The 55,068-nt window shown below is 71.9% G+C and carries 54 protein-coding genes and 1 tRNA gene (2 of these 55 only partly in view); 28 read left to right on the top strand and 27 right to left on the bottom strand.

Annotated elements, in window-relative coordinates; translation table 11 throughout:
- Positions 1-1,019, bottom strand: the 5' portion of a protein-coding gene (locus P0Y31_RS06470) for a M20/M25/M40 family metallo-hydrolase (RefSeq protein WP_275867523.1). 331 nt of this gene lie to the left of the window's left edge; 1,019 of the gene's 1,350 nt are visible here — the first part of the coding sequence; its start codon is at positions 1,017-1,019; its stop codon lies beyond the left edge, outside the window.
- A 150-nt stretch (positions 1,020-1,169) separates the two neighbouring features.
- Between P0Y31_RS06470 and P0Y31_RS06465 the strand changes: the two genes are divergently transcribed.
- A tRNA-Leu gene (locus P0Y31_RS06465) sits at positions 1,170-1,257 on the top strand.
- Between the two features lie 204 nt (positions 1,258-1,461).
- Positions 1,462-2,832, top strand: coding sequence for a transaminase (locus P0Y31_RS06460; RefSeq protein WP_275867521.1), 1,371 nt, complete (start codon positions 1,462-1,464; stop codon positions 2,830-2,832).
- A gap of 89 nt (positions 2,833-2,921) precedes the next feature.
- On the opposite strand, the gene P0Y31_RS06455 is transcribed toward P0Y31_RS06460, so the two are convergent.
- Positions 2,922-5,675 (bottom strand): immune inhibitor A domain-containing protein, encoded by a 2,754-nt coding sequence (locus P0Y31_RS06455; protein ID WP_275868887.1) that lies wholly within the window; start codon positions 5,673-5,675, stop codon positions 2,922-2,924.
- Between the two features lie 234 nt (positions 5,676-5,909).
- On the opposite strand from P0Y31_RS06455, the gene arfB reads away from it, so the two are divergent.
- From arfB to P0Y31_RS06435, 4 genes are all read left to right on the top strand, one after another.
- Complete coding sequence (gene arfB, locus P0Y31_RS06450; protein ID WP_275867519.1) at positions 5,910-6,368, top strand: alternative ribosome rescue aminoacyl-tRNA hydrolase ArfB; 459 nt, start codon at positions 5,910-5,912, stop codon at positions 6,366-6,368.
- Complete coding sequence (locus P0Y31_RS06445; protein WP_275867517.1) at positions 6,358-6,714, top strand: TraR/DksA C4-type zinc finger protein; 357 nt, start codon at positions 6,358-6,360, stop codon at positions 6,712-6,714. Before arfB ends, P0Y31_RS06445 begins: the two co-directional genes overlap by 11 nt.
- 141 nt (positions 6,715-6,855) lie before the next feature.
- Entirely contained in the window at positions 6,856-7,971 is a 1,116-nt protein-coding gene (gene ald / locus P0Y31_RS06440; protein ID WP_275867515.1) for an alanine dehydrogenase, read from the top strand.
- Positions 7,972-7,980: 9 nt separating this feature from the next.
- The gene (locus P0Y31_RS06435) at positions 7,981-9,516 is read left to right on the top strand and encodes an ATP-dependent DNA ligase (protein ID WP_275867513.1); all 1,536 of its coding nucleotides are present in this window, start codon (positions 7,981-7,983) and stop codon (positions 9,514-9,516) included.
- Between the two features lie 36 nt (positions 9,517-9,552).
- On the opposite strand, the gene P0Y31_RS06430 is transcribed toward P0Y31_RS06435, so the two are convergent.
- Positions 9,553-10,374 (bottom strand): DUF1295 domain-containing protein, encoded by an 822-nt coding sequence (locus P0Y31_RS06430; RefSeq protein ID WP_275867511.1) that lies wholly within the window; start codon positions 10,372-10,374, stop codon positions 9,553-9,555.
- Positions 10,371-11,654, bottom strand: a complete 1,284-nt coding sequence (locus tag P0Y31_RS06425; RefSeq protein WP_275867509.1) for a class I SAM-dependent methyltransferase — start codon at positions 11,652-11,654, stop codon at positions 10,371-10,373. The genes P0Y31_RS06430 and P0Y31_RS06425 overlap by 4 nt, the downstream gene beginning before the upstream one ends.
- A 127-nt stretch (positions 11,655-11,781) precedes the next feature.
- Between P0Y31_RS06425 and P0Y31_RS06420 the strand changes: the two genes are divergently transcribed.
- The 7 genes from P0Y31_RS06420 to P0Y31_RS06390 all read left to right on the top strand — a co-directional run bounded on the left by P0Y31_RS06420 (position 11,782) and on the right by P0Y31_RS06390 (position 17,753).
- Positions 11,782-12,711 (top strand): TIGR03560 family F420-dependent LLM class oxidoreductase, encoded by a 930-nt coding sequence (locus tag P0Y31_RS06420; RefSeq protein ID WP_275867507.1) that lies wholly within the window; start codon positions 11,782-11,784, stop codon positions 12,709-12,711.
- Positions 12,712-12,728: 17 nt separating this feature from the next.
- Positions 12,729-13,493, top strand: coding sequence for a HipA family kinase (locus P0Y31_RS06415; RefSeq protein ID WP_275867505.1), 765 nt, complete (start codon positions 12,729-12,731; stop codon positions 13,491-13,493).
- Complete coding sequence (locus P0Y31_RS06410) at positions 13,490-13,906, top strand: DUF3037 domain-containing protein (protein WP_275867503.1); 417 nt, start codon at positions 13,490-13,492, stop codon at positions 13,904-13,906. The genes P0Y31_RS06415 and P0Y31_RS06410 overlap by 4 nt, the downstream gene beginning before the upstream one ends.
- Positions 13,907-13,915: 9 nt before the next feature.
- Positions 13,916-14,449 carry a YbhB/YbcL family Raf kinase inhibitor-like protein gene (locus P0Y31_RS06405; RefSeq protein WP_275867501.1) on the top strand — a complete coding sequence of 178 codons (534 nt, stop codon included), beginning with the start codon at positions 13,916-13,918 and terminating at the stop codon, positions 14,447-14,449.
- A 117-nt stretch (positions 14,450-14,566) separates the two neighbouring features.
- Positions 14,567-15,469 carry a sugar ABC transporter permease gene (locus P0Y31_RS06400; protein WP_275807722.1) on the top strand — a complete coding sequence of 301 codons (903 nt, stop codon included), beginning with the start codon at positions 14,567-14,569 and terminating at the stop codon, positions 15,467-15,469.
- Positions 15,466-16,305, top strand: coding sequence for a carbohydrate ABC transporter permease (locus tag P0Y31_RS06395; RefSeq protein ID WP_275867499.1), 840 nt, complete (start codon positions 15,466-15,468; stop codon positions 16,303-16,305). The genes P0Y31_RS06400 and P0Y31_RS06395 overlap by 4 nt, the downstream gene beginning before the upstream one ends.
- Positions 16,306-16,340: 35 nt before the next feature.
- Positions 16,341-17,753 (top strand): ABC transporter substrate-binding protein, encoded by a 1,413-nt coding sequence (locus tag P0Y31_RS06390; RefSeq protein ID WP_275867497.1) that lies wholly within the window; start codon positions 16,341-16,343, stop codon positions 17,751-17,753.
- Between the two features lie 28 nt (positions 17,754-17,781).
- Here the strand turns inward: P0Y31_RS06390 and P0Y31_RS06385 are convergent, their stop codons facing one another.
- A complete protein-coding gene (locus tag P0Y31_RS06385; RefSeq protein WP_275867495.1) occupies positions 17,782-18,600 on the bottom strand; it encodes an RNA methyltransferase in 819 nt (272 codons plus the stop codon).
- A 149-nt stretch (positions 18,601-18,749) separates the two neighbouring features.
- Here P0Y31_RS06385 and P0Y31_RS06380 point away from each other — a divergent pair, with 149 nt between their 5' ends.
- The 4 genes from P0Y31_RS06380 to P0Y31_RS06365 are packed head-to-tail and all read left to right on the top strand — an operon-like array spanning position 18,750 to position 21,034.
- Positions 18,750-19,079, top strand: a complete 330-nt coding sequence (locus P0Y31_RS06380; protein WP_275867493.1) for a PadR family transcriptional regulator — start codon at positions 18,750-18,752, stop codon at positions 19,077-19,079.
- A gap of 1 nt (position 19,080) precedes the next feature.
- Positions 19,081-19,452 (top strand): DUF1048 domain-containing protein, encoded by a 372-nt coding sequence (locus P0Y31_RS06375; RefSeq protein ID WP_275867492.1) that lies wholly within the window; start codon positions 19,081-19,083, stop codon positions 19,450-19,452.
- Entirely contained in the window at positions 19,449-20,276 is an 828-nt protein-coding gene (locus P0Y31_RS06370) for an ATP-binding cassette domain-containing protein (protein WP_275867489.1), read from the top strand. Before P0Y31_RS06375 ends, P0Y31_RS06370 begins: the two co-directional genes overlap by 4 nt.
- Positions 20,273-21,034 carry an ABC transporter permease gene (locus P0Y31_RS06365; RefSeq protein ID WP_275867487.1) on the top strand — a complete coding sequence of 254 codons (762 nt, stop codon included), beginning with the start codon at positions 20,273-20,275 and terminating at the stop codon, positions 21,032-21,034. The genes P0Y31_RS06370 and P0Y31_RS06365 overlap by 4 nt, the downstream gene beginning before the upstream one ends.
- 32 nt (positions 21,035-21,066) lie before the next feature.
- On the opposite strand, the gene P0Y31_RS06360 is transcribed toward P0Y31_RS06365, so the two are convergent.
- The 5 genes from P0Y31_RS06360 to P0Y31_RS06340 all read right to left on the bottom strand — a co-directional run bounded on the left by P0Y31_RS06360 (position 21,067) and on the right by P0Y31_RS06340 (position 25,187).
- Positions 21,067-21,786 (bottom strand): TSUP family transporter, encoded by a 720-nt coding sequence (locus P0Y31_RS06360; RefSeq protein ID WP_275867486.1) that lies wholly within the window; start codon positions 21,784-21,786, stop codon positions 21,067-21,069.
- 16 nt (positions 21,787-21,802) lie between these two features.
- Positions 21,803-22,570 carry a sulfite exporter TauE/SafE family protein gene (locus tag P0Y31_RS06355; protein WP_275867484.1) on the bottom strand — a complete coding sequence of 256 codons (768 nt, stop codon included), beginning with the start codon at positions 22,568-22,570 and terminating at the stop codon, positions 21,803-21,805.
- A gap of 106 nt (positions 22,571-22,676) precedes the next feature.
- Positions 22,677-23,864 carry an SPFH domain-containing protein gene (locus P0Y31_RS06350; RefSeq protein ID WP_275867482.1) on the bottom strand — a complete coding sequence of 396 codons (1,188 nt, stop codon included), beginning with the start codon at positions 23,862-23,864 and terminating at the stop codon, positions 22,677-22,679.
- Positions 23,865-23,870: 6 nt separating this feature from the next.
- Positions 23,871-24,338, bottom strand: a complete 468-nt coding sequence (locus tag P0Y31_RS06345) for an NfeD family protein (protein ID WP_275867480.1) — start codon at positions 24,336-24,338, stop codon at positions 23,871-23,873.
- 30 nt (positions 24,339-24,368) lie between these two features.
- Positions 24,369-25,187 (bottom strand): ABC transporter ATP-binding protein, encoded by an 819-nt coding sequence (locus P0Y31_RS06340; protein WP_275867478.1) that lies wholly within the window; start codon positions 25,185-25,187, stop codon positions 24,369-24,371.
- Positions 25,188-25,314: 127 nt separating this feature from the next.
- Between P0Y31_RS06340 and P0Y31_RS06335 the strand changes: the two genes are divergently transcribed.
- Together P0Y31_RS06335 and P0Y31_RS06330 are read left to right on the top strand one after the other, a co-directional pair.
- The gene (locus P0Y31_RS06335; protein WP_275867476.1) at positions 25,315-26,082 is read left to right on the top strand and encodes a hypothetical protein; all 768 of its coding nucleotides are present in this window, start codon (positions 25,315-25,317) and stop codon (positions 26,080-26,082) included.
- A gap of 11 nt (positions 26,083-26,093) precedes the next feature.
- Positions 26,094-26,489, top strand: coding sequence for a nuclear transport factor 2 family protein (locus P0Y31_RS06330; RefSeq protein ID WP_275867474.1), 396 nt, complete (start codon positions 26,094-26,096; stop codon positions 26,487-26,489).
- Here the strand turns inward: P0Y31_RS06330 and glgA are convergent.
- Positions 26,486-27,691 carry a glycogen synthase gene (gene glgA / locus P0Y31_RS06325; RefSeq protein ID WP_275867472.1) on the bottom strand — a complete coding sequence of 402 codons (1,206 nt, stop codon included), beginning with the start codon at positions 27,689-27,691 and terminating at the stop codon, positions 26,486-26,488. The genes P0Y31_RS06330 and glgA overlap by 4 nt on opposite strands.
- A 63-nt stretch (positions 27,692-27,754) precedes the next feature.
- On the opposite strand from glgA, the gene glgC reads away from it, so the two are divergent.
- From glgC to cphA, 5 genes are read left to right on the top strand one after another with little or no spacing between them, the layout of a single operon-like run.
- The gene (glgC, locus tag P0Y31_RS06320) at positions 27,755-29,008 is read left to right on the top strand and encodes a glucose-1-phosphate adenylyltransferase (protein ID WP_275867470.1); all 1,254 of its coding nucleotides are present in this window, start codon (positions 27,755-27,757) and stop codon (positions 29,006-29,008) included.
- Between the two features lie 26 nt (positions 29,009-29,034).
- Positions 29,035-29,820 carry an LLM class F420-dependent oxidoreductase gene (locus tag P0Y31_RS06315; protein ID WP_345803615.1) on the top strand — a complete coding sequence of 262 codons (786 nt, stop codon included), beginning with the start codon at positions 29,035-29,037 and terminating at the stop codon, positions 29,818-29,820.
- A gap of 31 nt (positions 29,821-29,851) precedes the next feature.
- Complete coding sequence (gene serB / locus P0Y31_RS06310; protein WP_275868883.1) at positions 29,852-31,078, top strand: phosphoserine phosphatase SerB; 1,227 nt, start codon at positions 29,852-29,854, stop codon at positions 31,076-31,078.
- Positions 31,079-31,094: 16 nt separating this feature from the next.
- Positions 31,095-31,952, top strand: coding sequence for a cyanophycinase (locus P0Y31_RS06305; RefSeq protein WP_275867468.1), 858 nt, complete (start codon positions 31,095-31,097; stop codon positions 31,950-31,952).
- 43 nt (positions 31,953-31,995) lie between these two features.
- The gene (gene cphA / locus P0Y31_RS06300) at positions 31,996-34,860 is read left to right on the top strand and encodes a cyanophycin synthetase (protein WP_275867466.1); all 2,865 of its coding nucleotides are present in this window, start codon (positions 31,996-31,998) and stop codon (positions 34,858-34,860) included.
- A 45-nt stretch (positions 34,861-34,905) separates the two neighbouring features.
- On the opposite strand, the gene P0Y31_RS06295 is transcribed toward cphA, so the two are convergent.
- Genes P0Y31_RS06295 through P0Y31_RS06285 form a run of 3 tightly spaced genes read right to left on the bottom strand, consistent with a single transcriptional unit; the run spans position 34,906 to position 38,686 of the window.
- Positions 34,906-37,119: a tetratricopeptide repeat protein gene (locus P0Y31_RS06295; protein WP_275867464.1), complete on the bottom strand. Its 2,214-nt coding sequence runs from the start codon at positions 37,117-37,119 to the stop codon at positions 34,906-34,908.
- A 50-nt stretch (positions 37,120-37,169) separates the two neighbouring features.
- Positions 37,170-37,928, bottom strand: coding sequence for an enoyl-ACP reductase FabI (gene fabI, locus P0Y31_RS06290; protein WP_275867462.1), 759 nt, complete (start codon positions 37,926-37,928; stop codon positions 37,170-37,172).
- 44 nt (positions 37,929-37,972) lie between these two features.
- The gene (locus tag P0Y31_RS06285; RefSeq protein WP_275867460.1) at positions 37,973-38,686 is read right to left on the bottom strand and encodes a beta-ketoacyl-ACP reductase; all 714 of its coding nucleotides are present in this window, start codon (positions 38,684-38,686) and stop codon (positions 37,973-37,975) included.
- A 120-nt stretch (positions 38,687-38,806) separates the two neighbouring features.
- On the opposite strand from P0Y31_RS06285, the gene P0Y31_RS06280 reads away from it, so the two are divergent.
- On the top strand, positions 38,807-39,124 hold the full coding sequence (locus P0Y31_RS06280) for a DUF3099 domain-containing protein (protein WP_275867458.1): 318 nt from the start codon (positions 38,807-38,809) through the stop codon (positions 39,122-39,124).
- Positions 39,124-39,333, top strand: coding sequence for a hypothetical protein (locus P0Y31_RS06275; RefSeq protein ID WP_275867456.1), 210 nt, complete (start codon positions 39,124-39,126; stop codon positions 39,331-39,333). Before P0Y31_RS06280 ends, P0Y31_RS06275 begins: the two co-directional genes overlap by 1 nt.
- A gap of 6 nt (positions 39,334-39,339) precedes the next feature.
- On the opposite strand, the gene moaA is transcribed toward P0Y31_RS06275, so the two are convergent.
- Positions 39,340-40,389, bottom strand: a complete 1,050-nt coding sequence (gene moaA, locus P0Y31_RS06270; protein ID WP_275867454.1) for a GTP 3',8-cyclase MoaA — start codon at positions 40,387-40,389, stop codon at positions 39,340-39,342.
- 32 nt (positions 40,390-40,421) lie between these two features.
- Between moaA and P0Y31_RS06265 the strand changes: the two genes are divergently transcribed.
- On the top strand, positions 40,422-41,225 hold the full coding sequence (locus P0Y31_RS06265) for an SURF1 family protein (protein ID WP_275867452.1): 804 nt from the start codon (positions 40,422-40,424) through the stop codon (positions 41,223-41,225).
- 6 nt (positions 41,226-41,231) lie between these two features.
- Here P0Y31_RS06265 and P0Y31_RS06260 read toward each other — a convergent pair whose 3' ends face one another.
- From P0Y31_RS06260 to P0Y31_RS06210, 11 genes are all read right to left on the bottom strand, one after another.
- Positions 41,232-41,651, bottom strand: coding sequence for a hypothetical protein (locus tag P0Y31_RS06260; RefSeq protein WP_275867450.1), 420 nt, complete (start codon positions 41,649-41,651; stop codon positions 41,232-41,234).
- 169 nt (positions 41,652-41,820) lie between these two features.
- Positions 41,821-43,698, bottom strand: coding sequence for an ABC transporter ATP-binding protein (locus P0Y31_RS06255; protein WP_275867449.1), 1,878 nt, complete (start codon positions 43,696-43,698; stop codon positions 41,821-41,823).
- Between the two features lie 172 nt (positions 43,699-43,870).
- Positions 43,871-44,659: an enoyl-CoA hydratase/isomerase family protein gene (locus P0Y31_RS06250; protein WP_275867446.1), complete on the bottom strand. Its 789-nt coding sequence runs from the start codon at positions 44,657-44,659 to the stop codon at positions 43,871-43,873.
- The gene (locus P0Y31_RS06245) at positions 44,656-45,357 is read right to left on the bottom strand and encodes a CbiX/SirB N-terminal domain-containing protein (RefSeq protein WP_275867443.1); all 702 of its coding nucleotides are present in this window, start codon (positions 45,355-45,357) and stop codon (positions 44,656-44,658) included. Before P0Y31_RS06245 ends, P0Y31_RS06250 begins: the two co-directional genes overlap by 4 nt.
- Positions 45,358-45,368: 11 nt before the next feature.
- Positions 45,369-46,643, bottom strand: a complete 1,275-nt coding sequence (gene cobA / locus P0Y31_RS06240) for a uroporphyrinogen-III C-methyltransferase (protein WP_275867440.1) — start codon at positions 46,641-46,643, stop codon at positions 45,369-45,371.
- Positions 46,643-47,992, bottom strand: a complete 1,350-nt coding sequence (locus P0Y31_RS06235; RefSeq protein ID WP_275867438.1) for a GTP-binding protein — start codon at positions 47,990-47,992, stop codon at positions 46,643-46,645. The genes cobA and P0Y31_RS06235 overlap by 1 nt, the downstream gene beginning before the upstream one ends.
- Positions 47,992-48,909 (bottom strand): sulfate adenylyltransferase subunit CysD, encoded by a 918-nt coding sequence (cysD, locus tag P0Y31_RS06230; RefSeq protein ID WP_275867436.1) that lies wholly within the window; start codon positions 48,907-48,909, stop codon positions 47,992-47,994. Before cysD ends, P0Y31_RS06235 begins: the two co-directional genes overlap by 1 nt.
- A complete protein-coding gene (locus tag P0Y31_RS06225) occupies positions 48,906-49,667 on the bottom strand; it encodes a phosphoadenylyl-sulfate reductase (protein WP_275867434.1) in 762 nt (253 codons plus the stop codon). The genes cysD and P0Y31_RS06225 overlap by 4 nt, the downstream gene beginning before the upstream one ends.
- A complete protein-coding gene (locus tag P0Y31_RS06220; protein ID WP_275807816.1) occupies positions 49,664-49,867 on the bottom strand; it encodes a hypothetical protein in 204 nt (67 codons plus the stop codon). The genes P0Y31_RS06225 and P0Y31_RS06220 overlap by 4 nt, the downstream gene beginning before the upstream one ends.
- Positions 49,864-51,561: a nitrite/sulfite reductase gene (locus tag P0Y31_RS06215; protein WP_275867431.1), complete on the bottom strand. Its 1,698-nt coding sequence runs from the start codon at positions 51,559-51,561 to the stop codon at positions 49,864-49,866. Before P0Y31_RS06215 ends, P0Y31_RS06220 begins: the two co-directional genes overlap by 4 nt.
- Before the next feature lie 162 nt (positions 51,562-51,723).
- A complete protein-coding gene (locus P0Y31_RS06210) occupies positions 51,724-53,115 on the bottom strand; it encodes a wax ester/triacylglycerol synthase family O-acyltransferase (protein ID WP_275867428.1) in 1,392 nt (463 codons plus the stop codon).
- Positions 53,116-53,260: 145 nt separating this feature from the next.
- Here P0Y31_RS06210 and P0Y31_RS06205 point away from each other — a divergent pair, with 145 nt between their 5' ends.
- The gene (locus P0Y31_RS06205; RefSeq protein WP_275867426.1) at positions 53,261-54,694 is read left to right on the top strand and encodes an MFS transporter; all 1,434 of its coding nucleotides are present in this window, start codon (positions 53,261-53,263) and stop codon (positions 54,692-54,694) included.
- A gap of 33 nt (positions 54,695-54,727) precedes the next feature.
- Here P0Y31_RS06205 and P0Y31_RS06200 read toward each other — a convergent pair whose 3' ends face one another.
- Positions 54,728-55,068: the 3' end of an ABC-F family ATP-binding cassette domain-containing protein gene (locus tag P0Y31_RS06200; RefSeq protein ID WP_275867424.1), read on the bottom strand. 1,261 nt of this gene lie beyond the right edge of the window; only the last 341 of its 1,602 coding nucleotides appear in the window; the start codon falls outside the window, past its right edge; its stop codon occupies positions 54,728-54,730.

The raw sequence follows: 55,068 nt of genomic DNA, 5'->3' as shown, positions 1-55,068 counted from the left end.
ATGGTCGCCATGAGCGCCTCCTCGTGGCCCGGCAGGAACCGGCAGTCCACCGCTGCGGTGGCCGACTGCGGGATGACGTTGTGCTTGTAGCCGGCGGAGGCCATGGTCACGTTGGCCGTGTCCTGCAGGGTCCCGCGCACGAAGCCCTGCGCGCCCCCGAGGTGGCCGAGCAGCGCCTCGGGGTCCTCGTCGGTGTAGGGCACCCCGGTGAGCTCGCTGAGCCCGTCGAGCAGCTGGCGCACCGAGGCGACGTACTCGCGGGGCCACCGGTGGGCGCTGATCCGGCCGATCGCCTCCGACAGCCGCACGATGGCGTTCTCGTGGTTGGGCACCGAGCCGTGGCCGGCCCGGCCGCGTGCGTGCAGCCGCAGCCACGCGATGCCCTTCTCCGCGGTCTGGAGCAGGTAGGCCCGGCTCGGCTCACCGCCGTCGGCCGACGGCACGGTCACGCTGTAGCCGCCCACCTCGCTGATGGCCTCGGTGACGCCGTCGAACAGCTCAGGGTGGTGGTCGACCACCCAGTGGGACCCGAAGACTCCCCCGGCCTCCTCATCGGCGAAGAAGGCGACCACGAGGTCCCGCGGAGGCTTGGTGCCCGTGCGGGCCAGGTGGCGCACCACCGCGAGGATCATCGCGTCCATGTCCTTCATGTCGACGGCACCCCGGCCCCAGACGCAGCCGTCGCGCAGCTCACCGCTGAACGGGTCGACCTGCCAGTCGTCGGCGTTGGCCGGCACGACGTCGAGGTGTCCGTGCAGGCACAGCGCCGGCCGGCTGGGGTCCGCTCCCTCGAGGCGCACCACGACGCTGGTGCGCCCGGGCTCGCTCTCGACCACGGTGGGCTCCAGGCCCACCTCAAGCAGGCGGGCCACCACGTAGTCGGCGGCCTCGCGCTCCCCCGGCCCCGACCCGTCCCCGAAGTTGGTCGAGTCGATGCGGATGAGCTCCTGGCAGAGGCGCACGACCTCGTCGGCCGGGCCAGCAGGTGCGGTGGTGGACTGCGTCGTCGGCTGCGTCATGGGCCCACCCTAGGCAGTGCCGAGTCGTCGTCGGGGGCACCGCCGGGCGAGGTTCGGTATGCCGCGTCGGCCAGTTCGGAGATGCGGCCGGGTGCGTGCTATCGTTCCGGCGCGCGGCAGGCACTCCCCAAGGTGCTGGCTGACCACCTCGTCCGGGTGGCGGAATGGCAGACGCGCTAGCTTGAGGTGCTAGTGCCCTTTATCGGGCGTGGGGGTTCAAGTCCCCCTCCGGACACCACATCGCAAGGCCCCCACCACGGTGGGGGCCTTGCGCGTTCCCCGGCTCTCCGGCATACCGGCGGACCATGGGAGCAGGTGGGGGGCCGCAGTAGCATTGCCGGGAGGAAGTGCTCGCCCGGGCGGTGTGCCGCGTCCGGCAGCGGCTCACCGGCAGAGCGGGGGCTGTCGTCCGCAGGTTCAGGACCCACCCCTGGAGGTCCACATGTCGACGGGTGTCTCCACCGCACGGGCGCGGCAGCTGGCGGAAACCGAGCGACGGACCTTCGCCCAGGCACGCCCGCGCAGCCTGGCACTGACCGAGCAGGCGAGGGCCACGATGCCCCAAGGCGTCCCGATGGCCTGGATGGCGGAGTTCTACGACCACCCCACCGTCTGGGTCGAGAGTGGTCGCGGTGCCCACTTCACCGATGTCGACCACCACACCTACCTCGACTTCTTCGTCGGCGACCACAGCGCGTTCTGCGGTCATGCACCAGCGGCGGTCGTGCGCGCGGTGACCGAGCAGGTCAAGAAGGGCACCCAGTTCCTCCTGCCCGGCGAGGATGCCGTCGTCGTCGCCGAGCAGCTGGCACGTCGCTACGGCCTGTCCCAGTGGCAGTTCACCCTCTCGGCGACAACGGCGAACGTCGAGGTGCTGCGGCTGGCACGGGAACTCACCGGTCGTGAGGTCCTGGTGATGTTCGACGGGAAGTACCACGGCCACTTCGACCCTGCGCTGGTCGTCGAGGAGGGCGGCCGGGTGGTGCCGGAGTTCCGCGGCCTGACCGGCGACGTGGCCCACCACGCTCGCGTCGTGCCGTTCAACGACGTCGCCGCGCTCGAGCGAGCCCTGTCCCCGGCCGACGTGGCACTGGTGCTGGCCGAGCCTGCGATGACGAACGCCGGGTTCCTCCTCCCGGAAGCTGGCTTCCACGACGCGGTGCGCGAGCTGACGCGGGCAAGCGGGACCCTGCTGTGCCTCGACGAGACCCACACGCTGGTGTGCGCCCACGGCGGCCTGACCCGGCTCTGGGGACTCGAGCCCGACCTCGTCACGGTGGGCAAGTCGATCGCCGGTGGCGTGCCGTTGGGCGCGTACGGCATGACCGAGCCGGTCGCAGCCCTGCTCCGGGGGGCGGACACACCCTGGGCGGCCGGCACCGTCGTGGGCGAGGTCGCCACGGGAGGCACGCTGTTCGCCAACGCACTGTCGATGGCCGCGGCTCGGGCAGCTCTGACCGAGGTGCTCACCGACGCGGCGTTCACCCGCACCAGCGCGCTCGGCGACCGGCTCGCTGGCGGGCTCCGGCGGCTGTTCACCGCCCTCCCCTGGAGCGTGAACCAGGTCGGAGCCCACGCGTCATACTTCTTCGCCCCGGTGCCTCCGACCAGCGGCGCCCGCGCACGCGAGGTGGACGACGCCGAGCTCCGCTCGCTGATCAGGCTCTACCTCGCCAACCGGGGGGTCTGGGAGTCCGGCTGGTGGTTGGGTCCGACGGTCTCGGTCGAGCACACCGCCGCCGACGTCGACACCTACCTCGGCGTCTTCGAGGAGCTGCTCTCGGCTCTGCGCTCGAGCGCCGACCCGGGATAGCCCTCCTGCGTGGTGGTGCCGGCGACGGCGAAGCGCCGGCCCCCTGACGGGGACCGGCGCCTCTGGTGTCAGTCAGGCCGAAGCCTGGCTCACGGGGTCGGCGGCGTGATCTTGATCTGCGCCGCCTGGTTGCCGAACAGCGACTTGGCCACCTGCACCGAGGTGCCGTAGCCCACGCCCGAGTCGGCGGGGTTGCCGGTGCCCAGCTTGGTGAAGCCGAGGTCGTACCCGTAGAGCCCGGTGGCCGGGCTGCCGTCGGGGTTGACGATCCGCGTGGAGTACGCCGCGTTGTCCTTCGACGGGACGACCACCGAGGCGTCGATGTCGCGCCAGAAGAGCCCGCCGCCACGGAACTCCAGACCCGGGAACCAGCCCTTGTTGTCGGTGAAGGTGCTCACCGGAGCCTGCGGTCCGTGGGTGTTGCACGCCTCGTTGTACTCGGCGTCCACCACGCACTCCTTGAACGCGTAGGTCGGCTGGAGGCCGAACGCGGCGTTCGAGGACTGCGGGCGTGAGGGCAGGTTCTTCAGCGTGCTCGGGTCGAGGGCAGCCGCGGCGCCCGTGCGGCGCAGCGGGTCGAAGTGGCTGTCGACGATGAGCAGGCCGCCCTTCGCGCCCGCACTCGGCAGGGACGTCGAGTTGGACGTGACGTGGTTGACGTTGCCGAGGGACGTGTCGCGATACCAGACCAGCGCACCCGGGGCGTTGTACTTGATCTTCTCGACCTTCCACGAGCCGTCGCCGGCCTGGTAGGTCGTGTCGTAGGCGTACTGCAGGCCCTTGTCGAAGCCGTCGAAGTTGCGCCACTCGACCAGGTAGTACTGCGCGTTCCTCGAGGTGCCGCTGTCGAGCACCCAGCCGGTGCCCGTGGTGTCGACCCACGTGCCGACGGTCGCGGTCCACCCGTTGTTGGCCTCGGCGTCGTCACTCCAGACCGTGGCCGACCCGTTGGTCAGCGCGAGGTCGTCGACGAACCAGCCCGAGTCCTCGAAGCCCGCGTCGGTGGCGTAGAGCAGGCGCACCTTGATGGTCGTGCCCGCGAACGAGGTCAGGTCGACGTAGTCGTGCCGCCAGCCCGCGCTGGCGCCGGTGAGGCCATACTTCTTGCCGCCGTAGTCCGCCATGCGGCCGTTGGGGTCGGCGTAGTCGTCCTTGGTCGACACCTCGGTGCCGGCCTCGTTGTAGACCTTCTGCTCGGTCCAGCTGGAGCCGCCGTCGGTGGAGACCTCCACGAAGCCGTAGTCCCAGTCCTCCTCGATGTGGAAGTTGTTCCACATCCAGAACTTCGCGTCGGTCGAGCCGGCGGGCACCGAGACATCACGGGTCAGCGAGTTCTTGGCCCATGCCTGGTCGGCGCTCGAGTACCACATGCTCTGCCCGCTGTGCGGAGCGGCGAGCGTGACGGTCTTGGTGGGCAGGTTGACCTTGACGCCGTCCGCGGTGCCCTTGAGCGGCCGCGAGTTCTGGCCCACGACGACCGTGCGCGGGTCGTCGCCGGGGTTGACCTGCACCGGGTCGGCCCAGCCGAGGACCCACTTGTCCCACAGGCCCATGTGCGTCGGCATCGACTGGAAGATCGGGCCGGAGTGCGAGCCGGAGCTCATCAGGTCCCAGAAGTCGACGTCGGAGTCCGCGGCACCGGAGGTGTCGTAGAGGTCCGGGAGGCCGAGGTCGTGGCCGTACTCGTGCGCGAAGACGCCGACGCCGGAGTCCTCGGGCTGGACGATGTAGTTCGACAGCCGCAGGTCCGTCCCGGGGATCGGGGCGCCCCCGGCCACGGCCGAGGAGTGGGCCCAGAGGGCGTAGGTGCCCTCCGCGCCGCCGCCGCCGGACTTGTCCGCACCGGCGTGCACGAGCACGACGTGGTCGATGACGCCGTCGGGCTCGTAGTAGTTCTGGTCGCCGTCGAGGTCACCCTGGTCCTCGACGTCGTAGTCGGCCCAGGGGAAGTTCGGCTGTGCCTTGGCCAGGGAGGCGACCGCGTCGATCGGCAGCTGGCCGGGGCCGAGCGGGTTGTCGGGGTGGCCCTGCATGTCCTGGATGGCACCGGCCTCGTAGACACCCTCGTCGTTCTTGTGGCAGACGGTGGCGCCGTAGTAGGCCTCGGAGTGGTCGACCTTGACCCACGGGGTGGCCGCCCCGTCGACGGTGTAGGCGCCCTTGGACATCTCCTCGTACATGTTCTTCATCGTGTAGCCGGAGATGTCGATGCCGGGCTGGCCGTCGGGACCCGTCAGGTCGGTGCGCACGCGCTCGGTGATGCCCTCCTTGGTGTAGAGCATCGTGTTGTAGTGCTCGGAGGAGAAGTTCGGCACCCACATCGAGTTGTTGTCGGGCTGCTCGCCGTCCGCCGGGTTCGGGAGGTTGTTGTGCAGCGGGCCGTTCTGGACCGAGCCCGGCTTGCAGGTCGTCGCGCCGAACTCGGTCGGCACCTGCACCCCGCTGAAGTCGTCGTTGGCCTGCTCGTTGAACTCGACCAGGATCGTGAGGAGCTTGGCGACCTGGGTGGCCTTCGCGCCCTTGTACTGGCTCTTGATGGCCTTGGGGCTCGTGCCCTCCTTGATGGCCCTGGCCTCGAGCTTGGCCAGCTCGCGTGCCGTCACGGGGTTGCCCTTGGCGTGCTTGCGGTCGACCTTCATCGCCCGTGCCAGGGCGTCGCCGCGCTGCTGGGCTGCCGTGCCGCCCTTGGTCACCTTCATGTCGGTGCCGAACGCCTTCTCCGCGCGGGGAGAGACGTAGTTGATGTAGTACCCGGAGTCGGCCGTGGCCGCGTCCGTCGCGGGCGTGCTGGCCGCTGTTGCGGTACCGCTCGCCCCTGCTGTCGCGACTCCTGCTGCCACCATGGCGATCGTGGGTACGACCGCCGCGGCGACTCTGCGCGACCTTGCGATCCTGCGTTGAGTCATGCTGTTCCCCTCATGTCGCCCCCGACGTCCTTGTCGAGGGACCCACGTGTCCTGATCGAGGGCACGTGGGCCGCATGATGCACCCCCGGGGCCAGCGTTGGGAAGACCCAGTTTCGCTGCGAAGCCGGCAGCTCGGGTGCCGACGCACCGGGGTGCGTGAGAATGGGGGGCATGAGCGTCGCCGGCGTCGACCTGCGCGTGCCGCCCGGTCCCGGGCTGCCGCAGGGCCTCGTCATCCCCGCAGACGAGCTCGTGGAACGGTTCAGCCGGTCACAGGGGCCGGGCGGCCAGGGCGTCAACACCACCGACAGCCGCGTCGAGCTGCTCTTCGACCTCGGCGCCTCGACAGCGCTCACGCAGACCCAGCGCAGCCGTCTCGGAGAGGCCCTGGGGCCCCGGCTGGTCGAGGGTCGGGTGGTCGTCACGGCCTCGGAGCACCGGTCCCAACTGCGCAACCGCGCCGCCGCCCGCCACCGGCTGGTGGCGCTCCTGCGCGAGGGCCTGGCTCCCCCGCCCCCGCCGCGACGGCCGACCCGCCCCACACGCGGCTCCCAGCGCCGACGGCTGGAGGCCAAACGGCTTCGGGGCGAGGTCAAGTCGGGAAGAGGTCGGGTCCGGCGTGAGCAGTGACCGGCCGACTGGCGCGCGGGGCGTCGCCGACCGCCTCGAGGCCGAGCTCGCCGAGACCAGCGCCCGGCTCGAGGCCCTCCGGCGCGACTTCGACGGCGTGGTCGCGGCGTCCGCCGACTCCAACGCCGACGACGAGCACGACCCGGAGGGTGCCACCATCGCCTTCGAGCGCTCCCAGATCGCCGCCCTGGCGCGGCAGGCCGAACGCCACCTCGCCGACGTGCGGCAGGCCCTCGCCCGGCTGGAGGCGGGCAGTTTCGGCATCTGTGAACGGTGCGGCGAGGCCATCCCGGGTGAACGGCTCGAGGCGCGCCCGGTGGCCCGCACGTGCGTCGGCTGCGCCTGACTGACCGGGCAGTCCGCTCCCTCGGGGCGCAGGCAGGGGCGAGCTGGGGGGACCCGCCGCGCGAGGCCTCCTGATCTGGTTGAGTGGCGTCAGACCCGTGCAGCACGCTTCGGGCAGTCAACGTCGACTTGAGGAGAGGCCATGAAGGTCGGGATCCCCCGCGAGGTCAAGAACCATGAGTACCGGGTGGCGATCACGCCGGCCGGCGTCCACGAGCTCGTGCTGCACGGCCACGAGGTCTTCGTGGAGAAGGACGCGGGCGTGGGCTCCTCCATCCTCGACGAGGACTACGTCGCCGCGGGGGCGACCATCCTCGACACGGCCGACGACGTCTGGGGCACAGGCGATCTCATCCTCAAGGTCAAGGAGCCTGTGGCTCAGGAGTACCACCGGATGCGTGAGGGCCAGGCGCTCTTCACCTACCTCCACCTCGCGGCCGACAAGCCCCTCACCGAGGAGCTCGTCAAGCGCAAGGTGACCGGCATCGCCTACGAGACGGTCGAGCTGACCGACCGCAGCCTGCCGCTGCTCGCGCCGATGTCGGAGGTCGCGGGCCGGCTGGCGCCGCAGGTGGGCGCCCAGGCCCTCATGCGGGCCCAGGGCGGCCGCGGCATCCTCATGGGCGGGGTGTCCGGCGTCTACGCGGCCAAGGTCGTCGTCATCGGCGCCGGGGTCTCGGGCATGAACGCCGCCGCCATCGCCCTCGGCATGCAGGCCGAGGTGCTGCTGCTCGACCGCGACATCGCCAAGCTGCGCCAGGCCGACTTCCTCTACCAGGGCCACTGCCAGACGGTCGCCTCCAACACCTACGAGATCGAGCGTGCGATCAGCGACGCCGACATGGTCATCGGCGCGGTGCTGGTGCCCGGCGCCAAGGCGCCGAAGCTCGTCACCAACGAGCAGGTCTCGCGGATGAAGCCTGGCTCGGTGCTCGTCGACATCGCGATTGACCAGGGTGGCTGCTTCGAGGACTCGCGGCCGACCACCCACGCCGACCCGACCTACATGGTCCACAACTCGGTCTTCTACTGCGTGGCCAACATGCCCGGCGCCGTGCCGCACACCTCCACCTACGCCCTCACCAACGTGACCCTGCCGTATGCCGTGGCGCTGGCGAACAAGGGCTGGCGCCAGGCGCTGCGCGACGACCGCCCACTGGCGCTCGGCCTGAACACGCACGACGGGGCCGTCACCTACGGACCCGTGGCCGAGGCCCACGGCATGGAGTCGGTCACCCTCGACAGCGTCCTGGCTTGAGGCTGCCCGGTGCTGCTGCGTGACCTCGTCGATGCCTCCGCCGCGGTGGCCTCGACGAGGTCACGGGTGCGCAAGGCCGAGGTCATCGCCCAGGTGCTGCGCCGGTGCGACCCCGACGAGGTCGCCACGGCCGCGAGCTGGCTCTCGGGGGTGCTCCCCCAGCGTCGGGTCGGCGTCGGGTGGCGGGGCCTGGCCGACCTGCCGGCACCGGCAGTGCAGCCGTCACTGAGCCTGGCGGACACCGACACCGCGCTCAGCGCCCTGGCTGCGGTCGCGGGCTCCGGTTCGGCGACCACGAGGTCCGCCGCCCTCCGGGACCTCTTCGGCAGCGCCACCGTCGAGGAGCAGCACTGGCTGCGCCGCCTCATCACCGGCGAGATGCGCCAGGGCGCCCTCGACGGCGTCTCCCTGCAGGCCATCGCGCTCGCAGCGGACGTGCCGGAGTCGGCGGTGCGGCGCGCGGTGATGCTCGCCGGCCACGCCGGCCCGGTCGCCGCTGCCGCCCTCACCGGCGGCACCGCCGCCCTCGCGGCGATCGGGCTCGAGGTCGGCAGGCCGGTCCGGCCGATGCTGGCGGCCTCCGCCCCCGACGTGCCCGCTGCGGTCGGGCAGGCCGGCACCGACGGCGCGACGGTGGTGGACGGCAAGCTCGACGGCATACGGGTCCAGGCCCACCGCCTCGGCGACGAGGTGCGGGTCTTCACCCGCAGCCTGGACGACATCACCGAACGGGTGCCCGAGGTGGTCGAGGCTGCCCTCGCGCTCGACGGGCGGGTGCTGGTGCTCGACGGGGAGGCGATCGCGCTCGGAGACGCGGGACGTCCCCTTCCGTTCCAGGACACCGCCGCCCGCACCATGAGCTCCAAGGACGTCGAGGAGCTGCGGCGCCAGGTGCCGCTCAGCGTCTTCTTCTTCGACCTGCTGCACCACGAGGGTGAGGACCTCATCGACCAGCCCGCGAGGGAGCGCTTCAGCCGGCTCGAGGCGGTCGTGCCGCCCCGGCTGCTCGTGCCGCGGCTGTGGGCCGAGCACCCCGATGCCGCGCAGGGCTTCTTCGACGAGCTGGTGTCGGCCGGGCACGAGGGCGTGGTGGTCAAGGACGCCGACGCTCCCTACGCCGCGGGACGCCGGGGCGCCGGGTGGGTGAAGGTCAAGCCGCGGCACACCCTCGACCTCGTGGTGCTCGCGGTCGAGTGGGGCAGGGGGCGGCGGCAGGGTCTGCTGTCCAACATCCACCTCGGGGCCCGCGACCCTCAGACCGGCGGCTTCGTCATGCTGGGCAAGACCTTCAAGGGCATGACCGACGCCATGCTCGCCTGGCAGACCGAGCGGTTCCTCGGGCTCGAGACCGGCCGCAGCGGGCACGTCGTGCACGTCCGTCCGGAGCAGGTGGTCGAGATCGCCTTCGACGGCGTCCAGCGCTCGTCGCGCTACCCCGGTGGCATGGCGCTGCGCTTCGCCCGGGTGCTGCGCTACCGCGACGACAAGAGCGCCGAGGAGGCCGACACCGTCGAGACCGTGCGGGCGGTCGCCGGCCGCACCTGACCGGTCGGCGCCGCTGACACCCCAGGCGCCCGGGTGTCAGCCGTGCCTCGGGGGCAACGGGACGAAGCCGCTGGTGCGGCGCACGTACTCGGCGTAGCCGGGACGGCGGTCGCCGATGTCCTTCTCCAGCAACGCTGCTCCGGTGCCCTTGGCGAGGTTCCACGTCATGAACGCCGGCGAGAGCACGAACAGGATGCCGGGCCAGGCGTCGAAGGCGATGAGCGACAGGCCCCACCACACGCAGGCGTCGCCGAAGTAGTTCGGGTGGCGGGTGTAGCGCCACAGGCCGGTGTCGAGCACCCTGCCCCTGTTGGCGGGGTCGGCCTTGAACCGCTCGAGCTGCCAGTCGCCGACCCCTTCGAAGAAGAGGCCCACGGCCCACACGACGACGCCCAGCCACGCCACCACGCCGAGTGCTTCCGGCTGCACCATCGCGACCTGCACCGGCAGGGAGACGAACCACATGACGGCGCCCTGGGTGAGGTAGATGCGTCGCACGGCGAAGGCGGTTCGGCTGCCCGGAGCCCTGGCCAGCAGCTCCTCGTAGCGCGGGTCCTCGCCCTTGCCCCGCGAGCGGCGGTGGATGTGCCCGGCGAGGCGCAGCCCCCACACGGCCGTCAGCCCGAGCGTGAGCCACGACCGCGCGGGGTCGCCGTCCCCGACGAGGAAGGCCGCCAGCGCGACCGCCACGAAGCCGAGTCCCCACGCCACGTCGACGACCGCGTGCTTCCCCTGACGCAGCGCCGCGACGAACGCCAGGCCGAGCACCAGCACCACGGCGCCCGCGGTCCAGGGGAAGATCGCGAGGAGGTCGCCCCACTCGAAGGCACCCCCGTCGGCCGGTGACGCGGCCGTCACCGGCGCACCGCCGGCATACCGCTCTCACCGCGGGGGCCGCGGCGCACCGCCAGGATCTGGTCGACCCCCATCCGGCCCTCCTCGAAGGCCAGCGCGCCACCGATCAGGTAGAGACGCCACACCCGCGCGACCTCGTCGCCGACCAGGGCGGTGACCCGGTCCCAGTTCGCCTCGAAGGTGTCGTACCAGGCCTGCACGGTGCGCACGTAGTGCTCGCGCAGCGAGTGCACGTCGCGGACCTCGAGCCCGGCGTCCTCGATGAGCGCCACCGTCTCCCCCACCGGTCGCATCGACATGTCGGGCGCGATGAAAGCCTCGATGAAGGGGCCCCCGCCGGGCTTGGTGCGCCGCGACATCTGCTGGATGAGGGCCCGGCCGCCGGGGCGCAGGCGGTCGTGGATGACGCGGGTGTAGACGGGGTACTGCCGGTCGCCCACGTGCTCGCCCATCTCGATCGAGGAGACGGCGTCGAACCCGGCCTCGGGCACGTCGCGGTAGTCCTGCAGCCGGATCTGCACCCGGTCACCGAGGCCGCGCTCGGCCACCCGCTGGTCGATGAAGGCCTTCTGCTCGGCCGAGATCGTCACCCCGGTGACGTGGGCGCCGACGTGCTCGGCGGCGTAGAGGCTCAGCGAGCCCCACCCGCAGCCGATGTCGAGCAGCCGGCTGCCCGGTCCCAGGCCGAGCTTGTCGCAGACGAGGGCGAGCTTGTCGCGCTGCGCGTCCTCGATGCCGTAGCCCGGGTCGTCGGAGGTCCAGTAGGCGCACGAGTAGGCCATGTGGGGGTCGAGGACGAGGGAGTAGAAGTCGTTGGACAGGTCGTAGTGGTGCGCGATGGCGTCGCGGTCACGGACCCTGGAGTGGAGGCGGCCCCGCAGGCGGGCCTGCGAGGCGGGTGGCGCCGGCGGCCGCCCGAGGACCCCGAGGTCGCCGGCGAGCCGCACGGCGGCCACGAGGTCGCCCGGGCCGGGCCTTCGCGTGCCACCGGCGCGCACGGTGGACCAGACCCGGCGCAGGCCGTCGAGGAGGTCGCCCTCGAGGTCGAGCTCGCCGGTCACGTAGGCCTGCGCGAGGCCGAGCTCCCCCGGGCGGGCCACCAGCCGCCGCAGCGCGTCGGGCGAGGCGATGACCACCGTCGGCGCCTCCTCGGGCCCCGCCAGGGTGCCGTCCCAGGCGCGCAGCCTCACCGGGAGCGTGCCACCGAAGAGCGGCTCGACCAGAGAGGCCACCCGGTCTGCGACCCCTGCGGCCGTGGTGGTGTGCTCTGCGGTGGTGGTCATCGGGCCCCTTCCCGGTTCGACGGCAGGCCGGACATCCCGCCCGGCAGGAGGTGTTCGCAGCGGCGGCCACCCGTGGATGGGAGACCCCGTGCTGCCGAACCCCCACTGGCTTTCTACCGTGGTCGCCATGGAACTGCGCGTCTTCACCGAGCCCCAGCAGGGCGCCACCTACGACGACCTCCTCGCCGTCGCCCGCGCGGCGGAGGACCTCGGCTTCGCCGGCTTCTTCCGCTCCGACCACTACCTGCACATGGGCGGTGACGGCGGGCCGGGCCCCACGGACGCCTGGACCACCCTGGCCGGGCTCGCCCGGGACACCTCGAGCATCCGGCTGGGGACGCTGGTCTCGTCGGCGACCTTCCGGCTGCCGGGTCCGCTCGCCGTGACTGTCGCCGGGGTCGACCAGATGAGCGGCGGCCGGGTCGAGCTCGGGCTCGGGGCCGGCTGGTTCGAGGCCGAGCACACCGCCTACGGCATCCCGTTCCCCGACGTGCGCGAGCGATTCGACCACCTCGAGGAGCAGCTCGCCGTCATCACCGGCCTGTGGGGCACGCCGGTGGGCCGCACCTTCACGCACGAAGGGCGCTTCTACCCCGTCACCGACTCACCCGCGCTCGCCAAACCGGTCCAGGAGGGTGGTGTGCCGGTGATCATCGGCGGCGCCGGACGGCGGCGCACTCCTGCCCTCGCCGCCCGGTATGCCGCGGAGTTCAACGCCGCCTTCCAGCCCGCCGGGGAGACGGCGCAACTCTTCGAGCGCGTGCAGCAGGCCTGCCTCGAGCACGGACGCGACCCGGCAACGCTCGTCCTCTCGGCGGCCCAGGTGCTGTGCCTCGGCGAGGACGAGGCGACCGTGCGCCAGCGGGCCGCCGCGATCGGGCGCGACCCCGACGAGCTGCGCGCCAACGGCCTCGCCGGCACGCCGGAGGAGGTCCTCGAGAAGGTGCAGGCCTTCGCACGGGCCGGGGCGTCCCGGCTCTACCTGCAGGTGCTCGACCTCTCGGACCTCGACCACCTGGCGGCGGTGGCCGAGCTGGTCATGCCGAAGGTCACCTGACCCCTAGGCTGTCGGCCGTGCTCGAGCAGATCACCGCGACCCGTTACGTGACACCCCTGCGCGAGGGCGGGTCGCTGCCGGGCGTCGTGGAGGCCGACGACTGCGGCACCTACGTGCTGAAGTTCCGCGGCGCCGGACAGGGCGTCAAGGTGCTGGTCGCCGAGGTCGTCGTCGGCGAGCTGGCCCGACGGCTCAGGCTGCGCGTGCCGCGCCTCGCGCTCGTCGACCTCCAGGCCCCCATCGCGCGCTACGAGGCCGACGAGGAGGTGCAGGACCTGCTCACGGCCAGCCTCGGCCTCAACCTGGGCATCGACTTCCTGCCCGGGTCCTTCGGCTACGACGGCTCCCGTCCGCCATCACCCGAGCAGGCCGCCGACATCGTGTGGCTCGACGCGCTGGTCGCCAACGTCGACCGGACGTGGGCCAACCCCAACCTCCTGGTCTGGCACGGCGAGCCCTGGTGCATCGACCACGGTGCCGCCCTCTACTTCCACCACCAGTGGCCGAGCCGCGGGCCCGACCCGCAGCGGTTCGCCGCCCAGCCCTACGACGCGAGCAGGCACGTGCTGGCCGACGTCGCCTCCAGCGTCCCGGAGGCGCACGAGCGGCTGTCGCCCAAGGTGACGGCCGCGCTGCTGGACGAGGTGGTGGCCCAGGTTCCCGACGCCTGGCTGGAGGAGGCACCCGGGCTGGACTCCCCCGGTGATGTGCGCACGGCATACCGCGAGCACCTGCTCGCCCGCGTGGCCTCCACGGCCTGGCTCCCGGGAGGTGCGCGATGAGCACGGTCGGCACGAAGGGGACCCTGCAGGGCTACCAGTACGTCGTGCTCCGCTGCGTGCCCCGCGTCGAGCGCGAGGAGTTCGTCAACGTCGGTGTCGTCCTCTACAGCCAGGCCGCGGACTTCCTGGCGGCGCGCTACGAGGTCGACGAGGCACGCCTGCGCGCGCTCGCGCCCGACCTCGACACCGCCGAGGTGGCCGACGCTCTCGAGACCGTGTGCCAGGTGTGCCGCGGTGTCACCGGCGGCGGGCTGCCCGACCTCGGCGGCCTGGGCCGCCGGTTCGGCTGGCTCAGCGCGCCCCGGAGCACCGTCGTGCAGCCGGGACCCGTGCACGGAGGCCTCGCGGCCGACCCCGCCGCCGAGCTCGAGCGGCTCGTCGCACGGCTGGTTGGACCGACCGACCGCGGCTAGGGTCGCGCCATGAAGCTCGATCGCCAACAGCCACCCAACCCCTACGACTTCCTGCCGCCGGTGCCGTCGTTCACGGTGACGAGCGACTCCTTCACCGACGGCGGCGAGGTGCCGCCGAAGCACGCGGTCGACGGCAGCAACGTCTCGCCGCAGCTGTCGTGGAGCGGAGCCCCGGAGGGCACCCGCGGCTACGCCGTCACCTGCTTCGACCCCGACGCACCGACGCCGTCGGGCTTCTGGCACTGGACCGTGCTGAACATCCCGGCGGATGTGACCGAGCTGGCGGAGAACGCCGGCTCCGCCGGCGGCGCGAACCTGCCTGACGGCGCCTTCCACGTCGTGAACGACTACGGCAAGAAGGCGTTCGGCGGTTGCGCCCCGCCTCCCGGCGACCACCCGCACCGCTACTACTTCGTCGTGCACGCGCTCGACACCGACGACCTGGGCATCGACGACTCCGTGACCGCGACCGCCGCGTCGTTCAACACGGTGATGCACACGCTCGGACGTGCACAGGTGATGGCGCACTACCAGAACGCCTGAGCTGCGCGGCCGGCGGGGCGGAGCTGCCACAGGTCCCCGTCCCGCCCGTGAACCGGTCACGACATCAACGGGCGCCCCTGCGCAAATTTGACCGTTTCGCTGGGTAGGGTCCCCCGCATGAGCTCTACAACGGTGGGGGCCGAGCGCCGCCGCGCGTCCGCGATGGCCTTCGGGTACCTCGTGCCGGCCCTGCTCGTCTTCGCAGTCTTCGTCTTCTGGCCGCTGGCCAAGTCGATCCTCCTCTCGGTGCAGGGGACGGACATCATCGGCAACCCCAGCGGCTTCGTCGGCTTCGTCAACTACACGCGGCTCTTCACCGACCCGGACTTCCTCCAGGTGCTTTGGGTGACCTTCGCGTTCACGGTGCTGACGGTCTTCCCCAGCATCGCGATCGCCCTGGTCGTCGCCCTCCTGCTGCAGGGTCGGATCCGCGCCGTCCGCTTCTTCCGCACGGCGTTCGCCCTCCCGTTTGCCTTCTCGGTGGCCACGGCCTCGGTGATCTTCGGGGTGCTCTACAACCCTGCTTCGGGCGTCCTCAACGGCCTGCTGTCCTACGTCGGTGTCGACAAGGTGCAGTGGCTCACCGACCCCGACCTCGCGATCTGGTCGGTGGCAGCGGCGACCGTCTGGATGCAGCTCGGCTACAACCTGCTCGTCATCTCCGCCGGCCTCGGCGCCCTGCCCGAGGACGTGCTCGAGGCCGCGCGGCTCGACGGCGCCTCGGGCCTGCGGCTGCAGCGCTCGATCATCATGCCGCTCATCACGCCGCAGCTGTTCTTCCTGGTCGTCGTCGGCACGATCCACGCCCTGCAGAGCTTCGGCCAGATCAAGATCCTGACCGTGGGCGGGCCCGAGGGCACGACCACGACGCTCGTGTACTCCATCTACGAGCAGGCGTTCGCCAACAACAACTCCAACTACGGCTACGCCTCGGCCCAGGCCATGGTGCTGCTGCTCGTGGTGCTGGCCATCACCGCCGTCCAGTTCGGCGTGCTCGAGCGAAAGGTGTTCTACCGGTGAGGAACCCGCGCACTGCCCGGCCCCGTCGCGGAGGCTGGGGCTCCTACCTCGTCCTCGGGCTGCTGTTCGTCGTCGTGCTGTTCCCGGTCTACTACGGGCTGGTGGGCTCGTTCATGGGCGAGCGGGACACCAACTCCTTCCCGCCCGCGCTCTGGCCGGTCAACGGCCTGCACCCGGAGAACTACAGCGACGCGCTTGGCATCATCCCGCTGGGCAACCAGTACCTCACCAGCGTGCTGCAAACCCTCGTCATCACCGCCGGCCAGATGGTCACGAGCGCGCTGGCCGCCTACGCCTTCGTCTTCCTGCCCCTGAGGTGGCGGGCGTTCTGGTTCGGCCTGTTCCTCAGCACGATGATGATCCCCTACGAGTCGATCATCATCCCCAACTACCTGCTCATCTCGCAGTGGGGCCTGAAGGACACGATCGCCGGCCTGACCCTGCCGTTCCTCGCGACCGGCTTCGGCGCCTTCCTGCTGCGCCAGTCCTTCCTGTCCTTCCCCATGGAGCTGCGCGACGCGGCCCGGGTCGACGGGGCGGGGCACGTGCGGTTCCTCTTCTCGATCCTGCTCCCCCTGAGCCGTCCCAGCCTCGCGGCGCTGGGCATCTGGTCGGCGCTCTCGGCCTGGAACATGTACTTCTGGCCGCTGCTGGCCACCGAGGATCCGCGCCACCAGACCATCCAGATCGGCATCAGCCAGCTGCAGACCTCCGACGGGGACTCCCCCGGCATGGTGCTGGCCGGTGTGATGCTCGCGCTCTTCCCCACCCTGCTGCTCGTCATCTTCGGGCAGCGCTTCATCGTCCGCGGGCTCACCGCGGGTGCCGTCAAGTAGTGCTGTCAATCATGATCCGCAAAGGAGACCACGACGTGTTCAGCTCAAGCAGGGGGACCGCCCGACAGGCGCGCCTCCGGTATGCCGTGCCGGCGGGCCTCGCCTCGCTCTCGCTCCTCCTCGCCGCCTGCGGCGGCGACAGCGCCGGTGGCGACGCCGCGGGCGCTCCGGAGGCCGGCGCGCTCGACAAGGCCAGCGGTGTCACGACCGTGTCGTTCTGGCACGCCATGGACGGCAAGAACGCCGAGGCCCTCACCAAGCTGGTGACCGACTTCAACACCGCCAACAAGGGCAAGATCGAGGTCAAGGCCACCTACGCGGGCAAGTACGACGACGCGATCACCAAGTACAAGGCCGCGATCCAGAGCAAGTCGACGCCCGACGTCATCCAGATCTACGACATCGGCACGCAGTTCATGATCGACGCCAAGCAGACCGTGCCCATGCAGTCGTTCATCGACCGCGACAAGGTCAACGTCGGTGACCTGCAGCCCAACATCACCGGCTACTACTCGGTCGGCGGCAAGCTGCACTCGATGCCGTTCAACACCTCGATGCCGGTCATGTACTACAACAAGACGCTCTTCAAGAAGGCCGGTCTCGACCCCGAGAAGCCGCCGACCAACCTCGAGGAGATCCGCGCCGCCGCCGAGAAGCTGTCGAAGAAGAGCGGCGGCCCGGCCGACTACGGCTTCGGCGCGGCCATCTACGGCTGGCTGCTCGAGCAGTTCATCGCCACCAGCGGCAGCGAGTACTGCGACCAGGGCAACGGTCGCGACGGCAAGGCGACCAAGGTGCAGTTCGACCAGGGCACGGCCATCGACGTCGTCACGTGGTGGCAGAAGATGGTCAAGGACGGCCTCGCCGCCAACACCGGCCGCGACACCAAGTCGGCCCAGGCCGCCTTCAAGTCCGGTCAGCTGGCCATCAACCTCGAGTCGACCGGCCAGCTCGGCGGCTACAGCGAGGCCGCCAAGCAGGGTGGCTGGGAGCTCGGCGCGGCGAACTACCCGCACGTGAAGGCCGGCGACACCAGCGGCCCGATCATCGGTGGTGCCTCCCTGTGGATCAACGGCGTCGGGCACAAGGACGCCAACAAGGAAGCCGCCTGGCAGTTCGTGAAGTTCCTGGCTGAGCCCAAGAGCCAGGCCACGTGGCACACCGACACGGGCTACTTCCCCATCTCCAAGGGCGCCCTCAACGAGCCGATCGACGTCGAGTACCGCAAGGCCAACCCGCTGTTCGACGTGGCGGTGAAGCAGCTGGAGGGCACCGAGCTGACCAAGGCGACGCAGGGCTGTCTGCTCGGTGTCATGCCCCAGGCGCGCAAGGCCTCCGAGGACGGCCTGGAGGCCGTCCTCAACGGCGGCGACCCGCAGCAGTCCATGACCAAGGCCGCCCAGGGCCTCGAGGCCCAGATCAAGAGCTACAACGACTCGGTGAAGTAGCCGAGCCACCGACACGGCACCGTCCGCGTCACCCCCGCTGCGGCGGGCGCAGGGCCCAAGCGGCCACGGCGCCCGCCGCAGCCACGTTCAGGGAGTCCACTCCCCCGGCCATCGGGATGGTCACGGTCAGGTCGGCCGCCGCGATCGTGTGGTGCGACAGGCCGTCGCCCTCGGTGCCCAGCACCAGCGCCAGGCGCTCGGGCGGGTCGGCGGCAAGGGCGTCGAGGCTCACCGCGTCGTCGGCCAGGGCCAGGGTCGCCACGGTGAAGCCGTTCTCCTGCAGCGTCGCCACCCCACCCGGCCACGGGTCGATGCGCGTCCACGGCACTTGGAAGACCGTGCCCATGGAGACGCGGATCGCCCTGCGGTACAGAGGGTCCGCGCACCGCGGTGTCACCAGCACGGCGTCCACGCCCAGCGCGGCGGCCGAACGGAACACCGCCCCCACGTTGGTGTGGTCCACGATGTCCTCGAGCACCATCACCCGGCGGGCCCCGCTCACGAGCTCCTCGACCGAGGACAGCGCCGGCCGTTGCACCGATGCCAGCGCCCCCCGATGGAGGTGGAACCCCGTCAGCTGCTCGATCACCTCGTGCGGACCGACGAAGACGGGGATGCCGTCCTCCTCAGCCGCGCCCACCAGGTCGGCCAGGTCGGTGAGCCACCGCTCGGCCATGAGGTAGGAGCGCGGCCGGTGCCCTGCCGCCAGCGCCCGACGGATCACCTTCTCCGACTCGGCGATGTAGAGGCCGCGCTCGGGCTCGGTGCGCCGGCGCAGCGCGACGTCGGTCAGCGCCACGTAGTCCGCGAGACGGGTATCGGCGGGGTCGTCGATGTGGATCGGCACGCGCCAATCCTGCCCCAGGCCCGGGACCGGGGCTTCGTCCCCCTCCACCAGGGTGCCAGGTCTGGTGCGCCAAAAGGGGCTTGCGCAGGCACTACTCAGCGTTACTATGTACTGGTAGTCAGTGTCACTGAGTAGAAGAAGGGTGCTCCATGGGTAAGCAGGAGACGGAGATGCTCAAGGGGACCCTGGAGGGCATCGTCCTGGCGATCCTGTCCGCCCGGCCCGCGCACGGCTACGAGATCACGGCGTGGCTGCGCGACCAGGGCTTCTCCGACATCGCCGAGGGCACCGTCTACGCGTTGCTCGTCAGGGTCGAGAACCGCGGCCTCGTCGACGTCGAGAAGGTCCCGTCCGAGAAGGGACCGCCGCGGAAGGTGTACTCGCTCAACGCTCGAGGACGCGAGCACCTCGAAGAGTTCTGGAGGACCTGGAGCTTTCTCGCAGAACGAATTCACCGGCTCCGCGAAGGAGAGAACTGACATGCGAATCCCTGACCTCGCCACCAAGGTGATCGGCGAGAAGCGTCGGTGGCGGCAGTACAAGGCGCGTGTGGCGCTGCTCCCCCCGAACTACCGCGGCGCGGCGAAGGGGGTCGAGCGCTACCTCATGCACGCCGGCGGGGTGTCTGACGGCGAGACCGCGATGCGGATGCTCGAGGACCTCGCCGACCTGTTCGAGCAGAGCGCGGCGAACGGTTCGTCCGTTCGCGACGTCGTCGGCGAGGACCCCGTCGAGTTCGTCGAGGCGTTCATCCGCAACTACGACGAAGGCAGCTGGCTTCGCAGGGAGCGGGACCGGTTGGTCAAGGCCATCGACGACGCCGAGGCGGACGAAGGGCAGGGCTCGCGATGACGACGCCCGCGGCCGTTGCACCTGCCATCGGGGTGCAGGGTCTGGAGAAGTCCTTCAAGGAGCTCGAGGTGCTGCGCGGTGTGGAGTTCGAGGTGGAGCGGGGCAGCATCTTCGCCCTGCTCGGGTCGAACGGGGCGGGCAAGACCACGGTCGTGAGAATCCTGTCCACGCTCCTGCGGGCCGACGCGGGGACGGCCAGCGTCAACGGCTTCGACGTCGCGTCGCAGGCCGCGGACGTGCGGGAGTCCATCAGCCTCACAGGCCAGTTCGCGGCCGTCGACGACATCCTCAGCGGGCGGGAGAACCTCGTGCTGGTCGCCCGGTTGCGGCACCTCCAGGACCCGGACACGATCGCGGACGCCCTGCTCGATCGTTTCTCGCTGAGCGACGCCGCAGCGCGCAAGGTGTCGACCTACTCGGGCGGCATGCGCCGGCGCCTCGACATCGCGATGAGCCTCGTCGGGAACCCGCCGGTCATCTTCCTCGACGAGCCGACGACCGGGCTCGACCCCCAGGCGCGGGTCGAGGTGTGGCGGACGGTCAGGGAGCTCGCCGAGCGCGGCACGACGGTGCTGCTCACGACGCAGTACCTGGACGAGGCCGAACAGCTGGCCGACCGGATCGCGATCCTCCACGGGGGTCGGATCATCGTGAACGGCACCCTCGCCGAGCTCAAGCTGCTGCTCCCACCCCCCACGGTCGAGTACGTCGAGAAGCAGCCGACCCTCGAAGACGTCTTCCTCGCCCTCGTCGGTGACGACCGCAGGGACCGCGACGCCGCCATCACCGCAGCGTCAGCACGCAAGACTGAGGAGCAACGATGACCACGCACTTCTTCGGTGACACCGCCGTGCTCACAGGGCGATCCCTGCGCCACATCACGCGCAGTCTGGACACCATCATCACGACAACGGTCATGCCGATCGCCTTCTTGCTGCTGTTCGTCTTCGTGTTCGGCGGCGCCATCAACTCAGGGTCGGACTCCTATGTGGACTACCTGCTGCCCGGCATCCTGCTCATCACGGTTGCCTCGGGCGTCTCCTACACTGCGTTCCGGCTCTTCCTGGACATGAACAGCGGCATCTTCGAGCGGTTCCACTCCATGCCGATCGCACGGTCGTCCGTGCTGTGGGCGCATGTGCTGACCTCACTGGTCGCCATCCTGATGTCGCTGGTGGTCGTCGTGCTCGCAGCCCTCCTCATGGGCTTCCGCTCTGGTGCCGGCGTGCTGGCGTGGCTCGCGGTCGCCGGCATCCTGACCCTGTTCACCTTGGCGCTGACGTGGCTGGCCGTGATCCCCGGCCTCTCCGCGAAGACCGCGGACGGCGCGAGCGCGTTCTCCTACCCGCTCATCCTCCTGCCGTTCATCAGCTCGGCCTTCGTGCCCACCGAGACCATGCCCGGCCCCGTGCGCGCCTTCGCCGAGCACCAGCCGGTGACGTCCATCGTCGACGCGGTCCGCGACCTGCTCACCCAGCAGCCGGTGGGCACCGACATCTGGCTCGCCCTTGCCTGGTGCGGCGGACTCCTCGTCGTGGCGTACGTCTTCGCCATCGTGATCTACCGCCGCAGGATCTCCTAGACCCCGTCGCCCGAGCTCCCCCGTCAGCGCGATCAGGTGGCGAGGGCCCGCACGATCACGCTGGTCCCGGCGATCGTGCATAACCACAGCACCGCCAACCTCAGCCGGCCACGGTCGAGGCGCTCGCGCAGCGGGCCGGCGGCGGCGTACCCGAGCGCGACGAAGGGGATCCACGACAGGCCCGCCCGCAGCTGGTCGCCCGTGAACTCCCCCACGAGCGCCAGGCCGAGGACCGCGAACGCCGTGCCGGCGAGGAAGAAGGCGGCCAGGGTGGCCCGCAACCGGGTGGGCCGCTCGTGCTGCAGCACCAGGGCCAGGAAGGGCCCGCCGATGGAGGCAGCCGTCCCTGAGATCCCTGCGAGGGCCCCGGCCACGGCGGCGTTGCGGTCGGTGGCACGCATCTCGATGGCCCAGACCGACGCCGCCACCGAGAGCAGGACCAGCAGGCCCACCAGCACGGAGATCGCCTGCACGGACATCAGGGCCACGACGGCGACGCCGACAGGGGTGAGCAGCGCCCGGCCCCCCAGGGCGATGCCGAGGGGCCGCCACGCGATGTCGGCAGGCGCGTGCGCGAGCTGCACCACCGGCAGGCTGAAGCTGGTCACCAGCAGCGCCCCCGGCATCAGCTCGGGCGCGAGCACCACGACGAACGGCGCTGCCACGAGGGCCATCCCGAAGCCGATCGAGCTCTGCACGAACGCGCCGGCGAACAGCGCGAGCCCGAGCGGGACCACCACGCCCCACTCCATCAGCGCAGCGCAGCCATCAGGGGAACCAGACCATCTTCACGATGGCGACGACGCCGATGACGATGATGAACGCTCGCAGGCCGTTCGGGGGCAGGCGTCGGCCGACCGTGGAGCCGATGTAGCCGCCCGCCAGCGCGCCGAGGGCGACCAGACCCGCTGCGGGCCAGTCGATCCTGTCCCAGGCCACGAGCATGAAGGTCACCGCGGCGACCGCGTTCACGACGGTGCCCAGGACGTTCTTGTAGCCGTTGAGGCGCTGGAGCGGCTCGCTGCTCAGGGCGCTCAGGAGGCCGATGAGGATGACCCCCTGGGCTGCGCCGAAGTAGCCCCCGTAGATCCCGGCGACGAGGACGCCGCCCATCATGACGGGCTGGTGCCACGGCACCACCGCGTCACGGTGGCGCCGCACCGCAGCGTCCTGCAGGCGTGGCCCGAGCACGACCAGCACGAGGCCGAGCGCAATCAGCGCCGGGACGATGGCGTTGAACGCCTCGGGCGGAAGCACCAGCAACAGCACCGCGCCGATCACCGCGCCCAGCAACGACATCGGCACGAGGCGGCGCAGCGTGCGCGTCGTGCCCCGCAGCTCGGAGCGGTAGCCGTGCACGCCCGTCACGCCGCCGGCCACCAGTCCCACGGTGTTCGACACGTTGGCGACGACCGGTGGGTAGCCGAAGAAGAGCAGCGTGGGAAAGGTGATGAGCGTCCCGGAGCCCACGATGGTGTTGATCGTGCCGGCCGCCATGCCCGCGAGCAGGATGCAGAGGGCTTCGACGGGAGACACCCGGCAACCCTAGCGACGCCCCCGCGGGCCGGCTTCCCGGGCCCGCACAGCGGCATGCCGCCCGCTCGGGTGAGCGGGCGGCATACCGGGGCGGGTGGTCGGGCTCTCAGGCCGGCGGCGTGCCGGGCTGGCCGCCCTGCGCGGGCGGCGGCACCGGGGGCACCGCGGGCTCGGTGGCCGGTGCCGGGTCGCCCGGCTCGGGATGGGGCACGGCGTCGGCCGGCGGCGTCATGGGAGGCTGCACCCGCGGGGCGGGGGTGGCGTGCTCGGTGGCCTCGCGGCTGGCGCGCCCTGCCTGGCCACGGGCCTCGGCCAGGGCCTGCCTGGGGTCCTCGAGGGCGGTCTCCTCGAAGGCCGTGCCGAGGTCGCCCGGGTCGACCCAGGCCTCGTCGTCGCCCCCGGAGAACGTGCCGCCGCCCTCGCCGCGTCCCAGCATGCCGCCGATCCCCTTCAGGGCGTCGGTCAGCTCGCTCGGGATGATCCACATCTTGTTGGCGTCGCCGCGGGCGAGCTGCGGCAGCACCTGGAGGTACTGGTAGGCGAGCAGCTTCTGGGTCGGCTTGCCGCGATGGATGGCGTCGAAGACCTGCTGGATGGCCCGGGCCTGGCCCTGGGCCTCGAGGATGCGGGCCTGCGCCGAGCCCTCCGCGCGCAGGATCTGGCTCTGCTTCTCGCCCTCGGCGGTGAGGATCGCGGACTGCTTGGTGCCCTCGGCGTACAGGATCTGGGCGCGGCGCTCGCGCTCGGCCTTCATCTGCTTCTCCATCGACTCCTGCACCGACATCGGCGGGTCGATGGCCTTGAGCTCCACGCGGTTGACCCGGATGCCCCACTTGCCGGTGGCCTCGTCGAGGACGCCTCGCAGCTGCGCGTTGATCTGGTCGCGGCTGGTGAGGGTCTGCTCGAGGTCGAGCGAGCCGATGACGTTGCGCAGGGTCGTGACGGTGAGCTGCTCGATGCCCTGGATGAAGTTGGCGATCTCGTAGACCGCGGACTTGGCGTCGATCACCGAGTAGTAGATGACGGTGTCGATGTTGACGACGAGGTTGTCGGAGGTGATGACCGGCTGCGGCGGGAACGAGACGACCTGCTCACGCAGGTCGACAGTGGCGCGCACCTTGTCGACGAACGGCACGAGGAAGTGGATGCCGCCCTCGAGGGTGCGCGAGTAGCGGCCGAGCCGTTCGATGATGAGCGCCGTCTGCTGCGGGACGATCCGCACCGTGCGGATGATGACGATCGCCGCGAAGATGACGAGCAGCAGCAGGACGATGTAGCCCGCTCCGATTTCCATGTGTGGTCATTCCCCTCTGTTGGAGAGCGCGTTGCCGGCGACGATCGCCGTGGCCCCCTGGATTGACACGACCCGGACCTGCTGTCCCGGCGTGAGTGGTGTGTCGCCCTCGGCGAGCCTCGCCGACCACGTCTCACCGGCGAGCTTGACCCGGCCGTCGGTGTTGGTGACCGTCTGCAGGACCCAGGCAGTGCGGCCGACGAGGCTGCCCGCGCCGATCGTCGCCGACGCAGCCGTCTCGTTGAACTTCCTTCTCACCCAAGGGCGGACGGCCACCAGGAGCGCGACCGCCACGACCACGCCCACCACGATCTGCAGGGCGAACGGCGCCCCGAACGCGGCGGCCACCGCCGAGGCGAGCGCCCCAGCGGCAAGCATGATGAAGACGAAGTCGACGGTCGCCGCCTCGATCGCTGCCAGCACCAGCGCCACCCCGACCCAGATGAGCCAGGGGTTGTCGCCCAGCCACTCCATGGTTTCCCCTCCGTCAGTGCCTGTGTTCTGTTACGACGCCGAGGCCGACCCCTGCGTTCCCGCACCGTTGCCGGCGCGGGCCGACCAGCGGTCGCCGTGGCGGTCGAGCACGAGCGGCAGCCCGAACGTGGCCGAGAGGTTCTCGGCCGTCAGGGTGATCTCGATCGGCCCCTGGGCGACCACCCTGCCCTCGCGCAGGAGCAGCACGTCGGTGAAGGACGGGGGGATCTCCTCGACGTGGTGGGTCACGAGCACGAGCGCCGGCGCCTCTACGTCAGCGGCCAGCCCGCCCAGGCGGCGCACCAGGTCCTCGCGCCCGGCGAGGTCGAGGCCGGCAGCCGGCTCGTCGAGCAGCATGAGCTCGGGGTCGGTCATGAGCGCACGCGCGATCTGCACCCGCTTGCGCTCCCCCTCCGAGAGGGTGCCGAACCGTCGGTCGGCGAGGTGGTCGGCCCCGAGCGCCTCGAGCAGCTCCGCCGCCCGCTGGTGGTCGAGGGTGTCGTAGGCCTCCCGCCAGCGGCCGACCACGCCGTAGGACGCGGTGACCACGACGTTGTGCACCACCTCGTCGCCGGGGATGCGCTCGGCCAGCGAGGCCGAGGCCAGGCCGATCCGCGGACGCAGCTCGAACACGTCGACCGTGCCAAGGACCTCGGTGAGGACGCCGGCCACGCCGCGCGTGGGATGCATCCGGCCGGCCGCCAGCTGGAGCAGGGTCGTCTTGCCAGCTCCGTTGGGGCCGAGGATGACCCACCTCTGGCCCTCCTCGACCTCCCAGGTGATGTCGTCGAGCAGGGTGCTCTGACCCCGCACGACGCTCACACCGGCGAACTCCAGGACGTCACTCATGGCCCCGACCCTAGTTGACGCACCACCCGTGGCGGCGCCGACGTGCCCGGTCGTCGCCGCCGGTTGCGGCGGCATCCTGACCGGGCGTCAGCGCACCCGGCTCGGGCAGGCTCCTTAGGATGGATCGGTGCCCGAGCTGCCCGCCTCCGTCCGCCTCGCCCTGTGGACCACTGCGTCGTGGAACGGCGGCTCGTCCCTGGAGGCGGCCGTCGCCGCCGCGCTGCCGGACATCGACCACGTCGCCGGCGACCTCGGGCGCCTCGACCTCTGGCGCGACCTCGGTGAGCGGGCCCTGTTGGTGGCGCTGCCCGCCCCCGGCGACCTCTCCGGCCTCCCGGGCGCCGGGTCGGACGCGCAGGGCGCGGCCGCCGAGGCCGGTGAGTGCGTCTACGTGCCGGGCATGGGTGGTCTCCTCGTGCCGGTCCTCGACACCTTCGGCAGCGTCGGTGGCTCCGCCCTCGACACGGGCACCCGGGTCGACTGGAAGGCCTACGACGCCGACCCGGTGCCCCGCCACCGGGTCGAGGGGCTCGAGCCCTCCCAGCTCGAGCGGCACCTCCGGCTCGAGCTCATCGAGGTGACCGAGGCCCTCGACCGGGTCGGTGGGCAGCCCTTCTCCGCGTCGGCGGCCCGTGACCTCGCCGACGGGTCCCTCGGCGGGCGCTGGGGGCTGCCGGACGGGCTGCCGGCTCGGGCCCAGCGGGTCATCGCGCTGGCGGGCACCGTCGCCCAGATCTGCGACGCCGGGCTGGCCGGTCCCGACGACGCGCTCGACACCGCCACATCGGCAAGCCGCCGGTCCCTGCTGCTGCGCCTGCAGCGGGCGGCCGACCACGCCCTCGCCGACGCCACGAACGCCGCCTGCGCCGTTCTGGCCGGATGGCGCCCGGCGTGAGAGCGTGAGGCATGGCTGAGCACACGCGTTCCGCGGAGGAGACCGTCCAGGCCTGGCACGACGCCGTGAACGGCGGGGACGTCGAGGCTGCGGTGGCGCTCTGCGCCCCCTCCGTCGCTGTCGGCGGCCCGCAGGGCACCGGACACGGCCACGAGCTGATGCGCGCCTGGCTGAGGCGCTCCGGCATACGGCTGGAGCCCCAGCACCCCCTGCGGGAGGTGGACGGACGCGTCTTCGTGCACGAGCGGGCGCAGTGGACGACGACGAAGGACGCCCCGGCCCAGGCGCCGACCGAGCACCCGGTCGACACGTGGGCGGTGTTCACCGCGGCCGACGGCCTCGTGACCTCGGTCAGCCGGTACGAGACCGAGGACGACGCCCTGCACGCCGTGGCCGCGGGCGACTAGGCCAGGGCCCGGCGCCGCAGCACGTCGAGGTAGACCTGCATCGTCCGGTCGCCGATCGTGGCCCACGAGAAGGCGTCCAGCGCCCGCCGGCGCCCTGCCAACCCCATCCGGTCGGCGCGCGCGGGGTCGCTGACGGCGTCGTTGAGTGCGGCTGCGAGGTCGTTCACGAACCGGTCCGGGTCGACGGGCGTGCCGGTGCCGTCCTGCACCTGCTCGATGGGCACCAGCCAGCCCGTCTCCCCGGGCACGACCACCTCGGGGATGCCGCCGGTCGCGGTTGCGACCACCGGCAGCTCGCAGGCCATCGCCTCGAGGTTCACGATGCCCAGCGGCTCGTAGACCGACGGGCACGCGAAGACGGTGGCACAGCTCAGCAGGGCCACGACCTCGCCGCGCGGCAGCATCTCGGGGATCCACACGACCCCGTCGCGCTGCGAGCGGAGCGTGTCCATGAGCGCCTCGACCTCGGCCAGGATCTCCGGGGTGTCCGGCGCGCCCGCGCACAGCACGACCTGCACATCCGGCGGCAGCGCCGCTGCTGCGCGCAGCAGGTAGGGCAGGCCCTTCTGACGGGTGATCCGCCCGACGAAGATGACCGACGGGCGGTCGGGGTCGACCCCGTGCCGGCGGGCGATGTCCGGGTCGGGGTCGCGCTGCCACAGCTGCGCGTCGATGCCGTTGTGCACCACGTGCACCCGCTCGGGGTCGATGGAGGGGTAGGCGCGCAGCACGTCGTCGCGCATGCCCGCGCTGACCGCGATCACGGCGTCGGCCGCCTCGTAGGCGGTGCGTTCCACGAAGGACGACACCCGGTAGCCGCCCCCGAGCTGCTCGGCCTTCCACGGGCGCATCGGCTCGAGGCTGTGCGCCGTGACCACGTGCGGCATCCCGCCGAGCAGGGAGGCCGTGTGGCCGGCGAAGTTGGCGTACCACGTGTGCGAGTGCACGAGGTCGGCCCCGAGGCAGTCGCCGGCCATCCGCAGGTCGACCCCCATGGTCTGCAGGGCCGGGTTGGCGTCCGCCAGGTCCGGCAGGTCGGGGTAGCCGTAGGTGCCCGCCTCGTCCCTCGGCAGGCCGAAGCAGCGCACCCGGGTGTCGACGTCACCCCGCACGCGCAGCGCTCGGACGAGCTCGGCCACGTGGACCCCGGCGCCGCCGTAGATCTGGGGCGGGTACTCCTTGCTGAGGACGTCGACTCTCACCTCCGCGACAGTAGTGCCCGGGATCGGGTCGCCGCGAGGGCTGACATTCCCTACTGTCGTCTCATGCCATACAGACGAGGCGGACCCAGGGTTCTGGCGATCGTGCTCGCGGGAGGCGAGGGCAAGCGGCTGATGCCCCTCACCGCCGACCGGGCCAAACCGGCGGTGCCCTTCGGCGGCATCTACCGCCTCATCGACTTCGCCCTCAGCAACGTCGTGAACTCCGGCTACCTCAAGAGCGTGGTGCTGACGCAGTACAAGTCGCACAGCCTCGACCGGCACATCACGAAGACCTGGCGCATGTCGAACATGCTGGGCAACTACGTCACCCCTGTGCCGGCCCAGCAGCGGATCGACAAGAACTGGTACCTCGGCAGCGCGAACGCGATCTTCCAGAGCCTGAACCTCGTGCACGACGAGAACCCGGACATCGTGGTCGTCGTCGGCGCCGACCACGTCTACCGCATGGACTTCTCGCAGATGGTGCAGCAGCACATCGAGACCGGCGCCGGTGTGACGGTGGCCGCGATCCGGCAGCCGATCTCGCTCGCCGACCAGTTCGGGGTCATCGAGGTCGACGCCGCGGAGCCCCGGCGCATCCAGGCCTTCCGCGAGAAGCCCACCGACGCCGTGGGCCTGCCCGACTCCCCCGACGAGGTGCTCGCCTCGATGGGCAACTACGTCTTCGACGCCAGCGTGCTGATCGACGCGGTCACCCGCGACGACACCCGCGAGGGCAGCAAGCACGACATGGGCGGCGACATCGTGCCGGCGTTCGTCGACGAGAAGTCCGCCTACGTCTACGACTTCAAGGACAACGTCATCCCGGGCGCGACCGAGCGCGACCAGGCCTACTGGCGAGACGTCGGGACGCTGGACTCCTACTGGGAGGCCAACATGGACCTCGTCTCGGTGCACCCGGTCTTCAACCTCTACAACTACGAGTGGCCGATCTACACCGACTACGGCCCCTACCCGCCGGCCAAGCTGGTGCACGGGTCGAAGGGCAAGTACGGCGAGGCCCACAACTCCGCCGTCTCCCCCGGCGTGGTGATCAGCGGGGCCACCGTGACCAACTCGGTCCTCTCTCCCCGGGTGCACGTCCACAGCCTCACCACGATCGACGACAGCGTCCTCATGGACGGCGTCGAGGTCGGCCGGGGCGTCGTCATCCGCAAGGCGATCATCGACAAGAACGTCTACGTGCCCGAGGACACCACGATCGGCGTCGACCGTGAGCACGACCTGGCCCGCGGGTTCCAGGTCACCGAGTCCGGCCTGACCGTGGTCGCCAAGGGCCAGGAGGTCACGCCCTGACCGGTGACCGGCCCGTCCGCATCGGGGTGCAGCTCCAGCCGCAGCACGCGGACTACGCCGCGATCCGCCGCGCCTGCGCACAGGCGGAGGAGATCGGCGCCGACGTGCTCTTCACCTGGGACCACTTCTTTCCCCTGTACGGCGACCCGGACGGTCCGCATTTCGAGTGCTGGACGACGCTGGCTGCCTGGGCCGAGGCCACTGAGCGCGTGGAGATCGGCGCCCTCGTCACCTGCAACAGCTACCGCAACCCGCACCTGCTCGCCGACATGGCCCGCACCGTCGACCACATCAGCGACGGCAGGCTCATCCTCGGCATCGGCTCCGGCTGGTTCGAGCGCGACTACGACGAGTACGGCTACGAGTTCGGCACGGCCGGCGGCCGGCTCGACGCGCTCGACCGCGACCTGCCCCAGATCAAGGAGCGGTGGGCGCGGCTCAACCCGCCGCCCACGCGTCGCATCCCGGTGCTCGTCGGCGGCGGTGGCGAGCGCAAGACGCTGCGCATCGTGGCCGAGCACGCCGACATCTGGCACGGCTTCGGCAGCCCCGAGACCATCGCCCACAAGCACGCCGTGCTCGACGGCTGGTGCGAGCGGGTCGGCCGCGACCCGGGCGAGGTGGAGCGGTCGGCGGGCGTCTCGGCCCGCCCGGGCCGGTTCCCCGAGGACGCACGCGACTACGCCGCCTCCGCCGAGGCCCTGTATGCCGTGGGCACCCGCCTGCTCACGGTCGGGCTCACGGGGCCCACCTACGACATGGCCCCGGTGCGCGACCTGGTCGCATGGCGAGACTCGCGACGGGCGGGCTGACGGCGCTCGGTATCGTTCAGCGGTGGCCGACCTGACCGCTCCGAACCCTGCGACCCTGCTGGTCACGGTCAGTGGTGACGACCGCCCGGGCGTGAGCAGCGCGCTCTTCGACGCCATCGCCGACGTGGGCGCCGAGGTGCTCGACCTCGAGCAGGTCGTCGTGCGGGGCCACCTGACCCTGGGGATGCTGCTGGTGCCTGGACCGGGCGCGGAACACCGCCTGGAGGCGGTGGTCGGTGAGGTCGCGCAGTCGCTCGGGCTCACCGCCAGCTTCGAGTCCGGCACCGGTGACAACGCGCCGCGGCGCACCGGCAGGGTCGCCGTCGTCGTCCTGGGCGCCCCGCTGCTCGCCAGCGCGGTGGCGGCGGTGACGGCCCGGATCGCAGCGCACGGCGCGAACATCGACCGCATCCGGCGCCTGTCGCGCTACCCCGTGACCACCGTCGAGTTCGACGTCTCGGGCGCGGACGTCATCGCGCTGCGTCGCGAGCTGGCGCTGGAGTCCAGCGTCCACGGCGTGGACATCGCCGTCGCGCCTGCTGGGCTGGCCCGCCGCGGCCGCCGGCTCGTCGTCATGGACGTCGACTCCACCCTCATCCAGGACGAGGTCATCGAGCTCCTGGCCGCCCACGCCGGCCGGGCGGCGGAGGTCGCCGCCGTGACCGAGGCTGCCATGCGTGGCGAGCTGGACTTCGCGCAGAGCCTGCGCCAGCGCGTCGCCGTGCTGGAGGGGCTGCCGGTCGGCGTGCTGGACGAGGTCCGCGCAGCCGTGCGCCTCAGCCCCGGTGCCCGGACCCTGGTGCGCACCCTGAAGCGGCTCGGGTTCACGGTCGCCGTGGTGTCCGGGGGCTTCATCGAGATCGTCGGCGACCTCGCCCGCGAGCTGGGCATCGACCATGCCCGGGCCAACCGGCTCGAGGTCGAGGACGGCCGGCTCACCGGCCGGCTTGTGGGCGACATCGTCGACCGGGCCGGCAAGGCCCGGGCACTGCGGGACTTCGCCCAGGAGGCGGGCCTGCCCCTGTCGCGGACCGTGGCCATCGGTGACGGGGCCAACGACCTCGACATGCTCGAGGTGGCCGGGCTGGGCATCGCCTTCAACGCCAAGCCCGTCGTGCGCGAGCAGGCCGACACCGCGGTCAACGTCCCCTACCTCGACGCCGTGCTCTACCTCCTCGGGATCACCCGGGAGGAGATCGAGGAGGCCGACGCCGCAGACGGCACGCCGACACCCGCTCCTCCCATCCTCCCGACCTGACTCCTAGGCTGTCGCAATGGCGCGCTCGTCACGAAAACCCCCCACGCTGTTCATCATCGGCGGCGCTGAGGACCGGGTCGGCAAGGCCACCGTCCTCCGGCGCTTCGTGCGTCTCGCCGGCGGCCGCCGGTCCCGCATCGTCATCATCCCGACGGCCTCGTCCTTCCAGGACGAGGTGGTCGCCGCCTACACCGAGGTCTTCGCCCGGCTCGGGGCGACGGACCTCACTGTGGTCAACCCTGAGACCCGGCTCGAGGCGCACAACGAGGAGGCGGTGGCCCTCGTCGACCGGGCCACCGGTGTGTTCATGAGCGGCGGCAGCCAGCTCAAGCTCAGCCAGCGGCTGCCCGGCACCCCCCTCGGCGACGCGCTGCACCGGGCCCACGACCGGGGGGCCGTCATCGGCGGCACGTCGGCCGGCGCGTCGATCATGAGCCAGTTCATGATCTCCATGGGTGACGAGGGCATCACCCCGCGCCAGCGCCACAGCCAGCTCAGTGCCGGGCTCGGCCTGATCGACGGCGTGATCATCGACCAGCACTTCGGCCAGCGGGCCCGCTACGGGCGGCTCATGTCCATGGTGGCCGGCTCCCCCAACCTCATCGGCATCGGCATCGACGAGGACACCGCCATCGAGGTGGTCGACCGCAGCGTCTTCACGGTGCACGGCGCCGGCGCGGTCTTCGTCCTCGACTGCCGGGCGTCGGTCTCCGACGCCCCGGAGGCCCGCCGCGGGGCGCCCATGATGGTCTCGGGGGCCGTGGTGCACTCGCTGCCGGCGGGCGCTACCTTCGACCTCCGCGAGGTGCGGCTGCTCGACTTCGTCGAGAAGCACCCCGACGCCACCGTCACCCTCGCCACGGCCAAGGCCTGACCCGAGGCCCACGCCACTGCCTGACCGCGCTAGGAGATCCCCCATGGCAGCAGACCGACCGACCCCCACCGGCCCGGCCGCCCCCGAGCTGCGCATCGTCGAGTCGCGCGTCTACCGCGGCGGCAACATCTGGTCCTACGACCCCGCCATCCACCTCGTCGTCGACCTCGGCGTGCTCGAGGGCTACCCGACCGACACCCTCGACGGCTTCACGGACCGCCTCGTCGAGCTGCTGCCGGGCCTGGGCAACCACACCTGCTCGCGTGGGGTGAAGGGCGGCTTCGTCGACCGGCTCCGCGAGGGCACCTGGCTCGGGCACGTCACCGAGCACGTCGCCCTCCAGCTGCAGCAGGAGGCCGGGCACGACATGCGCCGGGGCAAGACCCGGGCCGTGAAGGGCCAGCCCGGCCGCTACAACGTGATCTACGCCTACGCCGACGAGACGGTCGGGCTGGCCGCCGGTGAGCTGGCGGTGCGCCTCGTCAACCACCTGGTGCAGGCCGAGGAAGGGTTCGACTTCGCCGACGAGCTCGACCACTTCCTCCGGCGAGCCCAGCGGACCGCCTTCGGCCCGTCCACCGCGGCCATCATCGAGGAGGCGGTCAGCCGCGACATCCCCTACATCCGGCTCAACACCGCCTCGCTGGTCCAGCTCGGCCAGGGCGTCCACGCCCAGCGCATCCGCGCCACCATGACCTCGAAGACCTCGTCGCTGGCGGTCGACATCGCCGGGGACAAGGACATGACGACGCGCCTGCTCGCGTCGGCCGGCCTGCCGGTGCCCAAGCAGGAGACCGTCCGCACCCCGGACGCCGCTGCCGCGGCCGCCCGGCGGATCGGCTTCCCCGTCGTGGTCAAGCCCCTCGACGGCAACCACGGCCGCGGGGTGTGCCTCGACCTGCAGTCCGAGGAGGAGGTGCGGGCCGGGTTCGAGACCGCCCGGAGCGAGTCGCGGCGCGGGTACGTCATCGTCGAGTCGTTCGTGACGGGGCGGGACTACCGCTGCCTCATCGTCGGCGGGAAGATGCAGGCCATCGCCGAGCGGGTGCCCGCCCACGTCGTGGGAGACGGCAGCCACACGGTGGCCGAGCTCGTCGAGATCACCAACGCCGACCCCCGCCGCGGTGTGGGCCACGAGAAGGTGCTCACCCGCATCAAGGTCGACGACGCCGCCGTGGCGCTCGTCAAGGACCAGGGCTGGTCGATGGACGACGTGCCGCCCGAGGGCCAGATGGTCAAGCTGGCCCTCACCGGCAACATGTCCACCGGCGGCATCTCCGTGGACCGCACCTTCGAGGCCCACCCGGACAACATCGAGATCGCCGAGGAGGCGGCCCGGATGATCGGGCTCGACGTCGCCGGCATCGACTTCATCTGCCCCGACATCGCCTCCCCCGTCCGCGAGACGGGCGGGGCGATCTGCGAGGTGAACGCCGCCCCCGGGTTCCGGATGCACACGCACCCGACGGTCGGCGAGCCGCAGTACATCGCCAAGCCCGTCGTCGACCTGCTCTTCCCACCCGGGTCGCCCTCGCGGGTGCCGATCGTCTCGGTCACCGGCACCAACGGCAAGACGACCACCTCCCGGATGATCGCCCACATCTTCAAGGGCATCGGCCGCAAGGTGGGCATGACCTCCACCGACGGGATCGTCATCGACGAGCGACTGGTCTACAAGGCCGACGCGTCGGGTCCCCGCTCGGCCCGCATGGTCCTGCAGAACCCGCGGGTCGACTTCGCCGTCATGGAGGTCGCCCGCGGAGGGATCCTGCGCGAGGGCCTGGGCTATGACCGCAACGACGTCGCGGTCGTCACCAACATCGCACCGGACCACCTCGGCATGCGGGGCATCGACACCCTCGAGCAGCTCGCCGACGTGAAAGCCGTTGTGGTGGAGGCGGTTCCGCGTGACGGCTTCGCCGTGCTCAACGCCGACGACGAGCTGGTGCGCAAAATGCGCCGCCGGTGTTCGGGCGGGGTCGTCTGGTTCTCGCTGCAGCCTCCCGGCAGCAGGGTGCGCGAGTTCGTCGACGACTACTGCCGTCGCGGGGGCCGGGCCGTCGTGCTCGAGCCCACCGACAAGGGCGACATGATCGTCATCAAGCACGGTCGCCGCAGCATGCAGCTGGCGTGGACGCACCTGCTGCCGTCGACGTTCGGCGGCACGGCCAAGTTCAACGTCGCCAACGCGATGGCCGCTGCCGGGGCCGCGTTCGCGGCGGGGGCCGGGCTCCACGAGATCCGGCAGGGGCTGCGCACCTTCACGACCAGCTACTACCTCTCCCCCGGCCGCATGAACCAGGTCAACGTCAACAACGTCGACGTCTTCGTCGACTACTGCCACAACGCTCCCGGCATGCGGGTGCTCGGCCAGTTCGTCGACGCCTACGCCGAGCAGAAGGCCGGGCAGTCCGACCTCGGCAAGATCTCGCGGATCGGGGTCATCGCCACGGCCGGTGACCGGCGCGACGACGACATGCGGGAGCTCGGCACGATCGCAGCGAACCACTTCGACGTCCTGGTCGTCCGCGAGGACGAGCGGCTGCGGGGTCGACGGCGCGGCGACACCGCGGCCCTCGTGGCCGAGGGGGTGCGCGCCCGCATGGCCGAGGACGGCGTGCGGTGCCGCCAGGTCGACGTGGTGCTCGACGAGGCGGAGGCGGTGCGCACCGCCATGGCACGGGCGAACCCCGGCGACATCGTGGTCCTCTGCGTCGACAACCACGCTCAGGTGCTCGGCGAGCTCGAGCAGCTCACCAACAGTGCCCAGGCGGGCGCGCACACCGGCGGCCCGACGGTCGGCGACCCGGACCTCGACCCCGCCGAGCTGCAGACCGAGGCCCAGGCCTCGGGTGACGAGGCCCAGGCCAGTGCCGAGGAGGAGCTCGAGGCAGGTCAGCCGGGCTGACCGGTCGGGTATGCCGCGTAGCCTGGCCACGCGGCATACCGCACCTCAGCGCTCGCGGAGATCCTCGGCGTAGGCGTGCAGGGCGCGCTGGTAGCTGAGGGTGTCCTCGTCGCCGGCGTGGTGGAGCAGGGCGTCGATGAGGTCGGCGACCGCCTCGTCGCACCGTCCCGAGTCGGCCGCGGCGAGGGCCCGGAACGCCGTGACGGCGACGCTGTGCGGCCGCTCGTGGGCCAGCTCCGAGAGCAGCTCGTAGGACTCCTGCGCACGGCCCACCGCCCGCAGGCTCGACCCGAGCTGGATCCGGGCGCGGTGCCGGTGCGGCTCGCGCAGGCCGAGGTCGAGGGCCTGCCGGTAGAGCGCGATCGCCTCGGCCTCCTGCCCTGCCGCGTCGAGGGCGCTGGCGTGCTCGTGGGCCAGCCGGGCGTCCGACGGGCGCTGGGCGTGCAGCTCGCGCGCCGCCCGGACCCGGACGACGGGGTCGGGCAGGTCCCACAGCTCGGCGATCGCGGCCTCGGCGTCGTGCTCACCGCGAGAGGCGACCACCTTGCGCCGGATGTCGGCAGCGGTGTCGGGCACCGCGCCCTGCGAGGCGAGCCACGCGGCGACCTGCTGCCGCTCCGAGTGGCACATCAGGCAGACGACGTCACCGTCGGAGGCCTCGGGCACGAGCGCCTTGAGCCCCTCGAGCTCGGTCTCGTAGGACTCGATGTCGGCCACGCCGGCCCGCGCGAGGCCCACCCGCAGGTGGTGCTCGAGGTCGGCCATCGAGCGTCCCCGCAGGTAGTGCGCCTTGTGGGCGGCGACGACCCGGTCGGCGCGCAGGCCGGCGATCTCGCCCATGGACTCCAGCAGGTCGTCGGTGCGGTCCCCGGCGAGGCCCAGCCCGAGGTGCACCTGGGCACCCGGGACGCGCAGGCCGTGCGCGACGTCCATGAGCGCCTCGAGCCCCGCCTCGTTGTGTGCCAGGTCGACGATGACCGTGATCGTGCCGCCGCCGGCAGCCGGCATCGTGTAGGTGTTCATGCGGCCCGGGTTGAGCCGCTCGTCCGGCGCGAAGGTCCTCAGCCCCTCGACGACGGCCTCGCGCGGGAGCCCCAGTGCCAGGGCCGCCGCCGCCCCGGCGAGGGCGTTGGCGATGTTGTGGTGCGACAGCCCCGAGAGCGTGACGGGCACGTCGAGGATGCTGACGAGCCGGTCCGGTTCGCGCCCCGGGAACAGCACCGTGATGTCGCCGTCGAGGATGGTGATCGCCCGACCCCCGGTGTCGAGGGCCTCGCGGACCGCGGGGGCGTCGGAGCGCAGCGCGAAGACCCACGGCCTGGCCCGGGTCCCCGTCCGCATGGCCCACACCCGCGGGTCCTCACCGTTGAGCACGGCCCAGCCGGAGGGCCGCGTCGCCTTGGTGACGATCGCCTTCACCTCGGCGAGCTGGTCGACGGTGTCGATGCCCTGCAGCCCCAGGTGGTCGGCGGAGACGTTGGTGACCACGCTGACGTCGTTGGCCGCGACGCCCATGCCCTTGAGCAGCATCCCGCCACGGGCCGTCTCGAGGATCCCGAGCCGCACCCCCGGCGTCGACAGCACGGCTCGTGCGCCGGCAGGTCCGGAGTAGTCGCCGGCCTCGACCAGCTCGCCCTGCACGACGATGCCGTCGGTGGACGACCACGCGGTCTTCAGACCGGCGGTCATGCCGATGTGCCCGAGCAGCCGGGTCGTGGTGGTCTTGCCGTTGGTGCCGGTGACCGAGGCGACGGGCACCGTCGGGACCAGCACCGACGGGCGCTCCCCCGGGTCGGCCCGCGTGATCTCGTCGGCCTGCTCGGCGACCAGGTCGACGCCGCCGAGCCACCCGGCGAGGGTCGGCCCGAGCGCGTGGCCCAGCGCGCGGGCCCTCCCGCGCCGGCGCCACACGTAGGCCGCGACGACCTCGTCCGGCGTGCTCCCCGGCCGGCAGCGCACGCCGAGCCGGCTGGTGCCGCTCGCCGTCGCCAGGCGTCGCACGGCCCGCTCCACCACCCGCGCGACGAACCGCTGCCGCTGCTCCGACCCGGGGGCACCGGCCCGGCCCCCGCGCAGGCCGATGCGCCGGGCCAGACCCGTCATGGCGGCCTCGTCCGCGTCGAGGTACCCCGGCAGGGTGAGGGTCACCTTGGCCGCCGGCTTCGAGAAGTAGAGGTTGGGGCCCTCGAGGATGCGGACCTCGGCAACGGTCACGGAGGTGTCGGTGGCGTCGGGTGCGGGGGCAGCGTCAGACGTCATGCGCGGAGCCTAGTGGCCGCTCGGTGACGCTCCGCGGGGAGGGACGGGCACTACTGCCCCATGGCGTGGACGCCCCCGTCGACGTGCACGATCTCGCCCGTCGTGGCCGGGAACCAGTCGGACAGCAGCGCGGCACAGGCCTGCGCCGCCGGCACGGGGTTGTTGACGTCCCAGCCGAGCGGAGCGCGCTGGTTCCAGGTGTTCTCGAAGGCCTCGAAGCCCGGGATCGACTTGGCGGCGGTGGTGCGGATCGGCCCGGCCGACACCAGGTTGCACCGGATGCCCTTGGGCCCGAGGTCACGGGCGCAGTAGCGGTTGGTGGCCTCGAACGCCGCCTTGGCCACGCCCATCCAGTCGTAGACCGGCCAGGCGAACTTGGCGTCGAACGTCAGGCCGACGATGCTGCCCCCACCTGACATAGGCGGCAGCGCCGCCACGGCCAACGACTTCAGGGAGTACGCGGAGGCGTGCATGGCCGTGCTGACGTCCTCGAAGGTGCCCTCGAGGAAGTTGAAGGCGCCCTGCGGGGCGAATCCGATCGAGTGCAGCACGCCGTCGAGGCGGTCGACGTGCTCGCCGAGCCGGTCGGCGAGGGTGTCGAGGTGCTCCTGGTTCGTCACGTCGAGCTCGAGCACGGGGGGCGTGCTGGGCAGCCGCCGGGCGATCGTCTGGGTGATCTTCATGGTGCGGCCGAAGGACGTCAGGACCACCTCCGCCCCCTGCTCCTGGGCCAGCCTGGCCACGTGGAAGGCGATGGAGGAGTCCATGAGGACCCCCGTGATGAGCAGCTTCTTGCCCTCGAGCAGCATGTGCGCGTCGTCCTCCGTTGCAGTGGGTTCGTCGTCGGTGGTGGTCAGTGGCCCATGCCCAGGCCGCCGTCGACCGGGATGACGGCGCCCGAGATGTATGCCGCGTCGTCCGAGGCGATGAACCGCACCGCCGCGGCCACCTCCTCCGGCTCGGCGAACCGCCCGGCGGGGATGTTGGCCAGGTACTGCTTGCGTCGCTCCTCGGGCAGGGCGGCGGTCATGTCGGTCTCGATGAAGCCGGGTGCCACCACGTTCGCGGTGATGCCGCGGCCCCCGAGCTCGCGGGTGATCGAGCGGGCGAGCCCGACGAGGGCCGACTTGCTGGCGGCGTAGTTGGCCTGCCCCGGCGAGCCGTACAGGCCGACGACGCTGGAGATGAGCACGATGCGCCCCCTGCGCAGGCGGATCATCCCCTTGCTGGCGCGGCGGGCGCAACGGAACGCCCCGGTGAGGTTGGTGTCGACGACGGTGTCGAACTCCTCGTCGCTCATCCGCATGAGAAGCTGGTCCTTCGTCACCCCGGCGTTGGCCACGAGCACCTCGACGGGGCCGCCGAGGAGCTCCTCGGCGGCGGTGAAGGCGGCGTCGACCGACGCGGTGTCCGTGACGTCGCAGGTGACGCCGCGCAGCCCCTCCGGCGGCTCGCCCGACCGGTGCGTGACGACGACGTTGTCGCCGGCGGCGGCGAAGGCCCGTGCGATGCACAGGCCGATGCCACGGTTGCCCCCGGTCACCAGCACGTTGCGGCCGTCGGCCATGGGTCTCCTCTGCTCGTCAGGTCGGTGGCTGTGGGAAGAGCGGGCCGCGCCCGCTCCCTGCGGTGACGCTAGCCGACTACCGATGGGTAGTCGGCATCGAGCGCGGCTTATCGTTGAGGCATGGCCGGACCCCGCCGTCGCGCTCGACACCCCGTGGTGCAGTCGGTGACGACGGCCCCCGAGTCGCTGCGCGACGAGCAGGCGGCCCGGATCCGTCGCTACCTGGTCACCATGGGCATTCGCACGGCCTGCTTCGTGCTGGCCGCGCTGACGGCCACCGGGGGCGCCGCCTGGTGGGTGTGGGGTTCCTTCGCCGTCCTGGCCGTCGTGCTCCCCTACATCGCCGTGGTGCTCGCGAACGCGGTGCGTCCGAGGCTCGGTGGCCGCGCGGACGCGGTCACGCCGACGACCGACCACACACGGCAGATCGAGCGCTGATGCAGCACCTCGTCTGCAGCGCCAAGGGCTGCCGGGCGACCGCGCGCTGGGCGCACCTGTGGAACAACCCTCGCGTGCACACGCCGCAGCGGCGCAAGGTCTGGCTGGCCTGTGACGACCACCGCGTCAGCCTCGGTGAGTTCCTCTCCGTGCGGGGGTTCCTCGTCGAGACCCTTCCTGCGAGCGAGGTCCCCGCCGACGCCGGCTGAGCGGCGTCAGCCGCCGATGGCCGACATGGGGCGGTCGGGTTGGACGAACCCCGGCTCGCCGATGCCGTGGCCGCGGGCCTTGCGCCACATCTCGCCCTGCAGCAGCCCGGCGATCTCCTCGTCGGTGGCGCCGTCGCGCAGCGGCCCACGCAGGTCGGTCTCGGTGCGGGAGAACAGGCAGTTGCGCACCTGCCCGTCGGCGGTGAGGCGGATGCGGTCGCAGGCGGCGCAGAAGGGCTGGCTGACGCTGGCGATGATGCCCACCGTGGCCGGACCGCCGTCGACGAGGAACCGCTCGGCCGGGGCGCTCCCCCGGTCGGCGGCGGGCAGCTCCGTCAGGGTGAAGCGCTCCTCGAGCCGGTGCCGCACCTCCGACGCCGTGACCATGCTGGCGGCGTCCCACCCGTGCTGCGCGTCGAGCGGCATCTGCTCGATGAACCTCAGCTCGTAGCCCCGGTCGAGGCACCACTGCAGCAGCTCTGGCACCGAGCCGTCGTTGATGCCGCGCATGGCGACCGCGTTGACCTTGACCGGTGCGAGCCCGGCGGCGGCCGCGGCCTTGAGCCCGGCCTCGACGTCGTGGAGGCGGTCACGACGGGTGAGGGCGGCGAACTCCCGGGCGTCGATCGTGTCGAGGCTGACGTTGACCCGGTCGAGCCCGGCATCCCTGAGCGGCTCGGCGAGCCGGTCGAGCCCGACGCCGTTGGTGGTCATGGCGATCCGCGGTCGCGGCTCGAGCGACGCGATGCCCCTGACCACGTCCACGAGGGATCGGCGCAGCAGCGGCTCCCCTCCCGTCAACCGCACCTGGCGCACGCCGAGACCGACGAAGACCCCGACCAGCCGGACGATCTCCTCGTCGGTGAGCATCTCCGGCTTGGGCAGCCACGGCAGCCCCTCGGCCGGCATGCAGTAGGTGCAGCGCAGGTTGCAGCGGTCGGTGACGGACACCCTGAGGTCACGGCCGAGGCGCCCGAACTGGTCCGGCAGACCGGTCGTGCCCTCGGGCACGGTGCTGCCCCGGGGTCGCACGCGGGGGAACGGGAGGCCGGTCATGGACACCAGCCTAAGCCGGGTACCGTGATTCGGTGCTCCGGGTGTTGGCAACGCGCCGCTGGCTGGGCGCCCTGGCCCTCGCCGGGGCCTTCGCCGTGCTCGCCTTCTTCCTCGGCCAGTGGCAGTGGCACCGCTACGAGGAGCGGCGCGAGCGGGTCGACCGGATCGAGGCGCACTACGACGCCGCTCCCGTGCCGCTGGGCGACCTGGTGGGCACCGATCCCCCGCCGGTGGAACGGGAGTGGACGAGGGTCTCGGTGGCCGGCCGGTATGCCGCCGGCGAGCCGCTGCTGGTCCGGAACCGGCCCCTGGAGGGAACCTACGGCTACGAGGTGCTCAGCCCCCTCACGCTCGACGGCGGGCGCACGCTGCTGGTGAACCGTGGCTGGGTCCGCAACGCGGAGAGCGCACAGAGCAGGCCCGAGGTTCCTCCCGCACCGGCGGGCACCGTCACGGTCTCGGGCTGGATCCGGCTCTCGGAGCGTTCGCTGGGCCGCGACCTGCCACCGGGCCAGCTGGCGAGCATCAACCTGCCCCAGGCCGAGCAGCAGCTGGGGACGGACCTGCTCGGGGTCTACCTCGTGCTGGACCGCGAGCAGGTCCAGGGCGGCGGCACCCCGCAGCGCCCCTACCCGCTCGAGCGTCCGGACACCGCGCTGGGCCCCCACCAGGCCTATGCGTTCCAGTGGTGGGGGGCCATGGCCGTCGGCTTCGTCCTGGTGTACTTCGGCGTGAGGCGCGAGCACCGGGAGGGCCTCGGGTCCGAAGGCACGCCGGCACGGCCGAGGGCGGCCCGGCCGCGCAAGGTCAGGGTCTGGGACGAAGAGGACGCCTGAGCCCGGTCAGCGAACGGTCACCGTCCGCTCGGCCGAGAGCGACGTGCACGACTGGGCGTTGGGGACGCACGCCGACAGGTCGGCGAGGACGTAGGCGGCGCCCTTCCTGAACCCGCGCTCCCCCATCGGTGAGACGGTGACCGTCACGGTGTGCTCCTTGCCGTCGCACGTCAGCGGCCTGCGCGAGTACCCGAACCCGTTGGCAACGAAGCCCTGCCCGACGTTCTGGTGGACCTCCACGCTCACCGACCCCACCTCCTTCGTGGCGCAGCTGAAAGCCAGGTCGATCTGGAAGACCGCTCCTGCGCTGATGTAGGAGCCGACGGCTCCGATGCTCAGCGTGGCGGCGGCTGCCGCGGGCACGGCGGAAACGGCCTCCCCGGCCGGTGCGGCCCTCGAGCCCGGAATGGTCAGGGCAGCGACCACGGCCGCGCCTCCGAACGCTGATGCAACGCGATGTGCCGACATGACGTACTCCTCCGCTCCCCGTGGTGGCTCCCACCCACGACCACGATCAGTGGACGGACGGGGCGCCGACAGGGACGTTCGCCCTGTGCATCCAGGGGGCTCGGAGCAGAGGTGGATGCGGGACGGCTCAGGCGGGGATGCCGTCGGCCTGCTCGGCGAACTGGGTGCGGTAGAGGTCGGCGTAGAGCCCACCCTGGGCCAGCAGCTCGTGGTGCCGGCCGCGCTCCACGACCCGGCCGCGGTCGATGACGAGGATCTGGTCGGCGTCGCGCACCGTCGACAGGCGGTGGGCGATGACCAGAGCCGTGCGGCCCGTGAGCGCCTCGTCGAGGGCCCGCTGCACCGCGACCTCCGACTCGCTGTCGAGGTGGGCAGTCGCCTCGTCGAGCACGATGAGCCCGGGTCCCTTGAGGAGCAGCCGGGCGATGGCCAGCCGCTGCTTCTCGCCGCCCGAGAGCCGGTGGCCCCGGTCGCCCACCACGGTGTCGAGACCCTCGGGCAGGGAGTCGACGAGGTTCCAGACCTGCGCGGCCTTCAGCGCCGCCACCATCTCCGGCTCGGTGGCGTCGTGCTTGGCGTAGGCGAGGTTGGCGCGGATGGTGTCGTGGAACAGGTGGGCCTCCTGGGTCACCACGCCCACCGTGGAGTGCACCGACTCCAAGGTGGCGTCACGCAGGTCCATCCCGTTGACGCGCACGGCCCCGGACGACGGGTCGTAGAGCCGGGCCACCAGGTTCGTGATGGTGGTCTTGCCCGCTCCGCTGGGGCCGACCAGGGCCACGACCTGGCCGGCCTCGACGGTCGCGGTGATGTCCGTCAGCACGGTGCCGCTCCCCCGCCGGTCGCCGCTGACCGTCGTCTCGAGCGACGCGAGCGACACCTCGTCGGCAGCCGGGTAGCGGAAGCCCACGTGGTCGAGCTCGACCCGCACCGGGCCACGGGGCAGGTCGGGGGCCCCGGGCTTCTCCGTGATGAGCGGCTGCAGGTCGAGCACCTCGAAGACCCGCTCGAAGGAGACGAGCGCGGTCATGATGTCGACGCGGACGTTGGACAGGGAGGTGAGGGGGCCGTACAGCCGGGCGAGCAGGGCGGTGAGCGCGAGCAGGGTGCCGATGGTCAGCGTGCCGTTCACAGCCATGAGGCCGCCGAAGCCGTAGATCATGGCGGTCGCGAGCGAGGCCACCAGGGTCAGCGCGACGAAGAAGATGCTGCGGTTCATCGCGATCCGCACTCCCATGTCGCGCACGCGCCCCGCACGGTCGGCGTACTCCTCGTCCTCACGCCGGGGCTGGCCGAACACCTTGACGAGCAGCGCGCCCGCGACGTTGAAGCGCTCGGTCATCCGGCTGCCCATGTCGGCGTTGAGGTTCATCTGGCTGTGGGTCAGGCCGGCCAGGCGGCGGCCCATGATGCGGGCCGGGATGATGAAGAAGGGCACGAGAGCGAGGGCGGCCACCGTGAGCTGCCACGACAGGCTCGCCATGGTGCCGATGATCAGCGCCAGCGACACGACGTTGCTGACGACGCTGGAGAGCACCGAGGTGAAGGCCTGCTGGGCTCCCAGCACGTCGTTGTTGAGGCGGCTGACCAGGGCACCGGTCTGCGCGCGGGTGAAGAAGGCGATGGGCTGCCGCAGGACGTGCGAGAACACCTGCGTGCGCAGGTCGAAGATCAGGCCCTCGCCGACGCGGGCGGAGAACCACCGCTGGACGAGGGTCAGCGCGCCCTCGGCGACCGCGAGGCCGGCGACGAGGAGCGAGAGCTGGATGACGACCGTGCGGTTCTGGGGCGTCACGCCCTCGTCGATGAGCTTGCGCAGCAGCAGCGGGGTCGCGACGACCAGGGCCGACGTCACGACGACGAGCGCGACGAAGACGCCGATCTCGCGGCGGTAGGGAAGGGCGTAGCCCATCACCCGCCGGGAGGTGCCCGGGGCGAGCTTGCGGTCCTTCACCGACTCGTCCTTGGTCAGCGACCGCATCGCGTGCCAGCCCTGCATGCTCATGGGGCCTCCCTCTGCGCCTTCTCGTGCGGGTCCAGCTCCGCGGGCGCTCGTCTCTTCTCGTCCAGCCGCTCTCGTCTAGCCGCTCAACACCGCCGTGCGGCGGCGGATTCCCACCATCATCACCGGGGGCACCGACAGGCGCCCTGCGGGGCAGGGGGAGGCGGGCTGGACGTCAGTGGCCCCGGCTGGTCACCAGGGCGTGCATGAGGCGGCCCTGGGCCTCGCGCTCGTGCTGCAGCTGTTCGTCCCGGCCGGCCGTGACCGCGCGGCGCAGCAGCGGCTTGAGCTCGCGCAACGCGGGAGCCGGTGCGGCCAGCAGCGCGGCCACGAGGTCGGCGGTCGTCGCCTCCAGCTCGTCGCGCGGCACGGCCACGGAGGCCAGACCGCTGGCCACGGCCTCGGCCGCGCCGATCGCCCGGCCGGTCGCACAGATCTCCAGGGCCTTGCTGTAGCCCACCAGGTGCACGAGGGGCGCCGTGCCGCCGAGGTCCGGCACCAGACCCAGCGACGTCTCGCGCATCGCGAGCTGGACGTCGTCGGCCACCACCCGGAGGTCGGCGGCCAGGGCGAGCTGGAAGCCCGCCCCGATGGCGTGGCCCTGCACGGCCGCGACCACGACCGCGTCGACGTCGGACCAGGCCGAGAAACCGCGCTGGAACGGCGCGATGACGTCGGCCATCTCCTGCGCGCCCCGGGCCGCCTGCCCCAGCATCGAGATCTCGCCGTCGACGCCCTCGGGCGTCAGCATGGCGAGGTCCAGGCCCGCCGAGAACGCAGGACCGTCGGCGCGCAGCACCACGACCCGCACCTCCTGGTCGAGGGTGTCGGCGATCTCGGCGAGGGCGAGCCACAGGCTCGGCGTCTTGGCGTTGCGGCGGCCGGGGTTGCTCAGGCTGACGGTCAGCACCGCGCCGTCGCGGTCGACCCGCAGGTGGGGGTGCGGCCTGGTCTGCTCAGTCACGCCCGCAGGCTATCGGCCCGCTCGAGCACCAGTGCGGCCCCTGCCGCGGTGTCGCCCAGCGCGCCAGGCACCAGTGGCACGCCGGCAGCCGCGCAGCGTTCTGCCATCCGGTCGCGCAACACTCCCTCGGCCACCATGAACGCCACGGCCACGACCGCCCGCGCCTTTCCCTGCAGCTCGTCCAGCACCTCGGGCAGGGCGCTGCCACCGTCGAGGGCGGCCACCCGCCAGGGCCCCCACTCCCCCGGCGCCCCGTGCGGGCGCAGCGTCTCCCCGATGCTCGCTACGGCGGCGCTGTCGCTGGAGCCGGCGGCATACAGCACCACGGCGGTGCCGGGGTCGGCAGCGGTGCCCGCCCTCGCGAGGAGCTCGGCGGCGGCGCGGAGCAGCAGCGGGTGCGGGCCCAGGGCCGGCGACACGGTGAACGGGCCGGCGACCGCGTTCATCGTCGCCACGGCCTCCGGCACGTCGACCTGTGCGTGGTAGGCGGGCGTCAGGAGCACGGGCACGACCACCCCGCTGTGGGCCCGCGCAGCCGCGTCCGCGGGCGTGGGCGGGTGGTGGTCGAGGTATGCCGTGTGGACACCCCGCCCCGGGGCCGCCTCCCGGACCCGGCGGGCCAGGGCGTCGACCCCGTGACGGTGCCGTGGGTCCGGGGACCCGTGGGCCAGCAGGACGATGTCGGGTGCGTCGCTCATCTCGCCGCAGGCTACGCCGGCCTGCGCGCGAGGTCGCCGAGCTGCTCACGCACCCGCACCACGTCGCCGACCACGACGATCGCCGGCGCGCGCACCCCGGCCGCCTCGGCGTCGCTCGCCGCGTGCTCGAGCGTCGTGACGGTGGTGCGCTGCCCCTCGGTCCACCCCGACTCGATGAGGGCGACGGGCGTGCCCGCAGGTCGGCCCGCGGCGATGAGGCCGGCAGCGGTGCTCCTCAGGCGGCTGACGCCCATGAGCAGGACCAGCGTCGCGTCGGCGGGGGCGTCCTTGAGCGCGGTCGTCACGACGTCGGCACCCTCGTGGGCCGACGCCACGACGAAGGACGCGGTGATCCCGCGGTGGGTCACCGGGATGCCGGCCGCTGCGGGCACGGAGACGGCTGACGTCACGCCCGGCACCACCTCGACCGGTATGCCGTGCTGCGCGCAGAAGAGGGCCTCCTCACCACCCCGGCCGAGGACGAAGGGGTCGCCGCCCTTGAGGCGCACGACGTTCTTCCCTGCCTTCGCGTGGTGGACGAGGATCTCGTTGATGCGGTCCTGGCCCACCGGGTGGTTGCCGGGGGTCTTGCCGACGTCGACGACCTCCACGTCGGCCGCGAGGGTTCGGAGCAGGCCCCGCGGCCCGAGGCGGTCGGTGACGACGACGTCGGCTGCCGCGAGCAGTGCCCGACCCCGCACGGTGACGAGGTCGTCGGCGCCGGGACCGCCACCGACGAGGGCGACCGAGCCGACGTGTGGCCCGCCCTCCTGTGCGGCAGCGGGCCGGACCCGGCGCACCGGCAGGGTGCCACTCTCGAGCCCGGCGAGGACGGCGTCGCGCACAGCGGTCGCCCGGCGGGGGTCGCCGCCGGCCGTCACGGCCACCGTGAGGCCTTCGGCGGGCGTGCGCTCGCTGCCGCGCGCGACGGCCGGCGTCCAGGCGGACGAGGCGGCCGCTTCGTCGGCGCGCACGCACCAGATGTGCGCGGCCTCCGCGTGGGCGGCCACGGCCTGGTCGACGTCGCGGTCGCCGGTCGCGGTATGCACCAGCCACGCCGGCGCGGGGTCGACGAGGTCGCCCACGAGGTAGTCGCGCTCGTGCCAGACCAGGCGCCCTGCGCTCGCCTCCTCGCGGAGGTCCTCGGTCGCCCAGGGCGCGACGACCTCGACAGCCGCACCGGCCGCGAGCAGGCTCCTCGCCCGCCGGGTGGCCACGGGCCCGCCGCCCACGACGACGGCCCGACGACCGGTGAGGTCGAGGGTGATCGGGTACCCGGCGTCCATCAGATGCCCTCGCCGGCGCTGCGGTCGGCTGCCTCGGCCATGCCTGCCGCCAGCGTCGCGCCGTCGGCCTCGTCGATGAGGAGGAACGCGCCGGTGCGGCGCAGCTCGCGGTAGTCGTCGATGGCGACGTCATCGGCCAGCCTCAACCGAACTCGGCCGATCGCGTTGAGCGACAGCCCATCCGGGGCGGGGCGCTGCTCCATCGTCTCGATGTCGAGCTGGTCGACGACATCCTCGACGATGGCGCGCACGGTGCGGGTGCCGACCCGGAGCAGCACCCGGTCCCGGCTGCGCAGCACCCGCTCGGCCAGCACGGCGACCGTCCCGCTCAGGGCGCGGGTCGTCCGGCTGGGGCGGTCCGCGGCCGTGATGGTGTCCCCGCGGGAGATGTCGATGTCGTCGGCCAGGCGCAGCACCACGCTCTGCGGCGCGAAGGCGACCTCCTCCTCGCGCACCGCGGCGTCGGGGCCTGCCCGGTCGATCCCCACCACCGTGGTGCGGCGTCCGGAGGGCAGCACGACCACCTCGTCGCCGGGGCGGACCACGCCGGAGGCCAACCGGCCCGCGTACCCGCGGTAGTCCGGGTGCTCAGGAGTGCGCGGGCGCACGACGTGCTGCACGGGGAAGCGCAGCGGCTCGACGGCGGGGTTGGTCCCCACCGGCACCGACTCGAGGTGCTCGAGGAGGGTGGGTCCGGCATACCAGGGGGTGTTGGGCGACCGCTCGACGACGTTGTCCCCGAGCAGCGCCGACACCGGCACGGCGGCGATGTCGTCGATGCCGAAACGGCCCGCCAGCCGCGCGAACTCGCCGACGATGTCACCGAAGGTCTCGGCGTCCCAGCCCACGAGGTCCATCTTGTTGACGGCCAGGGCGACGTGCCGCACGCCGAGGAGGCCCGTGACCGCGAGGTGTCGCCGGGTCTGCTCGACGACCCCGTGCCGGGCGTCGACGAGGATCAGCGCCAGCTCGGCGGTGGACGCCCCGGTGACCATGTTGCGGGTGTACTGCACGTGGCCCGGGGTGTCGGCGAGGACGTAGGAGCGGGTGGCCGTCGAGAAGTACCGGTAGGCGACGTCGATGGTGATGCCCTGCTCGCGCTCGGCGCGCAGGCCATCGGTGAGCAGGGCGAGGTCGGCGGCCTCGAGGCCCCGGTCGCGGCTGACCCGCTCGACGGCGTCGAGCTGGTCGGTGAGCACCGACTTGGTGTCGTAGAGGAGGCGGCCCACGAGCGTGGACTTGCCGTCGTCGACGCTGCCGGCGGTCGCGAGCCGGAGCAGGTCGTGGCCCGCAGCAGTGGCCGCAGCCGGCTGTGCCGCGGCGGCGGGTGCAGGAAGAGTGGTCGTCATCAGAAGTACCCCTGTCGCTTGCGGTCCTCCATGGCGGCCTCCGACAGCCGGTCGTCGGCGCGGGTGGCGCCCCGCTCGGTGAGCCGGCTGGCGGCGACCTCACGGATCACGGCCTCGACGTCGGCGGCGTCGGAGTCGACGGCACCGGTGCAGCTCATGTCGCCGACGGTGCGGTAGCGGACGAGGCGGCTCTCGTTCGTCTCGTGCTCGCGGGGTCCGCCCCACTCACCCGCGGTCAGCCACATGCCGTCGCGCTGGAACACCTCGCGCTCGTGGGCGTAGTAGATCTCCGGCAGCTCGATGCCCTCACGGGCGATGTAGCGCCAGACGTCGAGCTCTGTCCAGTTCGACAGCGGGAAGACGCGCACGTGCTCGCCCGCCGTGTGGCGTCCGTTGTAGAGGTCCCAGAGCTCGGGCCGCTGGCGGCGCGGGTCCCAGGCCCCGAAGGCGTCACGCAGGCTGAACACGCGCTCCTTGGCCCGGGCCTTCTCCTCGTCGCGACGGCCCCCACCGAACACGGCGTCGAAACGGCTCGTCTCGATGGCATCGAGCAGGGGCACGGTCTGCAGCGGGTTGCGCGTGCCGTCGGGGCGCTCGCGCAGCCGCCCGTCGTCGATGTAGTCCTGCACCCGGGCGACCACCAGACGGGCGCCGATTCGCTCGACGGTGGCGTCGCGGTAGTCGAGCACCTCGGGGAAGTTGTGACCGGTGTCGACGTGCAGCAACGGGAACGGCAGCGGCGCCGGGGCGAATGCCTTGCGGGCCAGGTGCACCATCACCACGGAGTCCTTGCCGCCGGAGAAGAGGATCACCGGTCGCTCGAACTCACCCGCGACCTCGCGGAAGATGTGGATCGCCTCCGACTCGAGGTGGTCGAGGTGGTCGAGGACGTAGTTGGCTGGCAGTGCCTGGGTCATGTGTGCAGTCCGCATTCCGTCTTGTTCCTGCCGGCCCACCGGCCGGCTCTGGGGTCCTCTCCGTCGGCCACCGGCCGGGTGCAGGGCGCGCAGCCGATCGAGGCGAACCCGCTCTGCCGCAACGGGTTCAGGAACACGTCGTGCTCCGCGACATAGCGGTCGACGTCTGCCTGGGTCCAGAGGGCGATGGGGTTGAGCTTCACGATCTGCCGGCGGGCGTCCCACCCCACGATGTCGACGTCCGTGCGGGTCGGTGCGTCCTCACGGCGCATCCCGGTGACCCACGCGTCGTGCCCGGAGATGGCCTCTTCCAGCGGGGCCACCTTGCGCAGGGCACAGCACAGGTCGGGGTTCCGCTCGTGCAGACGAGGTCCGTGCTGGGCGTCCTGCTCCGCCACGGTCTGCTGGGGCGTGACGGTGCGGATCCGCAGCGGGAGCATCGCGTACGCGTCACGGGTGCCGAGGGTCTCGGCGAAGTGGTAGCCGGTGTCGAGGAAGAAGACGTCGGCACCGGGCACGGTCGTGCCCAGCAGGTGCACCAGCACCTCGTCGCCCATGCTGCTCGCGGTGGTGAGGCGGTCGCCGAACGTCTCCGCAGCCCAGCGCAGGGCCGCCCGGGACTGCTCGACCACGACCTCGTGGGGGTCGTGCCCGGCCTCGGCGTGCCTTGCGGCCGCCTCGTCCGCGCGGGCTGCCCCGGCGGCGACGAGGGTACGCAGCTCGCTCGTTTCGCGCCTGGTTGGGGTGGTGGTGGTCACGGCTGTCCTCCTCTCAGGGCCTGCTCCTCGGCCACGCGGCCGGGGATCTGGGTGGTGTCGACGGTGACGAGCTCGACGGTGAAGACCCGGGCGCAGGCCTGGCACGCCCAGGCACCGGCGGGCTCGGCGACGGGGCGCAGGTCCTCCTCGGCACAGAACGGGCAGTGGTAGATGGCGGTGGTCGCGCGGTGACGGGTCATCTCAGGTCGTCCTCGTCGGCTCGCCGGGCCCACGCGGCGAACGACTCCCCCGCCGCGCGCTGCGCGATGTAGCGCCCGGCGAGCCGCTCGACGTAGTCGGGCAGGTCGTCGGCACGGACCTTCAGCGCGCGGGTCTTGCGCGCCAGCGACGGCTCGCTGCCGAGGCTGCCGCCGAGGTGCACCTGGAAGACCTCGACGAGTTTGCCGTCGTCGCCCTTCTGCACCATGCCCTTCAGGCCCACGTCGGCCACCTGGGTGCGCGCGCACGAGTTCGGGCAGCCGTTGACGTGGATCGAGAAGGGCACATCGAGGTCGGGCAGGCGGCGCTCCAGCTCGGCCACGACGGTCCGGGCGCGGGCCTTGGTCTCCACCAGTGCGAGCTTGCAGAACTCGATACCCGTGCAGGCCATCACGCCGCGCCGCCACTCACTCGGAGCCGTGGGCAGGCCGAGGGCCTCCAACCCGTCGGCGACGGCCCGGGTCGCGTGCTCGGGCACGTCGAGCACGAGGAGCTTCTGGTGGGCGGTGAGGCGCACGCGGGCCGAGCCGTGACGCTCGGCCAGCTCCGCCACGGCATACAGGGTGCTGCCGCTGACGCGGCCGGCGACCGGGGCGCCGCCGACCCAGAACCGGCCGTCCTTCTGCGGGTGGACGCCGACGTGGTCGCGCCGGTGGTCGCTGGGAAGCTCCGGCGCGGGGCCGTCGACGAGGGCGCGGCCGAGGTAGTCCTTCTCGAGCACCTCGCGGAACTTCTCGGGGCCCCAGTCGGCCATGAGGAACTTCAGCCGGGCCCGGTTGCGCAGCCGGCGGTAGCCGTGGTCGCGGAAGATGGAGACGACGCCCTTCCAGACCTCTGGCACCTCCGCGGGCGAGACCCAGGTGCCCAGCCGCTGGGCGAACATCGGGTTGGTGGAGAGGCCACCGCCGACCCAGACGTCGAAGCCGGGCCCGAAGTCGGGGTGGTGCACACCGACGAAGGAGATGTCGTTGACCTCGTGGGCGACGTCGAGGCTCGGCGAGCCGGAGATCGCGGTCTTGAACTTGCGCGGGAGGTTGGAGAACTCGGGGCTGCCGATGTGCCTCTCCAGGATCTCCCGGATCGCGGGCGTGCCGTCGACCACCTCGTCGGCCGCGATGCCCGCGACCGGGGAGCCGAGGATCACGCGGGGGGTGTCACCGCAGGCCTCGGCCGTGGTCAGGCCGACCGCTTCGAGGCGTCGCCAGATCTCGGGGACGTCCTCGACGCGGATCCAGTGCAGCTGGATGTTCTGCCGGTCGGTGACGTCGGCGGTGTCGCGGGCGAACTCGGTGCTGATGCCGGCGATGGTGCGCAGCTGCTCGGTGCTGAGGGCGCCGCCGTCACTGCGCACGCGCAGCATGAAGTACTGGTCGTCGAGCTCGGCCGGGTCGAGCGAGGCGGTCTGGCCGCCGTCGATGCCGGGCTTGCGCTGGGTGTAGAGCCCCCACCAGCGCATCCGGCCGCGCAGGTCGTCCGGCGTGATCGAGGCGAAGCCCTCCTTGGCGTAGACCTCCTCGATGCGAGCGCGCACGTTGAGGCCGTCATCGGCGGCCTTGAACTCCTCGTTGTGGTTCAGCGGTGTGCGGTCGCCCTCGGCCCAGGCGCCGGTGGCCTTGCCTGCCTGCCGGTTGGGGCGGGCGACGGGGGCGTGGCGCGGCGTCGTCTCGACTGACACGGGCGTTCCTTCGTATGCCGGGGGGCTGGGGCTGCGTGACGTCAAGTGTGCATCCGGGTTCGTTATGCGATGCATAACTGTCCATTATCTGATCATGCCGGCGGGGGTACTCCCACGGCCGTCCCTGCCCCCTCCGGCCGGGCCTTCGAGGCGGGCTGCGCCCTAGGACCGAGACCGGCCGAGTGCGGTCACGAGGTCGCCGAGCTCTCGTTCGACAGCGCCGATGAGGAGGTCGACGTCGGGGAGGGCCTCGCCGTCCGCCGTGATGCCGACCGTCAGCCGGCCTGCGTAGGTGACCATCGCCGCGCTGGCCCGGATCTCCTGCGCGGTGGGGACGTACGGCACGAGCTCGAGCAGCCGCCGGCCGGCGAGGTACTGCGGCTCCACCGGGCCGGGGACGTTGGACGCGACGACGTTGACCCGCCCCTGGCCCGAGCGCCCGTAGGCCCGGGCCCCGTGGGCGAAGAGTGCCGCGGGGATGTGGTCGGCCATCCGGACGACAGCTGCCGTCGCGTCGGCCACCTCACGAGCCTTCTGCTCGGCCGTCCGCGCGGCCACCGCAGCCAGCCGAGCCGCGGGGTCGGGCAGGTGGACGGGCAGCTCCACGAACATGGCCGAGGCGAGGTTTCCCCTCCTCCCGGGCTGTCCGGGCACCCGGCGCGACACCGGCACGATCGCCCGGAGCACCAGACCGTCCAGGGCCTCCCCGCGGCTCAGCAGCCACCGGCGGTAGCCGCCCGTGAGCGAGGCGAGGAAGACGTCGTTGACCGTGCACCCCGCGGTCCGTGCGACCCCGGTGACGTCGGCGAGGTCGGCGCCGGCCCAGCCCCAGACCCTTCGGCAGCTCAACGGGCCGTTGAGGATCGATGGCGGCAGGTCTGGCCGGAGCACCTGGGCCAGCCCGAACCGGAGCTGCTCGACCCGGCGTCGAGCCTCCCGAGGGGCCAGGAGCGACCACACGACCAGCCGGATCGCGCGAAGTGGCAGGGCGACCAGCCAGGCCAGGAAGTCACCCATCAACCCGAGGAGCGACGGGGTGGGCCGGGGGTCGTCGACCGCCGGTCGTGGTGGAGCTCCGTCAGGTGCAGCGGTCAGGAGGGCCCGCACCACGTCGACCCCCGACTGCCCGTCAACCATCGTGTGGTGCGCCTTGGCCACCACGGCCCAACGTCCCCCGACCAGACCGTCGACCTGCCACACCTCCCAGAGCGGTCGCTCGGCGTCCAGGCGCGGCGCCATGAGCCGGGCCACCAGGGCGCGCAGCTGCGAGTCGTCGCCAGGGGCAGGGAGGACGGCGTGGTGCACCTGGTCGGCAGGATCGAAGGCTGTCGCGTCCACCCAGATCGGCCGGCCGAGGTCCAGCGGCATCCTGCGCACCCGTCGACGGAGGATCGGCACGGCCGCCACCCTCGCCGCGACGTGGTCAAGGAACTCGGAGGGGTCCGGCGCAGGACCCTCGAGGACGAGCAGGGAGCCGACGTGCAGCGACTGGGTGTCGGTCTCCATCGGCAGGAAGATCGCGTCGAGGGCGCTGAGCCGGTCCGCGCGGGTCACCCGGGCAGTCTGGCACCGCCGCGCCCGCCACGGGCGGTGACGGGACGTTGGTCCCTGCCGAGGCACTGGGGAGCACCACACCATCGAGGGGACGCGACGCGCACGGTCGTCGCCGGACCCCGTGACCGACCGGAAGGCAGGCACCATGGCCGAGCACGCCGCCAGTGGACGACCGTCGAAGGCCCTCCGGAGGGTGCTCGTCCCCCTCGCCCTCGCTCAGTTCATCTGCAGCTTCGCCGGGTCGAACATGAACGTGATGATCAACGACATGAGCGAGGACCTCGAAACCACCGTCCAGGGCATCCAGGTCGCGATCACCATCTTCCTGCTCGTCATGGCTGCGCTGATGATCCCCGGAGGCAAACTGACCGACCGATACGGACGCAAGCGGCTCTTCACGCTGGGCCTCATCGTCTACGGCATCGGAGCGCTGCTCAGCGCGGTCGCGCCAGGGCTGGGAGTCCTCATCCTCGGCAACTCCATCCTCGAGGGCGTCGGCACGGCGCTGCTGATCCCGCCCGTCTACATCCTCACGACGCTGCTGTTCACCGGGGTGGCCTCGCGCGCCCGCGCGTTCGGCGCGATCAGCGCAGCGGGCGGCATCGGCGCAGCAGCGGGACCGCTCATCGGTGGGCTCATCACCTCGGCGATCAGCTGGCGCGCAGCCTTCGTCTTCCAGGCGCTGGTCATCGCGGTGATCGTCCTGCTGAGCCGCCACGTCGAGGACCCCCTGCCGCCGGACCCGACCCGGCCGTTCGACACCGGCGGCGCGGTGCTGTCGTCCGTCGGACTGATCCTGGTCGTCAGCGGCATCCTGGCCACCGACAACAACATCTGGCTCATGCTGGGCCTGGTCGCGGCCGGCTCGCTCGTCCTGCTGTGGTTCTTCCTGTCGATGCGGGCCAAGGAACGTGCGGGCGAGGAGGCCCTGCTGTCGCCGAGCCTGTTCCGCAACCGCACGTCCAACCTCGGGCTCATCACCCAGAACGCCCAGTGGCTGATGCTCATGGGCGTCTCGTTCACCGTCGCGGCCTACCTGCAGGTGGTGCGCGGCTACGACGCGATCGAGACCGGTGTGATCTACACAGCAGCCACGGTCGGTCTGCTGATCTCCTCCCTCGGCGCCGAGCGGTTCGCGAGGCGCCGCGCCCAGCGGACCCTCATCCTGGCAGGCTTCGTCCTCACCATCGCCGGGATCGCCGTCTTCCTCACGATGGTCGCCCTCGCGGTGTCGAAGGAGGCCAGCAGTGCCTGGATCTTCGCCCCCGGACTCTTCCTGATCGGGATGGGAGTCGGTCTCATGCTCACTCCGTCCGTCAACCTGGTGCAGTCGGCCTTCGGGGAGGAGCTGCAGGGCGAGATCTCGGGCCTTTCGCGCAGCGTGTCCAACCTGGGCTCGTCGCTCGGCACCGCTGTCGCCGGCACGATCCTCGTCGCCGGGATCACCGCCACCCCGGAGCGCTCCTACGCGCTGGCCCTGGCTGTGCTGGCCGTCATCGGAGTCGTGGGCCTGGTGGCCTCGGCCATGCTGCCCAGGACCCCCGCCGCGGTGGCCGCCGCCCAGCCGGCCACCGCCTGACGGGCCGGCGGGCACGCTGACCGCGTGCCCGCGTCAGGCCAGCGAGATGAGGTCGAGGTAGTCCTGGCCCCAGAGGTCCTCCACACCGTCGGGCAGCAGGAGGATCCGCTCGGGCTCGAGCGCCTCGACAGCGCCCTCGTCGTGGGTCACGAGCACCACTGCGCCCTTGTAGGTGCGCAACGCACCGAGGATCTCCTCGCGAGAGGCCGGGTCGAGGTTGTTCGTTGGCTCGTCGAGGAGCAGCACGTTCGCCGACGACACGACCAGCATCGCCAGCGACAGGCGGGTCTTCTCGCCACCGGAGAGCACCCCGGCAGGCTTGTCGACGTCGTCACCGCTGAACAGGAACGAGCCGAGCACCTTGCGCACCTCGG

It is taken from the genome of Knoellia sp. 3-2P3, from assembly GCF_029223115.1.
Lineage (GTDB): Bacteria > Actinomycetota > Actinomycetes > Actinomycetales > Dermatophilaceae > Pedococcus_A.
Note: the sequence above shows the minus strand (reverse complement) of the source record. Positions and strands in the feature narration are given on the sequence as shown.

Excerpts from the sequence above, each read along its gene's own strand:
- P0Y31_RS06460 (WP_275867521.1), top strand. The coding sequence starts at position 1,462 with ATGTCGACGGGTGTCTCCACCGCACGGGCGCGGCAGCTGGCGGAAACC.
- P0Y31_RS06455 (WP_275868887.1), bottom strand. The coding sequence starts at position 5,675 with ATGGTGGCAGCAGGAGTCGCGACAGCAGGGGCGAGCGGTACCGCAACA.
- arfB (WP_275867519.1), top strand. The coding sequence starts at position 5,910 with ATGAGCGTCGCCGGCGTCGACCTGCGCGTGCCGCCCGGTCCCGGGCTG.
- ald (WP_275867515.1), top strand. The coding sequence starts at position 6,856 with ATGAAGGTCGGGATCCCCCGCGAGGTCAAGAACCATGAGTACCGGGTG.
- P0Y31_RS06425 (WP_275867509.1), bottom strand. The coding sequence starts at position 11,654 with ATGACCACCACCGCAGAGCACACCACCACGGCCGCAGGGGTCGCAGAC.
- P0Y31_RS06420 (WP_275867507.1), top strand. The coding sequence starts at position 11,782 with ATGGAACTGCGCGTCTTCACCGAGCCCCAGCAGGGCGCCACCTACGAC.
- P0Y31_RS06410 (WP_275867503.1), top strand. The coding sequence starts at position 13,490 with ATGAGCACGGTCGGCACGAAGGGGACCCTGCAGGGCTACCAGTACGTC.
- P0Y31_RS06405 (WP_275867501.1), top strand. The coding sequence starts at position 13,916 with ATGAAGCTCGATCGCCAACAGCCACCCAACCCCTACGACTTCCTGCCG.
- P0Y31_RS06400 (WP_275807722.1), top strand. The coding sequence starts at position 14,567 with ATGAGCTCTACAACGGTGGGGGCCGAGCGCCGCCGCGCGTCCGCGATG.
- P0Y31_RS06380 (WP_275867493.1), top strand. The coding sequence starts at position 18,750 with ATGGGTAAGCAGGAGACGGAGATGCTCAAGGGGACCCTGGAGGGCATC.
- P0Y31_RS06375 (WP_275867492.1), top strand. The coding sequence starts at position 19,081 with ATGCGAATCCCTGACCTCGCCACCAAGGTGATCGGCGAGAAGCGTCGG.
- P0Y31_RS06370 (WP_275867489.1), top strand. The coding sequence starts at position 19,449 with ATGACGACGCCCGCGGCCGTTGCACCTGCCATCGGGGTGCAGGGTCTG.
- P0Y31_RS06365 (WP_275867487.1), top strand. The coding sequence starts at position 20,273 with ATGACCACGCACTTCTTCGGTGACACCGCCGTGCTCACAGGGCGATCC.
- P0Y31_RS06360 (WP_275867486.1), bottom strand. The coding sequence starts at position 21,786 with ATGGAGTGGGGCGTGGTGGTCCCGCTCGGGCTCGCGCTGTTCGCCGGC.
- P0Y31_RS06350 (WP_275867482.1), bottom strand. The coding sequence starts at position 23,864 with ATGGAAATCGGAGCGGGCTACATCGTCCTGCTGCTGCTCGTCATCTTC.
- P0Y31_RS06345 (WP_275867480.1), bottom strand. The coding sequence starts at position 24,338 with ATGGAGTGGCTGGGCGACAACCCCTGGCTCATCTGGGTCGGGGTGGCG.
- P0Y31_RS06340 (WP_275867478.1), bottom strand. The coding sequence starts at position 25,187 with ATGAGTGACGTCCTGGAGTTCGCCGGTGTGAGCGTCGTGCGGGGTCAG.
- P0Y31_RS06330 (WP_275867474.1), top strand. The coding sequence starts at position 26,094 with ATGGCTGAGCACACGCGTTCCGCGGAGGAGACCGTCCAGGCCTGGCAC.
- glgC (WP_275867470.1), top strand. The coding sequence starts at position 27,755 with ATGCCATACAGACGAGGCGGACCCAGGGTTCTGGCGATCGTGCTCGCG.
- P0Y31_RS06305 (WP_275867468.1), top strand. The coding sequence starts at position 31,095 with ATGGCGCGCTCGTCACGAAAACCCCCCACGCTGTTCATCATCGGCGGC.
- cphA (WP_275867466.1), top strand. The coding sequence starts at position 31,996 with ATGGCAGCAGACCGACCGACCCCCACCGGCCCGGCCGCCCCCGAGCTG.
- P0Y31_RS06295 (WP_275867464.1), bottom strand. The coding sequence starts at position 37,119 with ATGACGTCTGACGCTGCCCCCGCACCCGACGCCACCGACACCTCCGTG.
- fabI (WP_275867462.1), bottom strand. The coding sequence starts at position 37,928 with ATGCTGCTCGAGGGCAAGAAGCTGCTCATCACGGGGGTCCTCATGGAC.
- P0Y31_RS06285 (WP_275867460.1), bottom strand. The coding sequence starts at position 38,686 with ATGGCCGACGGCCGCAACGTGCTGGTGACCGGGGGCAACCGTGGCATC.
- P0Y31_RS06280 (WP_275867458.1), top strand. The coding sequence starts at position 38,807 with ATGGCCGGACCCCGCCGTCGCGCTCGACACCCCGTGGTGCAGTCGGTG.
- P0Y31_RS06275 (WP_275867456.1), top strand. The coding sequence starts at position 39,124 with ATGCAGCACCTCGTCTGCAGCGCCAAGGGCTGCCGGGCGACCGCGCGC.
- moaA (WP_275867454.1), bottom strand. The coding sequence starts at position 40,389 with ATGACCGGCCTCCCGTTCCCCCGCGTGCGACCCCGGGGCAGCACCGTG.
- P0Y31_RS06255 (WP_275867449.1), bottom strand. The coding sequence starts at position 43,698 with ATGAGCATGCAGGGCTGGCACGCGATGCGGTCGCTGACCAAGGACGAG.
- P0Y31_RS06245 (WP_275867443.1), bottom strand. The coding sequence starts at position 45,357 with ATGAGCGACGCACCCGACATCGTCCTGCTGGCCCACGGGTCCCCGGAC.
- cobA (WP_275867440.1), bottom strand. The coding sequence starts at position 46,643 with ATGGACGCCGGGTACCCGATCACCCTCGACCTCACCGGTCGTCGGGCC.
- P0Y31_RS06235 (WP_275867438.1), bottom strand. The coding sequence starts at position 47,992 with ATGACGACCACTCTTCCTGCACCCGCCGCCGCGGCACAGCCGGCTGCG.
- cysD (WP_275867436.1), bottom strand. The coding sequence starts at position 48,909 with ATGACCCAGGCACTGCCAGCCAACTACGTCCTCGACCACCTCGACCAC.
- P0Y31_RS06220 (WP_275807816.1), bottom strand. The coding sequence starts at position 49,867 with ATGACCCGTCACCGCGCGACCACCGCCATCTACCACTGCCCGTTCTGT.
- P0Y31_RS06205 (WP_275867426.1), top strand. The coding sequence starts at position 53,261 with ATGGCCGAGCACGCCGCCAGTGGACGACCGTCGAAGGCCCTCCGGAGG.